The organism is Acinetobacter kyonggiensis, assembly GCF_900107285.1.
In the GTDB taxonomy this organism is placed as follows: Bacteria; Pseudomonadota; Gammaproteobacteria; order Pseudomonadales; family Moraxellaceae; genus Acinetobacter; species Acinetobacter kyonggiensis.
The window spans coordinates 1-57,671 of record NZ_FNPK01000004.1 but is presented as its reverse complement, the minus strand read 5'-3'; the positions used below and the strand labels follow the sequence as shown (position 1 = coordinate 57,671).

The 57,671-nt window shown below is 38.4% G+C and carries 46 protein-coding genes and 1 tRNA gene (1 of these 47 running past the window's edge); 35 read left to right on the top strand and 12 right to left on the bottom strand.

Annotation, left to right across the window (positions count from 1 at the left end; genetic code table 11):
* On the bottom strand, nucleotides 1-454 hold the beginning of the coding sequence (locus tag BLV99_RS04555; RefSeq protein WP_092688160.1) for an aspartate aminotransferase family protein. It extends 758 nt beyond the left edge of the window; the window shows 454 of its 1,212 coding nt (coding positions 1-454); its start codon is at nucleotides 452-454; the stop codon falls past the left edge of the window.
* Nucleotides 455-616: 162 nt separating this feature from the next.
* Between BLV99_RS04555 and grxD the strand changes: the two genes are divergently transcribed.
* Nucleotides 617-958, top strand: coding sequence for a Grx4 family monothiol glutaredoxin (grxD, locus tag BLV99_RS04550; protein WP_004648446.1), 342 nt, complete (start codon nucleotides 617-619; stop codon nucleotides 956-958).
* 59 nt (nucleotides 959-1,017) lie between these two features.
* Here grxD and BLV99_RS04545 read toward each other — a convergent pair whose 3' ends face one another.
* Nucleotides 1,018-3,642 carry a Lon protease family protein gene (locus BLV99_RS04545; protein WP_425283515.1) on the bottom strand — a complete coding sequence of 875 codons (2,625 nt, stop codon included), beginning with the start codon at nucleotides 3,640-3,642 and terminating at the stop codon, nucleotides 1,018-1,020.
* 203 nt (nucleotides 3,643-3,845) lie between these two features.
* Here BLV99_RS04545 and BLV99_RS04540 point away from each other — a divergent pair, with 203 nt between their 5' ends.
* The 4 genes from BLV99_RS04540 (at nucleotide 3,846) to rpmE (ending at nucleotide 7,968) form a co-directional block, all read left to right on the top strand.
* Nucleotides 3,846-5,996 (top strand): AmpG family muropeptide MFS transporter, encoded by a 2,151-nt coding sequence (locus BLV99_RS04540; RefSeq protein ID WP_092688154.1) that lies wholly within the window; start codon nucleotides 3,846-3,848, stop codon nucleotides 5,994-5,996.
* Between the two features lie 11 nt (nucleotides 5,997-6,007).
* A complete protein-coding gene (gene gloA, locus BLV99_RS04535) occupies nucleotides 6,008-6,409 on the top strand; it encodes a lactoylglutathione lyase (protein WP_092688151.1) in 402 nt (133 codons plus the stop codon).
* Nucleotides 6,410-6,556: 147 nt separating this feature from the next.
* Entirely contained in the window at nucleotides 6,557-7,537 is a 981-nt protein-coding gene (locus BLV99_RS04530; protein ID WP_086185776.1) for a bile acid:sodium symporter family protein, read from the top strand.
* Nucleotides 7,538-7,737: 200 nt separating this feature from the next.
* On the top strand, nucleotides 7,738-7,968 hold the full coding sequence (gene rpmE, locus BLV99_RS04525; protein ID WP_086185777.1) for a 50S ribosomal protein L31: 231 nt from the start codon (nucleotides 7,738-7,740) through the stop codon (nucleotides 7,966-7,968).
* 82 nt (nucleotides 7,969-8,050) lie between these two features.
* Here the strand turns inward: rpmE and BLV99_RS04520 are convergent, their stop codons facing one another.
* The 3 genes from BLV99_RS04520 to epmB are packed head-to-tail and all read right to left on the bottom strand — an operon-like array spanning nucleotide 8,051 to nucleotide 12,926.
* Complete coding sequence (locus tag BLV99_RS04520; protein ID WP_092688148.1) at nucleotides 8,051-10,168, bottom strand: EAL domain-containing protein; 2,118 nt, start codon at nucleotides 10,166-10,168, stop codon at nucleotides 8,051-8,053.
* Nucleotides 10,150-11,895 (bottom strand): GTPase, encoded by a 1,746-nt coding sequence (locus BLV99_RS04515; RefSeq protein ID WP_086185779.1) that lies wholly within the window; start codon nucleotides 11,893-11,895, stop codon nucleotides 10,150-10,152. Before BLV99_RS04515 ends, BLV99_RS04520 begins: the two co-directional genes overlap by 19 nt.
* Before the next feature lie 14 nt (nucleotides 11,896-11,909).
* Complete coding sequence (epmB, locus tag BLV99_RS04510) at nucleotides 11,910-12,926, bottom strand: EF-P beta-lysylation protein EpmB (RefSeq protein ID WP_092688145.1); 1,017 nt, start codon at nucleotides 12,924-12,926, stop codon at nucleotides 11,910-11,912.
* Nucleotides 12,927-12,996: 70 nt separating this feature from the next.
* Here epmB and efp point away from each other — a divergent pair, with 70 nt between their 5' ends.
* From efp to BLV99_RS04450, 12 genes are all read left to right on the top strand, one after another.
* A complete protein-coding gene (gene efp / locus BLV99_RS04505; RefSeq protein ID WP_086185781.1) occupies nucleotides 12,997-13,566 on the top strand; it encodes an elongation factor P in 570 nt (189 codons plus the stop codon).
* Nucleotides 13,567-13,738: 172 nt separating this feature from the next.
* Complete coding sequence (locus tag BLV99_RS04500) at nucleotides 13,739-15,832, top strand: carbon starvation CstA family protein (RefSeq protein WP_092688142.1); 2,094 nt, start codon at nucleotides 13,739-13,741, stop codon at nucleotides 15,830-15,832.
* The gene (locus tag BLV99_RS04495; protein ID WP_092688139.1) at nucleotides 15,829-16,131 is read left to right on the top strand and encodes a YbdD/YjiX family protein; all 303 of its coding nucleotides are present in this window, start codon (nucleotides 15,829-15,831) and stop codon (nucleotides 16,129-16,131) included. Before BLV99_RS04500 ends, BLV99_RS04495 begins: the two co-directional genes overlap by 4 nt.
* A gap of 69 nt (nucleotides 16,132-16,200) precedes the next feature.
* Complete coding sequence (locus tag BLV99_RS04490; protein ID WP_413772577.1) at nucleotides 16,201-17,193, top strand: AAA family ATPase; 993 nt, start codon at nucleotides 16,201-16,203, stop codon at nucleotides 17,191-17,193.
* 12 nt (nucleotides 17,194-17,205) lie between these two features.
* Nucleotides 17,206-18,111, top strand: a complete 906-nt coding sequence (locus BLV99_RS04485; RefSeq protein ID WP_092688136.1) for a DUF58 domain-containing protein — start codon at nucleotides 17,206-17,208, stop codon at nucleotides 18,109-18,111.
* A gap of 3 nt (nucleotides 18,112-18,114) precedes the next feature.
* Entirely contained in the window at nucleotides 18,115-20,127 is a 2,013-nt protein-coding gene (locus BLV99_RS04480) for a transglutaminase TgpA family protein (RefSeq protein ID WP_092688133.1), read from the top strand.
* A gap of 31 nt (nucleotides 20,128-20,158) precedes the next feature.
* Nucleotides 20,159-20,235 (top strand) — tRNA-Val (locus BLV99_RS04475).
* A 367-nt stretch (nucleotides 20,236-20,602) separates the two neighbouring features.
* The gene (locus BLV99_RS04470; RefSeq protein WP_092688130.1) at nucleotides 20,603-22,834 is read left to right on the top strand and encodes a DEAD/DEAH box helicase family protein; all 2,232 of its coding nucleotides are present in this window, start codon (nucleotides 20,603-20,605) and stop codon (nucleotides 22,832-22,834) included.
* Nucleotides 22,831-24,951 (top strand): sigma factor-like helix-turn-helix DNA-binding protein, encoded by a 2,121-nt coding sequence (locus BLV99_RS04465; protein ID WP_092688127.1) that lies wholly within the window; start codon nucleotides 22,831-22,833, stop codon nucleotides 24,949-24,951. Before BLV99_RS04470 ends, BLV99_RS04465 begins: the two co-directional genes overlap by 4 nt.
* Nucleotides 24,952-25,260: 309 nt before the next feature.
* Complete coding sequence (locus tag BLV99_RS04460; RefSeq protein WP_244516276.1) at nucleotides 25,261-25,440, top strand: hypothetical protein; 180 nt, start codon at nucleotides 25,261-25,263, stop codon at nucleotides 25,438-25,440.
* Nucleotides 25,441-25,690: 250 nt separating this feature from the next.
* On the top strand, nucleotides 25,691-26,824 hold the full coding sequence (locus tag BLV99_RS04455) for a 5-methyltetrahydropteroyltriglutamate--homocysteine S-methyltransferase (RefSeq protein ID WP_092688121.1): 1,134 nt from the start codon (nucleotides 25,691-25,693) through the stop codon (nucleotides 26,822-26,824).
* Nucleotides 26,825-26,946: 122 nt separating this feature from the next.
* Nucleotides 26,947-28,341: a methylenetetrahydrofolate reductase C-terminal domain-containing protein gene (locus BLV99_RS04450; RefSeq protein WP_092688118.1), complete on the top strand. Its 1,395-nt coding sequence runs from the start codon at nucleotides 26,947-26,949 to the stop codon at nucleotides 28,339-28,341.
* A 93-nt stretch (nucleotides 28,342-28,434) separates the two neighbouring features.
* On the opposite strand, the gene BLV99_RS04445 is transcribed toward BLV99_RS04450, so the two are convergent.
* From BLV99_RS04445 to BLV99_RS04430, 4 genes are all read right to left on the bottom strand, one after another.
* Nucleotides 28,435-29,667 (bottom strand): MdfA family multidrug efflux MFS transporter, encoded by a 1,233-nt coding sequence (locus BLV99_RS04445; protein ID WP_092688418.1) that lies wholly within the window; start codon nucleotides 29,665-29,667, stop codon nucleotides 28,435-28,437.
* A 329-nt stretch (nucleotides 29,668-29,996) separates the two neighbouring features.
* Nucleotides 29,997-30,674, bottom strand: a complete 678-nt coding sequence (locus tag BLV99_RS04440; protein WP_092688115.1) for an epoxyqueuosine reductase QueH — start codon at nucleotides 30,672-30,674, stop codon at nucleotides 29,997-29,999.
* Between the two features lie 400 nt (nucleotides 30,675-31,074).
* Nucleotides 31,075-31,710: a LysE family translocator gene (locus BLV99_RS04435; protein ID WP_092688112.1), complete on the bottom strand. Its 636-nt coding sequence runs from the start codon at nucleotides 31,708-31,710 to the stop codon at nucleotides 31,075-31,077.
* 1 nt (nucleotide 31,711) lies between these two features.
* The gene (locus tag BLV99_RS04430) at nucleotides 31,712-32,353 is read right to left on the bottom strand and encodes an alanyl-tRNA editing protein (protein ID WP_092688109.1); all 642 of its coding nucleotides are present in this window, start codon (nucleotides 32,351-32,353) and stop codon (nucleotides 31,712-31,714) included.
* 88 nt (nucleotides 32,354-32,441) lie between these two features.
* Here BLV99_RS04430 and BLV99_RS04425 point away from each other — a divergent pair, with 88 nt between their 5' ends.
* A complete protein-coding gene (locus tag BLV99_RS04425) occupies nucleotides 32,442-33,374 on the top strand; it encodes a LysR family transcriptional regulator (RefSeq protein WP_086185643.1) in 933 nt (310 codons plus the stop codon).
* Nucleotides 33,375-33,573: 199 nt separating this feature from the next.
* Nucleotides 33,574-35,676 (top strand): TonB-dependent siderophore receptor, encoded by a 2,103-nt coding sequence (locus tag BLV99_RS04420; RefSeq protein WP_092688107.1) that lies wholly within the window; start codon nucleotides 33,574-33,576, stop codon nucleotides 35,674-35,676.
* Nucleotides 35,677-35,867: 191 nt separating this feature from the next.
* Here the strand turns inward: BLV99_RS04420 and BLV99_RS04415 are convergent, their stop codons facing one another.
* Together BLV99_RS04415 and pdxR are read right to left on the bottom strand one after the other, a co-directional pair.
* Nucleotides 35,868-37,325, bottom strand: coding sequence for an amino acid permease (locus tag BLV99_RS04415; RefSeq protein WP_086185645.1), 1,458 nt, complete (start codon nucleotides 37,323-37,325; stop codon nucleotides 35,868-35,870).
* Between the two features lie 418 nt (nucleotides 37,326-37,743).
* A complete protein-coding gene (gene pdxR, locus BLV99_RS04410) occupies nucleotides 37,744-39,246 on the bottom strand; it encodes a MocR-like pyridoxine biosynthesis transcription factor PdxR (RefSeq protein WP_092688104.1) in 1,503 nt (500 codons plus the stop codon).
* Between the two features lie 306 nt (nucleotides 39,247-39,552).
* Here pdxR and BLV99_RS04405 point away from each other — a divergent pair, with 306 nt between their 5' ends.
* From BLV99_RS04405 to madM, 13 genes are all read left to right on the top strand, one after another.
* Nucleotides 39,553-40,836, top strand: coding sequence for a Glu/Leu/Phe/Val family dehydrogenase (locus BLV99_RS04405; protein WP_092688101.1), 1,284 nt, complete (start codon nucleotides 39,553-39,555; stop codon nucleotides 40,834-40,836).
* 144 nt (nucleotides 40,837-40,980) lie between these two features.
* Nucleotides 40,981-42,153, top strand: coding sequence for a TonB-dependent receptor (locus tag BLV99_RS04400; RefSeq protein WP_092688415.1), 1,173 nt, complete (start codon nucleotides 40,981-40,983; stop codon nucleotides 42,151-42,153).
* 256 nt (nucleotides 42,154-42,409) lie between these two features.
* A complete protein-coding gene (gene gabT / locus BLV99_RS04395) occupies nucleotides 42,410-43,669 on the top strand; it encodes a 4-aminobutyrate--2-oxoglutarate transaminase (RefSeq protein ID WP_092688098.1) in 1,260 nt (419 codons plus the stop codon).
* 19 nt (nucleotides 43,670-43,688) lie between these two features.
* Nucleotides 43,689-45,137 (top strand): NAD-dependent succinate-semialdehyde dehydrogenase, encoded by a 1,449-nt coding sequence (locus tag BLV99_RS04390; RefSeq protein ID WP_092688095.1) that lies wholly within the window; start codon nucleotides 43,689-43,691, stop codon nucleotides 45,135-45,137.
* A 463-nt stretch (nucleotides 45,138-45,600) separates the two neighbouring features.
* Nucleotides 45,601-47,280 carry a malonate decarboxylase subunit alpha gene (gene mdcA / locus BLV99_RS04385; protein ID WP_092688092.1) on the top strand — a complete coding sequence of 560 codons (1,680 nt, stop codon included), beginning with the start codon at nucleotides 45,601-45,603 and terminating at the stop codon, nucleotides 47,278-47,280.
* Nucleotides 47,280-48,155 carry a triphosphoribosyl-dephospho-CoA synthase gene (locus BLV99_RS04380; protein WP_092688090.1) on the top strand — a complete coding sequence of 292 codons (876 nt, stop codon included), beginning with the start codon at nucleotides 47,280-47,282 and terminating at the stop codon, nucleotides 48,153-48,155. Before mdcA ends, BLV99_RS04380 begins: the two co-directional genes overlap by 1 nt.
* A gap of 11 nt (nucleotides 48,156-48,166) precedes the next feature.
* On the top strand, nucleotides 48,167-48,466 hold the full coding sequence (locus BLV99_RS04375; protein ID WP_086185653.1) for a malonate decarboxylase subunit delta: 300 nt from the start codon (nucleotides 48,167-48,169) through the stop codon (nucleotides 48,464-48,466).
* Nucleotides 48,459-49,310, top strand: coding sequence for a biotin-independent malonate decarboxylase subunit beta (locus tag BLV99_RS04370; protein ID WP_086185654.1), 852 nt, complete (start codon nucleotides 48,459-48,461; stop codon nucleotides 49,308-49,310). Before BLV99_RS04375 ends, BLV99_RS04370 begins: the two co-directional genes overlap by 8 nt.
* Nucleotides 49,307-50,131 carry a biotin-independent malonate decarboxylase subunit gamma gene (gene mdcE, locus BLV99_RS04365; protein ID WP_092688087.1) on the top strand — a complete coding sequence of 275 codons (825 nt, stop codon included), beginning with the start codon at nucleotides 49,307-49,309 and terminating at the stop codon, nucleotides 50,129-50,131. The genes BLV99_RS04370 and mdcE overlap by 4 nt, the downstream gene beginning before the upstream one ends.
* Complete coding sequence (locus BLV99_RS04360; protein ID WP_092688410.1) at nucleotides 50,131-50,733, top strand: malonate decarboxylase holo-ACP synthase; 603 nt, start codon at nucleotides 50,131-50,133, stop codon at nucleotides 50,731-50,733. Before mdcE ends, BLV99_RS04360 begins: the two co-directional genes overlap by 1 nt.
* A gap of 12 nt (nucleotides 50,734-50,745) precedes the next feature.
* Complete coding sequence (mdcH, locus tag BLV99_RS04355) at nucleotides 50,746-51,684, top strand: malonate decarboxylase subunit epsilon (RefSeq protein WP_092688085.1); 939 nt, start codon at nucleotides 50,746-50,748, stop codon at nucleotides 51,682-51,684.
* Nucleotides 51,685-51,728: 44 nt separating this feature from the next.
* Complete coding sequence (gene madL, locus BLV99_RS04350; protein WP_086166528.1) at nucleotides 51,729-52,130, top strand: malonate transporter subunit MadL; 402 nt, start codon at nucleotides 51,729-51,731, stop codon at nucleotides 52,128-52,130.
* A 47-nt stretch (nucleotides 52,131-52,177) separates the two neighbouring features.
* Nucleotides 52,178-52,939, top strand: a complete 762-nt coding sequence (madM, locus tag BLV99_RS04345) for a malonate transporter subunit MadM (protein WP_086185657.1) — start codon at nucleotides 52,178-52,180, stop codon at nucleotides 52,937-52,939.
* Nucleotides 52,940-53,012: 73 nt separating this feature from the next.
* On the opposite strand, the gene BLV99_RS04340 is transcribed toward madM, so the two are convergent.
* The gene (locus BLV99_RS04340) at nucleotides 53,013-53,924 is read right to left on the bottom strand and encodes a LysR family transcriptional regulator (protein ID WP_086185658.1); all 912 of its coding nucleotides are present in this window, start codon (nucleotides 53,922-53,924) and stop codon (nucleotides 53,013-53,015) included.
* Between the two features lie 432 nt (nucleotides 53,925-54,356).
* On the opposite strand from BLV99_RS04340, the gene BLV99_RS04335 reads away from it, so the two are divergent.
* Genes BLV99_RS04335 through BLV99_RS04325 form a run of 3 tightly spaced genes read left to right on the top strand, consistent with a single transcriptional unit; the run spans nucleotide 54,357 to nucleotide 57,262 of the window.
* Complete coding sequence (locus BLV99_RS04335) at nucleotides 54,357-55,145, top strand: tellurium resistance protein (RefSeq protein WP_092688082.1); 789 nt, start codon at nucleotides 54,357-54,359, stop codon at nucleotides 55,143-55,145.
* Nucleotides 55,146-55,165: 20 nt separating this feature from the next.
* Nucleotides 55,166-56,299 (top strand): toxic anion resistance protein, encoded by a 1,134-nt coding sequence (locus BLV99_RS04330; protein ID WP_092688079.1) that lies wholly within the window; start codon nucleotides 55,166-55,168, stop codon nucleotides 56,297-56,299.
* A 42-nt stretch (nucleotides 56,300-56,341) separates the two neighbouring features.
* Nucleotides 56,342-57,262 (top strand): hypothetical protein, encoded by a 921-nt coding sequence (locus tag BLV99_RS04325; RefSeq protein WP_092688076.1) that lies wholly within the window; start codon nucleotides 56,342-56,344, stop codon nucleotides 57,260-57,262.
* The last annotated feature ends 409 nt before the right edge of the window (nucleotides 57,263-57,671 follow it).

Sequence of the window (57,671 nt, the reverse complement as noted above, 5' to 3'; positions counted from 1 at the left end):
CCGTTGCAGAAAGGGTTGCCATAGTACGGCCATGGAAAGAATGGTCTGCAACAATAATTTTAGGATGAGCAATACCTTGCATAAAACCAAATTTACGTGCAATTTTAATTGCACCTTCATTGGATTCGGCACCACTGTTGGAAAAGAAAATTTCTTCCATTCCTGAAACTTCAGCAAGTTTTTGCGCCGCCGCAGTTTGCCATGGCACTTCAAATAAATTGCTGGTGTGAATAAGTGTTGCAGCTTGGTCAGCAATGGCTTCTGCAATAACAGGATGGGCATGACCGAGACCACACACAGCAATACCTGTGAGCGCATCAAAATATTCAGTGCCATCTTCTGTATAGAGATAAGAACCTCGACCGCGAACAAAGCTGATCGGTTGACGACCAAATACTGGCATCAAATGTGAAGGTTGATCAGGTTGTACAGGAGCAAGGGTAACGTTATTCATGACTAACTCTTATCTGTTAGGTGGAAAAATAAAAGTTTATATAAGCAAAATCTACCCAAGAAGAAAAGCCTAAATAGAAATAAAAATGGAAATATTGCTTTAGTCATACTGTTTTGCTAAGTTTTCGGTATAATGCGAGGCAGATGAGTTGAGGATTTATCAATGACTGAACAAGCACGCGATACTGAAGCGTTAATTCGTGACCAAATTGCTAAACATGCAGTACTTCTTTATATGAAAGGTACTCCGCAATTCCCACAATGTGGTTTTTCTGCACGTGCGGTAGAAGCACTCAGTCAAATTGGTCGTCCATTTGCTTACGTTAATATTTTGGAAAACCAAGACATTCGCGCAATGTTACCGCAAATCGCAAATTGGCCGACTTTTCCACAATTGTGGATCAATGGCGAATTAATCGGTGGTAGTGATATCATGCTTGATATGTTCCAAAAAGGTGAATTAAAATCTTTAGTAGAACAATATAGCCCAGCAGCTGAAGCTTAATTTTAGTTGTTGTAAAGCATAAAAAAAGCGCCAAATGGCGCTTTTTTTATGGCTATTTTTTAAGAAGCGGATGTCTCTACTTCTGGTGCAGCATTAACCGTGTTTTCAGATTCGACAGTTTCAGCAGGAGTCGGCTGTTTTTTAGCTTTTTCTTTGTTCTTTTTTTTGTTCTTTTTCTTTTTTTTGGTTTTTTTTGACTCTTCTTCAAACTCTGCACCATCTTCAATGGCTTGCCAATATTCAAGTTGTTCCATCACTGCAGCATAAATCGAATTTTTGCTATAACGACCTTTTTTATTTAAGGTGCCGACAGGGCGAGCCATTAAAATTTCTAAGGCTTGGTCAATTGTCTGAATGGCATGAATATGGAACTGACCTTTTTCCACTGCTTCAATGACATCATGGCGTAACATGAGATGTTGCATATTTTGGCGTGGAATAATGACCCCTTGTTTACCTGTTAAACCCTGAAGTTTACAAGCATCAAAAAAGCCTTCAATTTTTGCATTGACGCCACCAATCGGTTGAACTTGACCCAGCTGATTCATTGAGCCTGTAATGGCCCAAGATTGGTCAATAGGTAGTTGGCTAATCGCAGACAATAATGCAGAAAGTTCAGCCACCGTCGCACTGTCACCATCCACTTGACCATAGCTTTGTTCGAAGGCGAGGGCAGCAGAAAAATGTAAGGTTTGCTCACGACCAAAGTGTGCCTTTAAAAAGCTGGACATCAGTAACACGCCTTTGGCATGTAATGAGCCACCCAGCTCGACACTACGTTCAATATCAAGAATATCACCACCACCTTGATAAACCGATGCTGTTAAACGTGAGGGTAAACCAAACTCAACATCTGCATAGTGAATCACTGAAAGCGCATTAATTTGACCAAGACGGTGTCCTCTGGTCTCAATCAACTGCGTACCACGAGACAAATCTTCCCAATATAATTCACGTAAATATCCTAAGCGGTATTTACGGTGGTCGAGGGCGGTATTGATATGCTTATCTGAAACGGTTTTATCATCCGCTTTGAGCGCATGATGGTGTGCTTCACGAATCAAATCGCCTAAAGTTAAAGCATGTAATGACAATGAACTTTGATCTTCAGCTTGACGACTAGAGTCGGTGAGCAATGCAGCTAAAGCAGAACGGTCGAAAGGCAAGAGTTTATCTGATTGCACATAGTCTGCAATCAATTGCATATAAGCCTGCTCATTAGTGTCATTACGTTGTAATGTATCTGTAAAGTCAGCACGAATTTTAAATACGCTGCCGAGTTCGGGTTCAACTTCTAAAATTTCATAATAAACTTCAGGTTCTGCAAGTAAAACAACTTTTAAATTCAATGGGATAGATTGTGGTTCAATTGAAATGCTACCCGTTAAAGTCAGCATGTGTTCCAGTGAGGATAATTTGAGCTGCCCAGATTTTAAAGCACGTTTTAAACCTTGCCATGCATACGGCTGTTCAAGCAGTTGCTCAGCTTCGAGCATTAAAAAGCCACCATTGGCTTTATGTAATGTCCCTGGGCGAATGAGGGTGAAATCTGTGGTGATCGTACCATTTTGAGTTAATTGTTCCACATGACCCAGTAAATTGTAGTGGGTGGGGAAATCTTCAAAAATTACTGGTGCACCAGAATTGGGTTTGTGCGAAACAATAATATTGGCTTGATAACGTGCAGGAACACGACTGAATACCCCTGGGGTAAAGTCATCTTCTTCTTGTTCAAGTACGATTTCGACATTATTAATAATGTCTTCAGCATAATATTTTAAATAGTCTTTTAAGCCTTCAACTTCAGCAAACTTATTTAAAATCTGTTCAATACGTGGCATCACCACTTGTTTTGCAATATCACGATTTAAAATTTGTACTTTATCGCGTGCATCATCTTCTAAATCACCTAAATGTAAACCTAAGCGTTCTAGCTTTTTGTCCATATAACGCATGTTGGCTGAAATTTCAGCCCGTTCTTTGCTATTTAATGCATTAATTTCTTCAGTGGTCATTTCTTCAGGTGAATCATTAATCAAATGTACTGGAACAAAGCAATGTTCTTCATTACGCGTAATTAATTTTAAATCAAGCGTTTCACCTTCTTTGGTCAGTTCAATCAGCGCGAGTTGTTGCTCATCCCCAGTATGTTGGCGAATGAGTTCAATTCGATTGTGATAAATTTCAGCGGTAAAACGACGTTCTAACTGTTTTAAAATGGTTTTCCATGCTTGGTGTAGCATGGTTTGAAATTTTGCTGCTTGCCCTGAAGGAAGTTCTAATGCAATCGGTTGACGGGGTAGTTTAAAGTTATAAACATAGACCCAATCATTTGGTGTAGGCATGGTTTTAGCGTGTTGTTGTAATAAACGCTTAACCATGGTGCGTTTACCGAGGCCTGCCGTACCTACAGCAAAGATGTTATAACCTGAATAAGGTAGTGCAATCCCTGCTTCTACCGAGGCACGTGCACGATCTTGTCCCAAAAAGTTATTGAGTGGTTTTAGGCGGCGCGTTGACGCAGGAATTTTATCGTAATTTGGAATATGCGTCAGTTGTTCAGATTTCAGTTTGGTTTTTTCTAAAGTACTTTGTATTTCTGCTTGTTCAAATGCTGAGATTAAAATATTTTGGCTTGGTTGTTCATTGTTGCTAATAATATTGGCAGATAAAGAAGCGTTCATTTGTTCGAGTCTTTGTGTCACTGTGAAATCCAAAACGAAATATTGCGATAGAGATTTAAAGGTATACAGGTTTGTTTGAAAAATTCAAGCAGACATGATGCTTTAATTGATAAAATAAAATAATGATTTCGTAAATGGTGTTGAAACCTATCGCATTACGCGTTTGAATAGCGACATTGAGTTTTTCAGAACATAATAAATCAATGACAACACACTCTACTGGATGGAAATCGGCTTTTACTGCATTTCTAGATCGCCGTGCGCTTATTATGCTGTTTTTGGGTTTTTCAGCAGGTATTCCAATATTACTGATTTTTTCGAGTTTATCTTTATGGCTCGGAGAAGCAGGAATTGATAAAAGTGCCGTCACATTTTTTAGCTGGGCTGCACTAGGCTATTCTTTTAAATTTGTTTGGGCACCATTAATCGATGAATTACCTGTGCCTATACTGACCAAAATATTAGGGCGACGTCGTGCATGGTTGCTCATTGCTCAAATACTGATTATCTGTGCCATTTGTATCATGGCATTTTCCAACCCTGCGTTAGGGCAAAGTTATTTGTATCAAATGGCAGTAGGTGCGGTGTTGCTCGGTTTTTCTGCTGCCACACAAGATATTGTCATTGATGCTTACCGTATTGAACTGGCTGAAACACAAATGCAGACGGTGCTTGCCTCGACTTATAATGCAGGCTACCGCATTGGGATGATTGTGGCGGGTGCAGGGGCATTATTTCTGGCCGCGTCTTTAGGGACAGCGAAAGGTAACTATATCTACAGTGCATGGAAAATTACCTATTTAGCCATGGCTGCGGTCATGTTGGTGGGTATTATCACCACATTGGTGATTCGTGAGCCACAAGTTAATCGTGTCTATAAAGACTATAAACGTACCGATTATTATCGTTTGGTTGCAGTCTTTTTTGTGGCTGTAATTAGTTTTGTGCTGAGCTATATTTTCTCTGGTACTTTAACTGAAGCACTTAAATCACAATTTGGAATTTCAGATTCTTTCTTACTTTTTTGCTTTGAAGCATTACGTTTTATTGGCTCTGCTGTTGTTGCGTTATTGATGGGTTCATTGCTGGTGAAAATGGGCGCTGTAAATAAGCAAATGGCATTTGAAACTTGGGTTAACCCGATTGCAGATTTCTTTAAGCGTTATGGCGTTAAACTGGCATTGGTGTTGTTGTTATTGATTGGTTTTTACCGCATTTCTGACATTATTGCGGGGGTTATTTCAAATGTGTTTTATCAAGATTTGAACTTTACCAAAGAGCAAATTGCCGAAGCGGTTAAAATTTATGGAGTAATTTTTAGTTTGGTGGGGGGCTTTTTAGGTGGCTTACTTGCACAACGTATGAACATTATGAAGTTGATGTTTGTCGGTGCTGTATTGGCCAGCTCAACCAATCTTATTTTCATCGGGTTGGTAAAATCAGGTCAACAACTCAATGATGTGAATGTCACAATCGGTCAACATCGTTATCATGTGCAGTCTGATGAAGTTGGATATTGGAAATTAAAAGTACCGAGTCAGGTGTTGGCGCAAGCAAATGAAGTACAGGTCACTGCACAATATCAGGGTGCTTCGCAAAATCTAGCGGTTACTACTTTGCCTTATTTAAAGCTTGCTGATCAGCAACCCAGTATGCAAATTTTGCCTGTGACCAGTGACAATACCATTACCTTGCATGAACGAAATAATAGTTTAGTGGTTCGCGGTCAATATTTTGGACCGACATTATCTGAATCACAAAAAATTATCTTAAAATTAGATAGTCAAAATTTTGATGCCAATCTAGATAAAACAGGTGTATTTAGTGCGGCAATTCCAGCAGAGACTTTAGTGAATTCTGCTTCAAAACGACTTGTCGCAGAAGTTGTTGAAAATAATAAAATCCTTGTCAGCACTCAGCACAACTATACTGCCAATATGCACTTAACCACTGCTAAAGATTTAGATCTTAATATTGATCCTTTGGCTGCGGTGAACCCTCAATCCGCCGATGACGTTGAAATTACAGGCAAGGTGATTAAACCTTATAGTTCTTTGTGGTTATATTTCGCCATCATTGTCGATAATCTGGCATCTGGGTTGGCGGGTGCAGCGTTTATTGCATTCTTATCCAGTTTAACCAGTGTGTCATTTACGGCAGTGCAATATGCCATTTTTAGCTCGCTCATGACCTTAACCCCTAAGATTTTAGGTGGGTATTCGGGTACTATAGTGAGTAATATTGGTTATCCGAATTTCTTCCTCATGACTGCCTTAATTGGTATTCCAATTTTAGTTCTAGTGGTTTGGGTGGCGAAGTTATTAGGTGAACATCAAAATGCAAATAGTAAATAAGGATGAATAAGATGCGCATGCTGCATACCATGTTACGTGTAGGCAATTTAGAACAATCTTTAGCGTTCTATACTGAAGTACTCGGTATGACTTTACTTCGTAAGCGTGATTATGAAGAAGGTCGTTTTACTTTGGCCTTTGTTGGTTATGGTGATGAAAAGAATCATACGGTACTAGAGCTTACGCATAACTGGGATACGACAAGCTATGAGTTAGGCAATGCTTATGGTCATATTGCCATTGCGGTGGATGATGCTTATCAAGCTTGCGAAGAAATTAAAGTGCGCGGTGGTAAAGTGGTACGTGAAGCGGGGCCAATGAAAGGTGGCATCACGGTCATAGCTTTTGTGGAAGATCCAGACGGTTATAAGATTGAGTTAATTCAGCAAGATGTCAATGCTCGAAATAACTAATGAAAAAAGTGGTATAGATAAACTAAATATTCAACATTGAATTGAAAAACTAGCTTTATTTACCCAGCCCAGTAAGATGAAACTTTACCACTAGGTAAACTCACTTATTGGGCTTTTTTTATTTTTAAATAATTACAGGAAGTAGCAATGTTAAAATTATTGGCATTGGATCGCTTTACCATTTTACTGATTGTGATGGTGATCTTGGCAACGATTGTTCCAGTATCAGGTTTGGCTGCAAATATCTTTAGCGTCATCACCTCGGGTGCAATTGCAATTTTATTTTTCTTACATGGTGCAAAAATTTCCAGAGAGGCACTTGTCGATGGTGTGATGCATTGGAAGTTTCATCTTGTTGTTTTTACTTTTACCTTTGCATTATTTCCACTTTTAGGTCTGATGGCTAAGCCCGTTTTGTTGCCGATTTTGGGGCAGGAATTGTACTGGGGTTTTTTATTTATGTGCTTTTTGCCATCGACGGTACAATCTTCTATCGCTTTTACTTCTGTTGCGAAAGGTAATGTTGCCAGTGCGGTATGTAGTGCTTCATTTTCTAATTTGATTGGAATGTTTATAACGCCAATATTGGTGAGTTTCTTTATTTTAGGTCAGTCTCAACAAGGATTTGATCCAACCTCATCTATTATTAAAATTACCTTATTGTTATTAGTACCTTTTGTTTTAGGGCAGCTACTCCGTCCTTATGTTTATCCTCACATGTTGAAAACACCCAGTTTGGTCAAATTTTTCGATCAGAGCACCATTTTGATGGTGGTCTACGGTGCTTTTAGTGGCGCAGTGGTTGCTGGACTATGGACAATTGTCAGTTGGCAAACCTTATTGATTTTAACTTTGGTTTGTTCAATATTCTTAACCCTGATTATGTTGCTGGCTTTTTATATTCCCAAATGGTTGGGCTTTAATAAAGCAGATCAAATTGCGATCTTCTTTTGTAGTTCTAAAAAAACGCTAGCCAGTGGTGTACCGATGGCACAGATTTTATTTATCGGGCAGCCTTTAGGAATGATTGTTTTACCGATTATGATCTTTCATCAAATTCAGTTAATGGTTTGTGGTGTGATCGCGAATTATTGGTCGAAGCATCCAGTATCTGAGCCTCAAGAATAATTCGCTATTTTATATTTTTTGCCGTATAATCACGCCCACTTGTTGTGCTTAGCTCTGACGGTATCCGTCTCGGTGGGCCAAAAGAATGGTCTGTTGTGGTGTTGATCTCGCTTTTCTTTGGATAAGCTTTTTCCTCTAATAATGAGAGTGATCAATTGCGATGACAGCATAAGCCTTTCTTAACTTAGGAGTAGTCGACCATGCGCGCCGATATCCACCCAAAATATGAAAAATTAGTTGCTACTTGTTCATGTGGTAATGTAATCGAAACTCGTTCAGCGATTGGTAAAGAAACTATTTACCTAGACGTATGTTCTGCATGCCACCCATTCTATACTGGTAAACAGAAGAATGTTGATCAAGGTGGTCGTATCGACAAGTTCAAACAACGTTTTTCTGGTATGTCACGTTCTATCAAACGTCCTGACTAATACTGTTAGATGTAAAAAAAACGGGCATTTTGCCCGTTTTTTTTACATCTAAAATTTATATTCTAGAAAACATGTACAAGACCTATTGGTCTTGTACATCAATAAGATGATCTAGTTTTTTCTGGAAATAGTCACCTTGAATAAAGCGAGCATCCACATTCCACGCATTTGCAAACAGTGTCATGTCATTTAAATCACGCAGCATAATTTCAACGGGTTTAATTTCATGGAACGTTTTGATTTTTTCTTGTAATTCTTGTGTGGATTGTTCTGACTGTAGCATTTTAGTCAGACTGTGATGTAATGTTAAGCCGTTGATATCGAGTTGACGTGCAGCAGATTCACTATAAATACTGTTACCAAAGTCTCTTAAGGATATTTCAGCACCAAATTGGCGTAATTGCGCGATATGTTTTTGTGCATCAGGTATGTTCTGAGTCAGGTCTTCTTCTGAAAATTGTAAAATAAGCGGGTGAGTGAGTTTACTTCGAACAATCGTAATTAATTTGGAGATAAATTCAGGGAAAGTACGATCAAGCAATAAGACTGCTTTATTTAAATTTACAATCAATTTTGCTTCAGGATATTGAGTAATGAAATTATGCAGTTGTTTACATGATTCAACTAAAATCCAGCGATCCAATTTAATTGATAATTCAGTATCTTCTGCCAATTCTCTTAAACTGGATAAATCTTTCCATGTGTTCTCAAAAATGAAGCCACTCGTTACTTCATAGGTGTATAAATTACTATCTTGTTTATCATACAACTGTTGATATTTAAGATGAATCTCACCTCGGTCTAAACTGTGTTGTAAAGCGCGAATGAGTGCAGATTCAGGTACGGCATCTACGGACTTGATTTCCTGATGCTGTAGTTCAATTGTCGGGCTGTCTATACGCGTTTCTAATTCGAGCTGTGGTGTAGGCTCATTTTTAGGTAAAACAGTACTGTAAGCTAAATTAATAAATTGTTCGAAGTGATTTTCATCACGTATTTCACTATCTAAAACTGAATAACCAATTCTAAGATTGAGTGGATAAGTGGATTGATTGATGGTTAATAATTGTGGTTTAGTGAGTGAATTTAAGCCAATGAGTTTAGATTCTAATTTTGCTTTGGATTCTGCTTGGAATAAACCAATAAAAACACCAGTAGCAATTTGAAATAATGGAGCATGCGTTTGATCTTTTAAAAACTCATTGATCTGATTGAAATAATTTTTTGAAGTGATCCAATCACCTTGAAAAATAATTTCAGGGCATGATGCTAAAGAAAAGAGCACCAATGCATTAATATTAGAGGGTTGTTTGGTGATTGCTCGATTGATCAACTGATATGTATTTGGCTTTTGTGTGTTTTTCTCAGTTGTACTGCTGGTTACATTGGTTGATGCTGAATTTTCAATATCAATGGTAATTTGTAATGCATCTTCATCCGTAGAAGGTAAAAATTCGATTTTAAGCGGATTTGGAATAGCAACGTGATTATTTAAGGTGGTGATATCAAAACGACCGAAATCGAATTGACCTTGGGTAATTTTTTTAAACCGCAACTTAAAGTCATTTAATTCTTTTGGTTGTAAAAGATCAAGCAAAGGAAGACCAACAATATCCTCCTCATTTTTTATTCCAAATAGACTTAAATATTCAGCATTGGCTTGAATATGAATGCCTTCTTGAATCAGTGCAATGGCTTTATTGCTATCTTGCGCTAAAGATTGAGCTTGGGTTTGTGCTGATTCTAACTCATTCATTAAATGTTGTTGTGTTAGAAGTAGTCGGCTCAATGAAAGGGCACGGAGTAAACCAATATAGAAACGATCGAGATAATCCAGATTTAAAATGTCGTAAACGCCTTTACGAATATAACTCGCATATTGTTCTGCCTGATAATTATCGGGTTTTAGCAGAATAATCGGTAAGTTAGGCTGTTTTGATAATTGGATTAAGCTTAAAGCCTGTTCATATTTTAAGTCATAAGCACGGCCAAAAATGACCAGATCCCAATTTTGATGCAATTGCTTCTCAAAATTTTGTAAATCATCAAGCAATGTTGCCTGTACGATATGTTCGTTCGATATTAAAAGATCACGAATCTGATTAAAACGTATTTGATTATCATCGATAATGAGTAAACGCGTCTCGGTACGTTTTAACTTTTTAGACAATAATGGATTTCTCACTTCAATGCTTCCCATAAATCGTGATTCTTGATTTCATTCATTTGTTTATTGATAAAGTTTTTAACTAAAATTTCTTGTTGATCATTGAGTAATTCAAACTCAAATCGGATAAAACTTTGTGTAATTAGCTGTGCTTTGGTGAGATAAATTTTGAGTTCTTCTTTTCCTAATCGTAAGTGAATGGTTTGTTTTTCTCTAAATAGGTGTGAGCCTGAGACAATTAAGCTGGTCGAAATATTATCTAGTTGAGCTGTTTGAACAATCAATGCAGGTTGATAATTATTGTTATGGCGCTCAGTTTTTACCATGACTGAACAGGGGAATAAATCTTGCGCTAATACTTCAAGACCAAGCTCTAAACTTTTTTCTGTCGACTGTTTAATCCAACGAATTACACCACCGCGCCAAGGGCTATTGGTGCTTTCTTGAATAAGAATAAATTCACCGGTTTTTAAATTCGTAGGTGTAATCCCTGTCCATTTAATTCTGTAACCATTCACACTAATATCAAGAACGTCAGCAGAATAAATTTGTTTAGCTTCTCGATCGAGGGTTTTAGCGGTTGTGATTTCAGCAGGAATATTAGAATTCATTGAATTAATAAATGTGCTTTCATTTTGGAATTGATAATTATTTTCTAAATCCAAAGTTTCATGAAAGTTTTTACCTTTCGAGAGGTAAAAGTGTGCAACGGCAAGACTAAAACATATTTGTAATTGTGCAGAGTATTCGTAACGTTCATAGCGACGTTCGGTGTTTGTTGTCAGTAAGTTGTGAATATGAAAATGTAAGGCAGGGGTTAAGAAGAGCTTTTCATTACGCGATAAATATCCCGTTTTTTTCGATTGAGTTTCAGATAGATGATCAAGTAAATTTTGGGTCGAAATATAGATGGTCGGTTTATATAAACTGGATTGATCAGTATTGAAAACAGGTGGGTGATCTTTGTTGATGTCAATAATATAGCGTGAAAGCGTGGTTTCTTTAGATAAGATGTGAACCAGTTTTGCCCAATCAAAGCTACACAAATATAGACCTTGCATTTCAGAAGGGCGAATTTGATGCGTATTGAAGATATCGAGTAAAATAAGCTGTGAGTAAGCCTGAGTAATGGTTTGTAATTGGTGTTGAGTATCTAAAATCTGATTGATGTTCGTTTGATAGAAATTGTTTTTAATCGCACATTCAAGCAATTGGTGTGCCACTAACCATTGCCCAAATAAAGGTGTGCTATATAACAAATGTTGTTGATAAAGTAACAATGACAGTTGTTGCAATGCGTAATAGGTCGAAACCATTCTTGCAGTTTGTAAACTTTTCTTTTGATTAAAGGCAAACAATGAAAATTTTTGCAAACTTAACTGTGTGTTGCATCTTTTTGAAATATCGATATAAATTTTTGCGAAATGGCTGCGTAATAACATCGCCAATTCAATAATTTGATCATTACGATCAGAGGTGATAAGGCTTTGATTGAAAAAATGTTTTTCCAAGCTAATCAATACATTATCAATGGTTGGGTGTAGAATTTGAATTAAATCAAAACGAAGCATTTCTGGGCATTTAAGTTCTGAAATTTCGAGTAACGCGTTGAAAAGTTCTTTTGAAGAATTCCCGAGTTGTAGAATGGATAAATTAGCTACCCATTCTTGCAGACCTTTTGCATTAGATGGACAAAAGCTCAGTTTTTCCAACTTTAACTCTGTTGGAGTTTGGAAGATATCTGAAGTACTCATAAGCATCGTTATTATTTAACTCAAAAAGTTGAAACCCCAAAAAGCGGTGTTTTGTTTTTTTCGCCCGCTATTTCCCTAACGAGTTTAGGAACCAAATATCCAGGAAGGTTCTCTAAAACATCTTTATATATAAGATTAATCTCTTTAGGACTTAAGTCAAAATGATGCGCGCCTTTTACTTTATCTAATACATGTAAATAATATGGCATTACACCTGCATCAAACAAACGATAACTTAAATCGACTAAAACCTGTGCAGAATTATTGATTCCCTTTAATAAAACTGCTTGGTTGAGCACGGTAATTTGCTGTTGAACTAATAGCGAAAGCTTAGCGCAAGTCAAATCATCAAGCTCAGCTGCGTGATTTGAGTGTACCACTAGAATAATCCGTAGCCTACTGTTTTTTAATAGAGAAACAAGCTCTTCATCGACACGGTTGGGGATTACGATAGGAACTCGTGAATGAATTCTCAAAAATTTAATTTGCGGTAAAGACTCTAAACGATCAATCCACAGTTTTAGTTTTCGATTTGAGAGCGTAAGTGGATCTCCACCACTAAAAATGACTTCATTGATATCTGGTTGGCTTTCAATATAATTTTGAATGTTTAGCCAATCTTCATTCTTAGGTAAATTTTCTTGATAAGGAAAATGACGGCGAAAACAATAGCGACAGTGAACTGCACAAGCACCCGTTAAGGTGAGTAAAAAGCGAGATTTATATTTGTGTAATACACCCGGTTGTTGATTGGCTTGTTCTTCACCTAATGGGTCTGTCACGAAGTCAGGGTGGTCTTCGAGTTCTAGATGATGAGGTAATACTTGCAGTAAAAGGGGGTCAAGTGGATCACCAACGGTCATTTTTCCGACAAATGCACGGGGAACACGTAATTTGAACTGTTCAGAAGCAAGGATTGCCCCTGATAATAATTGCTCAGGACAGAGCTTAAGCACCTCAAGTAACTCTAAAGGGTCTGTAATAAGGTCACTGAGTTGAGATTGCCAGTTTTGCTCTTGATACAAATAGTTTATCATGCCGCATGTAAAAAATGATGCTAGTCTAGCATTAATAGATTTAAGTTAGTAAGTTTGGAGTGAGCCTTTCATGGCCAATTATTCGACAAATGATTTTAAAGCTGGCCTAAAGGTCATGCTGGATAGTAACCCATGTTCAATCATGGAAAATGAATATGTGAAACCTGGTAAAGGTCAAGCATTTAACCGTGTGAAATTGCGTAATCTTAAAACGGGTAAAGTTTTAGAAAAAACGTTCAAATCCAATGAAACACTGGAAGGTGCAGACATTGTAGAAGTTGAAATGGATTACCTTTATAACGATGGCGAACTCTGGAACTTTATGGATCCAGTAAGCTTCGAACAAATCACAGCTGACAAAACTGCGATGGGCGATGCTGCTAAATGGTTGAAAGACGATTCAAACGAAAAATGTACCATTATGTTGTTCAATGGTATTCCATTGACAGTAAGTGCACCGAATTTTGTGGTCTTGAAAATTGTTGAAACTGATCCAGGTGTACGTGGTGATACTTCTGGCGGTGGCGGTAAGCCTGCTAAACTCGAAACTGGTGCAGTTGTTCGTGTACCATTATTCGTACAGCAAGAAGAAAGCGTTCGTGTAGATACTCGTACGGGTGATTATTTAGAACGTGCATAATGGTTTAAAAATAGACTATTATCGAAAGGGATGATGAAAATCGTCCCTTTTTTTATGCCAGAACTATAAATGAAAAATAAAATATAAGGAGTACCGTCACAAAAGAGCAAACAGCAGTAAGCCAGACAATAAAAATGAACGCTGATTTATGCAGAATAGATGAGGGATTGACATGGAAACGACTCAACAGAAGTTATCAACAACTTCAAAAATAGTATGGATTTTAGTCGCAGTTTTAGGTGCAGTATCATTTGGGACGCTTGCACTGAGCAGAGGTGAGCATGTAAATGCTGTTTGGCTGGTTTTAGCAGCCATCTGTATATATAGCATTGCTTATCGTTTCTATAGTTTATTTATTGCGAATAAAGTTTTTGAACTCAATGCGCGACGTTTAACACCAGCACATCGTTTAGCTGATGGTCTGGATTATGTGCCTACCAATAAATATGTCTTGTTTGGACATCACTTCGCAGCGATTGCTGGTGCAGGGCCTTTAGTCGGTCCTATTCTGGCTGCACAGATGGGTTATTTGCCAGGAACGATTTGGTTGTTGGTCGGTGTCGTTCTCGCGGGCGCTGTTCAAGACTTTTTGGTGTTGTTTATTTCGACCCGTCGTGATGGGCGTTCATTAGGTGAAATGGCGAAGCAAGAACTTGGTTCCTTTGCTGGAATTATCGTTATGCTTGGTGCATTAGGCGTGATGATTATTATTCTTGCCGTATTAGCACTTGTGGTTGTAAAAGCACTCGCACATAGCCCTTGGGGTGTGTTTAGTATTGCGGCAACCATTCCCATTGCATTGTTTATGGGCGTATACATGCGTTATATCCGTCCAGGAAAAATTGCCGAGGTTTCGCTCATTGGCTTTGTGTTGATGATGGCGGGAATTGTTTATGGTGGGAATATTGCAGCCGATCCTTATTGGGGGCCTTTGTTTACGCTCACAGGGACGCAATTGACATGGTGTTTGATTGGTTACGGTTTTATTGCTTCAGTCTTACCTGTGTGGTTATTGCTTGCGCCACGTGATTACTTATCGACATTCTTGAAGATTGGTGTGATTGCAGGTCTAGCGGTGGGCATTATGGTGGCATTACCAGAAATGAAAATGCCTGCTGTAACGCATTTTATTGATGGTACTGGCCCTGTCTTTGCCGGATCTATGTTCCCATTCTTATTCATTACGATTGCGTGTGGTGCAATTTCAGGTTTCCATGCGTTGGTTTCGTCAGGAACTACACCTAAACTGGTCAATAACGAAGTGGATATTCGTATGATTGGTTATGGGGGGATGTTGGTGGAATCTTTTGTTGCTGTCATGGCAATGATTTGTGCCACTATTTTAGAACCAGGTGTTTATTTTGCAATTAATGCCCCTGCGGCAGTTTTGGGTACAACGGTTGAAAGTGCTGCTGAAGCTGTCCGTACTTTAGGTTTTGTGGTAACTCCTGAAGCATTAACTTTGTTGGCTCAAGAGGTTGGTGAAAGCACAATTTTATCACGTACAGGTGGTGCTCCAACATTTGCGATTGGGATGGCGCATATTATTACGGAAATTTTTAATAACCGTTCAATGATGGCTTTTTGGTATCACTTTGCAATTTTATTCGAAGCATTATTCATTTTAACCGCAGTCGATGCAGGTACACGCGCTTGCCGTTTCATGGTTCAAGATACGGTGGGTATTGTAATTCCGTCACTTAAAAATTCACATAATTTTTGGGGTAATATGGTTGGTACGGCTGTTGCTGTCGCGGGATGGGGCTTCTTTGTTTATCAAGGTGTGATTGACCCACTTGGTGGTATTAATAGTTTGTGGCCTCTCTTTGGTATTGGTAACCAAATGCTTGCTGCAATGGCACTTATTTTGGGTACGGTTATCCTATTTAAAATGAAGAAAGAGAAATATGTTTGGATCACAATTATTCCCACCATTTTCTTATTTATTACCTGTATGACGGCAGGCTGGCAAAAAATCTTCCATGAGAATCCAAAAATTGGTTTCTTGGCTCAAGCTAACCGATTCTCTGATGCGATTGCGCGTAATGAAATTTTAAAACCAGCCAAAGACATTACCGAAATGCAAACCATTGTCTTTTCTAATCAAATCAATGCGGTACTTTGTGGTTTCTTTATGATAGTGGCAATTGTAATGTTGTTTGCTGCAATTGGTGTGATTCGTCGTGCATTGGCAGATCCTAATCCAAGTGTGCGTGAGTCAGAAGCCATTTACAGTGATGAAATTCCAGTAGGAGAGGTGAAATGAGTCTAAAAGATCAAATTCGCCAAAAACTGGCTTTGGGCAAAATTATTAAATTTACTGTGCTTGCACAGCCCAAGAAATTATTAATGTTAAATGGTATTAAAACCATTCAAATTATTTGGCAGCGTCTACAGCAAAGTTTTCGCTTGATGGTGGGTGTGCCTGATTATCAGACCTATTTAGAGCATATGAAAAAGAATCATGCCGATTTAGTACCGATGGATGTCAAAACATTTTACCGTTACTGTGTGGATGCACGTTATCCAAGTGCGAATGGTGGATTGAAGAAATGTCCTTGTTAGTTTCGAACAAGTGTTTGTCAGAAATCTTTTGATTTCTTTGGAAAAATAAAAAAACGGTGTATGTTACTCATGCACCGTTTTTTTATTGGGGATAAGAGTGTGATTTGGGGGACGAATAAAGTTCAAAAACAAGAACTCACGCATGAACAGCTAGAACTGAATCATAAAGTTGCATCTTATGCTTTAAAGGTTGAAACATTTTTAACTCAAATTAATAGCATTATTCTAGATAAAGAAAACCAAACTAAATTGGCTTTGAGTTGTTTGTTGGCAGGCGGACACGTGTTGTTTGAAGATTTGCCTGGGCTAGGGAAAACGACATTATCGAGTGCCTTATCACATCTTGCAGGGCTTAAATTTCAGCGCATTCAGTTTACCAATGACATGCTGGCAAGCGATGTGATTGGTGTAAACATGTTTAATCAAAAAGAACATCAGTTTGCGTTTAAACAAGGCCCCATTTTCACCCAAATATTATTGGCCGATGAAATTAACCGTTGTAGTCCAAAAACGCAAAGTGCTTTACTTGAAGCGATGGAAGAGGGGTTGGTGACTGTGGATGGCGTGCGTTACCCATTACCACAACCTTTTTGGGTGATTGCCACGCAAAACCCATTGTTTCAAAGTGGTACTTATACGTTGCCAGAGTCGCAGCTCGATCGCTTTCTAATGCGCTTGTCACTTGGCTATCCCTCACGTTCAGCAGAAAAATTACTCTTACAACAAAATTCACGCTATGCCTTAATTGCGACACTCAAGCATGTGTTTAACGAGCAAGAAATTTTAGCGATGCAACAATTGGTTAATCAGGTGCATATTGCCGATGCTGTGTTGGAATATCTGCTCAATCTTGCCGATGAAACCCGTAAAAAACAACATGGATTGTCGACCCGTGGTTTATTGGCTTTGAAAAAAGCAGCACAAGCCTTTGCTTTTATTCAGCAACGTAGTTTTGTGACGCCAGATGATGTGCAAGCGGTGTTTGTTGCTGTGGTTGCTCATCGTATTGGCTTGAGTGAAGCTGAAACAGTGCAGTTGATGCAGCAAGTCAATATTAGCTAAAGGAAGATCAATTTGAGCAATCCTTGGCAAAAATGGTTAGCGGCACGTTTTCAATTTGAAAAAGTCAAACAACTCTCGCAAAAAGACATTCTGATTTTTATCTATCAACAGGGTTATCTGTATTTGGTATTGATTTTGATTACTTTTATTGCAGGAGTGAATTATGCCAACAACTTGATTTTGGGCTTTTGCTTTTTGATTAGTGCTATTTTATGTATTAGCTTTTATTTAACATTTAAACAATTACATGATTTAGGCGTTGAAGTTTCTATTGCTGGAATAGGGCAGGTTGGCAAGAGTGTTGAATTGCAATTACATTTTCAACAAGCGCAAAAGCACTCCCGCTATTTATGGATTAAAACCGATCAGCATTTAGAAAAAGTCCTGATTTCAGAACTCCAGCATAAAATCACGCTTTCTTTTTTGCCTGAAAAAAGAGGGAAATTTCACTATCCAACCTTACAGATTTATTCAGTTTATCCCTTTGGATTGGTTCGGGCATGGACTTATTTTTATTTAAAAGAGTCTGCATGGATTGCACCCAAAGCTGCATTTTATAGTGCTGAAAATAAACAGCAGAAGCATAATTTTGAACCAGATATGGATGAGTTTCGTGAATTACGTAATTTCCAGTTGGGGGATGCGTTACAAGCGGTGTCATGGAAGCAAGCTGCGCGTGGGCAAGGCTTATATATCAAAGTGTTTGAACAGCATAATGATCAAAGCAATATTGAAATTCATTATGCCAATATGCCCAGCACAGAACATGAAGAAAAGCTGAATTTAATGATGGGATTGATTGAACAATGTGAGCAGATGCAATGTGATTATGCAGTGTATTTACCACAAGCTGAATTACCTGTAGGCATTGGCGAAAATCAGTTAAGACAAGCAAAAAAACTTTTGGCACAGGCTTAAATTATGATCCATGCTGATATTAGAATTTCAATTTTAATCACAATGGTCTTGGTCTTTATTGCACAGGTATTTTTTAATCCTGTTTTATTAAGTGCTATTTTTGCACTAATTTTGCTTTGTTTATTTTTTAGTTTAAAAGATCAGAACAAAGCGGTCGCTAAGATGTGGACATTTGCACTGACCACTTTAGCTTTAGTCACGATTTATTTTAGTTATAAAAGTTTTATTGGTATTGAAGCGGGGGTTGCTGTTTTATCGACCTTTTTGTTTGCAAAGGCTTTAGAAACCAAGAATAAGCGTGATGTTATTGTTTTGTTTAATTTTGCTTTGTTTGTTAGTGCCAGTTCCTTTTTATATAGCCAATCCATCTGGATGGCGCTGATAATTGTGCTGTGTTTATTAAGCTGCTTAATTGGACTTTATCGCCTACAAACCAGTGAATTTAAATCATTAGAAAATCAATCGACAGCATTAAAAACTGATGCAAAACATGTGGCTAGATTTTTAATTTTGGCTTTGCCTTTTTTTATTTTACTGTTTGTATTTTTTCCACGGTTACCACCACTTTGGCATATTCCAATTCCAGAACAACGAAGTGTCACAGGGATGAGCGATAGCATGTCACCTGGTGATATTGCAGAACTTTCACAATCCACAAGTTTGGCTTTTCGAATTATTGGGGATATGGATAAATTTCCATCACGCAATGAACTGTATTGGCGCGCGATGGTTTTAGATCAATATGATGGAAAAACGTGGACCAGCAGTTTTATCAATCAACAACCTGTTTTAGAAAATAAGTTCTCTGGGAAATCGAAACGTGGTTTTGATTATCAATACTTGGCTGCTGATGCACGAGTGATGTGGGTGATGGGATTGGAAAAGTCAATTCCACTTGAAACAGAGTACCAATTAAAACAGGATTGGAGTATTACCCCGATTCGTCAAATTTTGCGTAATCAACCTATTAAATTGCATTGGTTGGGTAATACTGAATTGCCAGAGTCAGCATTATTTAAATCGAATATATTGAAAAAAATAAATACCCAAATGCCAGAAGCATTGGATGAAAAATCACGTCAATTTGCATTAGAAATGTTTAAACAAAGTGGTCAGCAACCCGATCGATATGTGCGCAACATTTTGCAATGGTATAAGGGAAAAGGCTTTGTATATACATTGTCACCCGGTTTATTAGGGGGCAATCGCATTGACGAATTTTTATTTCAATCTCGACAAGGCTTTTGTGAGCATTATGCTTCGAGTTTTACCATGTTGATGCGTTATGTTGGAATTCCTGCACGAGTTGTCATAGGTTATCAAGGTGGGCAGCTTTCACCTGATCAAGCAAGTTGGGAAGTCCGTCAGCTTGATGCACATGCATGGACAGAAGTGCAATTGAATGGAAAATGGCAACGAATTGATCCCACCGCGATAATTGCTCCACAACGGATTGATGGGGGTATGCAAAATTATATTGAAAATGATCGTAGTATTTTAGGAAATAAAGAACAAAAATGGAAATATCAACGATTTTCAATGTTGAAAAATATGCGTATTTGGACTGACTATGCAAGTTATCAATGGCAAAGTAAAGTCGTGGGATATACTGCTGAAAAGCAGCAAAGCTGGTTGTCAAAATTAGGTTTGAACTCTGCTTATGCGAGTGCACTTGTCTTGCTATCAAGTATTGTGATCGTGATTATTTTTTATTTTGTTTGGATTTATTACCGTAATAGACAGTATGTTTCTGCATATGAGCAAGCGATTCAACAATTTTCTAAGCAATTGCCGCAAAATTTACGTAAGCAACCCGCTGAAACTTTTTATATGTGGATGCATCGTTTGGCAGAATGGGTTGAAAAAGATCAACAACCGATCTTTATACAAACAGCGCAATATTATCAACAGCAACGATTTTCATGTGAATTTGATGATCAACAAGCCATGAAATTTAAAGGGATGCTTAAAACTTGTGCATCTGCTTTAAAAAACACTAGAAAGCCCTTGTCTTAGAAAATAAAAATGAATATGATTCACAGCACTTAGGTGTATAGCTCAGTTGGTTAGAGCGCTACGTTGACATCGTAGAGGTCAGCAGTTCGAGTCTGCTTATACCTACCAAATTATTAACCGCTCATGATATTTTATATACTTTCGTGAGCGGTTTTTTATGGATTACAATAATTTACATTAATTTCATATACCCTCATAAAACTAGCTATCTTGTATCCACTGATGTAAGTGGTATTTCTTCAGTGACTAAACGTCAGAATACTCATACTGTATCAATCATGGTCTAGTTCAAGCGACCAAGCTCAAACATAGGAATACGACCTTTCAAGCAGAAAGATATCAAATCATTAGTAAAATTTATTGAAGATTTGGATTAAGCAGTTTCAAGATAAATTTGTTTTTTAGAAAAAGCCTTTTTTTTTTACTAAAAAAAATTAAATGTTATCATAGGGTAAAATACTTTAGTAAATTAGCTATGATTAAAGAATTTAAAGATATTGATAAACTTTCACATCAAGATTTTGAGCATTTCATAAGAGATTTATTTGAAGCTTCTGGCTGGACAGATGCACTAATAACGAAAGTTGGGGTTGAATTTAGACATGGAGATGGAGGAGTAGATATATTTGCCTATAAGGGTAAAAGAAAATTTGCCATTGAGGTTAAGCAACGTAACATAAATACGATGGTGGATGTTAAAGCATTAAATCAGTTAGTTACTGGTGCAAAACTTGCAAACGTGAGTAACAAGATCCTTGTAACTAACTCATATTTTACATCAGAGGTTCGAATTAGAGCTTTGAGATTGGGTGTGGAATTAATCGATAGAGACGTGTTACAAAATTTATGGGTGGAAAAGCATTCAGAAATTGGTCGAGAAATTAAACCTAGGAAATATCAAACAGAAGTAATTTATCAAGCTATAGAAGCACATCGTAATGGAAAGTCAAAAATTCTAATTGAGATGGCTACAGGGTTAGGTAAAACATACACAGTGGCACATTTGCTAAAAAAGTTAATTACAACATCAGAAGAAAGAAAAAGGGTGCTGTTTATTGCTCACCAAGTAGAAATTTTATTTCAGTCAGTTACTGCTTTTAAGAATGTTTTAGGCATAGGAAATTATTCTTTTTCTGCTTGTTTTTCAGGTTCATCTTTAGAAGATACAGATTTTATTTTTGCTACGTTTGATACTTTATATGGTCATATTAATCAGCTTAAGAAACATACTTTTGATTATGTAGTTGTTGATGAAGCACATCATACTCCTGCGCGAACTTATGCTGAAGTGGTCAATATATTTGAGCCAAAATTATTAATAGGATTAACAGCTACTCCATATAGATCTGATAATAAAAATGTCATTGATTTTTTTGGTGGAGCTGACGGTCATATAGGAAAATTTGATCTTATATGGGCATTGAAACACAAAAAGTTAGCATTTCCAAAGTACTTAGTTTTGCTTGATGATTTAGATCAAAATAAAATCAATGAGCTTAATACAGGGTTGTCTTTGAATGATTTAGATAAAAAATTATTTTTACATAAAAAAGATGAAGAGGTTATTAAATTAATAGAAAAAACAGTTTTAGATCAAGAAATTAAAAGTGTTAAAGGTATTGTTTTTTGTAGAAATATAAAACATATGATGCATTTAATTGGTTTCTTTGAGCTAGGGACTGCTACATTAGTTCATTCTCAAATGACAGATCAAGTAAGGCGTGCAAATATTCGTAATTTTAGAGAGGGTAGTTATAAATATATATTAGTTTGTGATCTATTTAATGAAGGAATTGATATTCCTGAAACTAATCTTTTAGTGTTTATGCGATACACAGGTTCTAGAACAATCTGGTTACAACAGTTGGGAAGGGGGCTTAGAAAGACACATAATAAAGATTATGTACATGTATTAGATTTTGTTGGTTCACTAGATAGATTACAAGAAATAAAACAATTATCAGATGCCATAAAAAAAGCGCCTTTAGATAAAGAAAACTTAATTGATGATATAGCTGAATCAAACAGTGTAAGTTTTTTTCATGATAGTTCAATAGAGGTGAAATATAGTGAAGAAGCTGCAACAGTTCTGACTTTAATTGAAAATATGAAAATGCAATTAAATAGTAGAGAAAATCTTATAAAAAAAATAAGAGAATATAAAATTAGAACTAATAATATACCTAAAATAAATATGATAGAGTCAGAAATAAAAGGTATAAGCTTGGATCAAATTGCGACTCATTTTGGTTCTTACTATAATTATCTATCGAATGCATTTGATAATGATTTTGAACAAGCTGAAATGCTAGAAGTAATTAATAATTATATTGATGAATTTTATTTAGCTAATAATATAAAGCCTAGTTTTAAAGCTATATCTAATCAATTTTCTTATAATTTTTTATATGAATTTATTGATAAGGATTTAAACAAAATTATGCCATATTATAAAGATCAGCAAGATCAGCAAGATCAGCAAGATCAGCAAGATCAGCAAGATCAGCAAGATCAGCAAGATCAGCAAGATCTTAATGTTGAGATTGTAAATCATATAGAAAATTATGAATGTGATCTTGTAAAAAAATATAAAGATAGAGTGAAAGGTTTTAAGGATATAAATTTAATTGAAGAGAAAGATTTAAATTTAATTAAAGAAAAATATGTTTCTGTTTTGGCATTTTTAGGTAAGGTGAAGAATAAGTGAGTGGTTTAGATTTTAATTCTGAAAATATTTTTAACATCAGTTTAGATAGTGTTGTTAATTTAGATATACCTAAAGATTTTAAAAAACTTATCAAAAGATTGAAAAATTTTAAAGATGGTGATCTTGGGTTGCATATTGGGGATTCTTTAGGTGATATTTTAAAATTAGCTCCTGAGGAAATAGGTGCAATTCCAGGGGTAGGGCGTCTTTATGTTGATATATTTATTTCTTTAAAGAAATTTGATTTTTCAGTTTTTTTAAAAAAATATGAGGAACAAGATTACTCAGATATTAATTTGGAGGAATTAAAAATAGTATTCTGTGGTTTAAGTACTAAAGTAATGAAAACCATTAAAAAGGTTGGATTGGAGTTAGATGAAGTTTTTTATTTACACGATATTAATTATGTATTAAATTTTGATTCTAGTAAAATATCTGAAATACCAGGATTAGGTGTAGAATACATTAAAAATTTCAATATATTTAAGAATCTTGTAAAGGATGAGTTAATGTTGATTTTAGAAAACAAAATTAATATTAATTTGTTTGAATCGAAATTGATAGTTCCTTGTTATATAGAAGATATGGATTTAAAAATATTTGAACGTATTATTTTAGAAGATATAGAGTATTTTTTTGAAAAGATTACTGAAGATAATATTAATATTCTTCAAATGAGATGGGGGTTTATAGAAGATAAAAAAACTCTCGAAGAAATAGGGGGGATGTTTAATGTATCGAGAGAAAGAATTAGGCAAAAAGAGTCTAAAATAAAAAAAATTTTCATATCTCATATGCGTCTTAGTCAAGATAACATATGGTTTTTACTAAAAAAATATATGAATAAAGATATAACGTTAAAATTGGATTCATTATTTTCTTGTTTTAAGAATGAAAAAGATTTTTTTGATTTTATGAGTGAAATTAGTGGAAAAAAAAATCTACATGAATATGTTTATCCGAATATTGATAATGGAGTTTTAAATACATTTTTTGTAGAAAATGGTTCTCCACTTAATTTGTTTTTAGTTAAGGATTATCTCGAAGAATTAAATATTGCTGATGTGGATAATATTTTAAATTTATTAGTAGCTGAAGATATAATAAGAATTAGTGGTGATCAAATTTGGCCTAAGCATCTAAGCAAATCTGAAGCGGCAGCATGTGTACTTTTAAAATATAAAAAAGGATTACCATGGTTAGATGTCTCTAAGCTAGTCAATGAAAATGGATTCTCAAGAACCCCTCTTTATGAGATACGAGTAGATAGTGAAGCATTTCATGATCAAAATTACATACTTTTGGCAGGGGTAGGAGTATATAAGCATATAAAATTTATAGATCAATCCATAGTTTTGGATGATCTTTTTATGGAGTTGATGGAATACCAAGCAAGGAATCAATCTACCGTCTTTCATTTAAATCAATGTTACGGAGATTCCGAATATTTAAAAAAATATGATTATTATGATATTCGATATTATGTAAAAAATTTTGGCGAAGATTACGGTTTTTATTTTAATGGTCGATCTCAATCAGATTCTGTAAGTATTAAAAAGAATTTTAAAAAAATAACTCAAAAAGAAGTCATTATTCAGACGATGAATAGGCTTGGTAGCCCTCTTACAAGAGCTGAGATTGCTAATCTACTTAAAAGTAAAAGTGCTGGTCATGCTGCATTTTATTTAGATCAATTAATGGGAGAAAGTAAAGTTGTTCAGGTCAAGTATATGCTTTATACGACACCAGATATTGCTTACAAACATATAGATATTAATAGTCATATTGATGCAATTTCTTGTGTTCTAAAAGAGTACGACATGCCTGTAGAGCCATCTATTTTAAAAAATGAATTAAATTCAAAGTTCAACCAAAGTTTTTCAAAGCATTTTTATGCTTCTATTGCTAGATTATATTGTGAGAAGCAAGGTTGGTATCGTAAGCAATCGATTTATTCTTTTAAAGAAACTCCATACGAGAGTCTTAAAGATGTTCTTGATAAAGTATGCAATTTGAATCATACAGTGAGTGAGAATATTGCAGTATTAAAATCCGTAGTTGCTATTACGGATGATACTGCATTGATAGCAATTAGAAATTGGAAAAGCGGAAGATAATTGATGTTATCCGTTAAAGATTTTTTGTAACAAGAAATATGGCGAAATTAGGACGCCAATTAAGTTCAAGTTATTGAATTATAATTATATACTATACATTGACATCGTAGAGGTCAGCAGTTCGAGTCTGCTTATACCTACCAATATATTTAAAGGACTTATAAGCTAATCAAATGCTTATAGGTCTTTTTTTTGCCTATTGTTTGTTGAGCTTGGTTTAACTGTTTTATTTAATAATTCAAATAAATCATGTTTTGTGTCAGAAAGTCGAAGAGCTTAAGGGTAAAGATGCAATTATTGCACGCATTCATGAAGCTTCTAAATTCTTACTGCTTGAGCAAATTGGCGTTAAGCCAACAATATGGTTTCTCATCAACTAAAGAAGATAACCGTGTTCCTTATGATGCACATTTGCGTAAGCTTCAACTTGTGAATGAAATTTGGGTAGACGTTTGGGGGGAGTTTTTTGAGAATAATTCTAAAATATAGTTAATTTTTCGAGTTAAATGTGACGAGTCGAAAGCCAAATGATACGTCATCTGGCTTTTTATGAAGTGAAACATGAAATAAGTTCACCTAAACATGAGCATGTTTCAGTAAATGTGTTAAATAACATACATAAATATTATTAAGTCTATGATGCTTATTACTATTTAATAATTAAAACATCTATAAGTTAAATTCGACATTTCTTCCACACTCCGATTCAATCCAAGCTACATTTTAAATGACGACATTTATGAAGAGCAACACGAGCCAAGCAGCAAAAAACCAGTACGCCAATAATAAGGTCGAGCATGTCGGGAGCTTTTTAAGACCCTTAAAACTGAAAAAAGCCCGTTATGATTTTGCTGATCGTGTGATTTATGAGGAAACATTACGTCAAGTGGAAGATGCCGAAATTCATAACCTGATTGATATTCAGTTGGATAATGACTGCACCATTATGACGGATGGCGACTTTCGCCGTGGTTGGTGGCATTACGATTTTCTTGAACAGTTTGACGGTATTCAAGGTTATAAGACCCGTGATGGACGACAATTTAAAGGTGTCATTAGCAAAGCCTATGATGTTCGTGTAACTGGGAAAATTGATTTTCCAGAAGATCATCCAAGCCTTGCGCATTATCGTTTTTTACATCAGGCCATTGATGATTTTGCGACGGCAAAATTTACTTTGCCTAGCCCTAACATGATGTTGTATCCACATTTGCGCAATAATCGTCATTATGCCGATCGTTTGACTGAATACGTTGAAGATCTAGGGCAGGCTTATGAAAAAGCGATTCAAGCCTTATATGAGCAAGGTTGTCGCTATCTTCAGATTAACGATGAATTTTGGGCCTATTTGTGTGATGAAGAACAACGTGACAAAGAACTTGCATTGGGCATGAATCCTGATGATTTAGCACATTTTGCTGTTCAGACTTTAAATATTGCACTTGCCAATAAGCCTGAAGACCTTGTGGTTGCACTGCATATTAACCGCGGTAATTTTTTATCGAGTTGGTTGTATCAAGGCGGTTATGCAGCGATTGAACATTTTATCTTTGAAAAATTACATAATATTGATCGTTACTTATTAGAGTTTGACACCGAGCGCGCGGGTGGTTTTGAGCCTTTAGCAAAATTACAGGGCACAAATGCTGAAGTCTTTTTAGGTTTGATCTCGACTAAAATAGAGACTGTTGAAGATAAAACGAAGCTGATTGCCAAAATTCAGCAAGCAGCAGCCTATCTACCGCTTGAACAATTGGGTCTATGTCCACAAAGTGGCTTTGCCTCGATGGAAGAGGGCAACCGTATTTCGTATGATACGCAGTGGAAAAAACTGAAACTGATGAATGAAATTGCACAGGACGTATGGGGCTAGCCTATATTTTATCGGTATGACTTCTGATGCTGCCAAATTGTGTAGCATCAGATGCACTTTAAGCCAATCTTGACTATAATTCGCTTTTATTTTGTCTTGATCCTTTGGATCACTTTCCCTTTATGTCCCAACTTTCGACTTGTTTTACTCAAAATCAGTTTTGTGTACTGGTGGAATATCTCTGCTCAATGAAAGAGATTTTGCCTGTAAAAACTCAATTTGCTGGCTTTGCTGCATTGATGACTTTGGCCGATCGAGTCCATGCGGATGATGATCTTGCACCGATTATTGCTGCACAAGCTTACCCGAAACACATTGAAAAAGTGCTGCATTTTGCTGGTAAGGGGCGGGACATTCGTGACTTTGAGCAGTTTTTAAATGCCGCTCAAGCGATTGGACAGCAAAATTTATTATTACTCACAGGTGATAAGCTTAAAAACCATCACAAGGGCAAGGATTCTAGCGAGCGTACACGTTACCTTGAATCCGTAAATGCCGTGATGGCAGCGAAACAACATGGTGATTTTTGTGTAGGTGTTGCATTTAACCCGTTTAAATATGCTGAAGCTGAACGCGATGCACAGTATTTAAAATTGCATAAAAAGCTGAAGGCTGGTGCAGATTACATCATTAGCCAACTGGGTTATGATTTATCTGCTTTGAAAGAAGCGAAAGCATTTTTAACCCAACATGGCTATTCTCAAAAATTACTCGCTTGTGTCATGCCGCTAACATTGGGACGCGCCAATTTTATGGTGAAGCATCAAGTGGCGGGCATTGTCATTACACCGCATATGCTCAAGATCTTGGGTGAAGAAAAAGAATCAGGTTTGACTGATCGGGTGTATCTACGCTGTGCGTTACAAATTTTAATCTGTAAACAGTTAGGTTTTGCCGGTGTGCACCTTTCGGCATGTCATAAACCTGAAGAGCAATTGCTGTTAGAGAGCTATATTGAGGCATATCGTCATCTTGGTTTAGATGAACTTGAGTTGTTGTGGAATACACTTTGGCAAGTCAAAACAGGCAAAGAGTTTTATCCAGCGCTGACGTATTATTCACGCCCTGTAAGCTCCATGCAGATTTTAAAATATCAGCATTTGCATTTAATGCATGATGCTTTGTTCGAGTCTAAAGTTGCAAAAGGTGTTGGATATTTTATTTTCCAGTCGCGGTTTTGGAATGGATCACTTGCAGCGCAAGCACTGCTTAAAACGGAATTTGTCAGTAAACATGGTGTAGTGGGCTGTGAAAGTTGTGGGCAATGTCGCCTAGGTGATACCTTATATATTTGCCCTGAAACTTGCCCGAAAGGTCTTGCCAATGGCCCGTGTGGTGGGACAACATTAGATCGCTGTGAATTTGGTGATCGTGAATGTATTCACTCAGTCAAAGCCCGCCTTGCCAAAGCAGTTGATCAAACGCAAATTTTAAAAAACAACTTGATTTTGACAGTGCCGATAGAAGTGCGTGGTAGTAGTTCATGGAAAAACTGGTATGTGAATCAAGCCAGTTAGCATTTGATTGTTTGACTTAAAAATATGCTATAAAAAAGGCGGGATCACTAAAATGATTCCGCCTTTTTAAGTTTGGTCTATTTTAAAAAAATATTAGAACTGACCTTTTTCTTTACGCTCAACCATCACTTTTTTCAACATCGTGCGTGGCAAAGTAAACCACATCAGCACCAATGCCAAACTACATAAGCTAAATGCCATCAGGTCATAAGCTTCAAACAACATGCGTGATACTTCAAGCACGACAAAGTAGCTGAACATCATGATCATTGACATAGCCGACGCAACTGTACCTTTCGATACGTCCGATGACATCATGGCTAAACGATACAGTACAGAGAAACAAATCCCTTCACCAAAGCTCATGATGGTCATACCCATAATGAGCGTCCATACAAAATAAGTCGGGATGAATAAGCCGATTAGGATGATCAGTGCGCCGACTAACATGGTCGGTAGACCGAATAAAATGGTTTGACCGAGTGGATATTTATCAATAATTTTAACTAAAATCACACTACCCAAGATTAGCGCACCCAATACTGGTACTTGCGCCATACCATATTGCAGACCACTAAAACCGAGGTTTTCAACGAGCATTACAGGCGATAATGCAATCCAGAGCATGATTGGTAAACATGCCATTGGTAGGGCACTGGTCATGATCACAAACTGTTTATTGTTAAAGACTGTTTTAAAATCACTCCAAATACTGCTCATAGGTTTTTGCGTCAGATTCGCTTTTTGATCTGCTGGCATGGCCACTTTGAGACCCAACCAACCCAGTAAAGCCAATATTGCAATTCCGACAAAGCCCCAATGCCAAGAGACGTGGTCAATCATTAATGAGCCAACTAAAGGACCTAAGAGTGGCGCAAATAAAGTCATATTGCCCATAATTGCCATGACTTTAATTGCAGTACGCTCTTCAAAGTTTTCTTGAACGGCTGCATAACCTACGGCACTAATCACGGTCAAACCCATGCCTTGTAGGAAACGTAAGCCTAAAAAACTTTGAATATTTTGTGTGAATAAAATCAGTAAGCAAGTTATTGCAAAAAATAGCGCACCTGCCAATAAAATTTTCTTACGACCAATACGATCCGACAAAGGACCCATTAGCCACGCGATACAGCCGCCACCAAGCAGGTAGAATGACATAGATGAGGGTGCCCAAGAGCTGCTCACGCCAAAATCACGGGTTACACCAAGCATGGCTGGTTGGATTAAATCGTTGCCCAAATAGACAGCGAACTCAAATAAAACCAATGCCAAAGGAAACAATAAAGTGGCAAAAGTGAGTTTAGAAATGTGTGGGGGAGACATGGTTTTCAACATCGTTTTTACAACCCGTCAGCACAAAGTCACTTTTTTTAAAATAAAAGGACCTTACCTCCTGACGGGCAGGAAGATTAAAAAATAATTTTGCAAATAGAAAAGTAATAACGGTTCACAGCGTCGATGGGGAGATCACGCTGAACAGACAGAACAATTCAATTTCAAAAAGGGAGATTTAAAAAAATACACCTACGACATAGCGCAGGTGTTAAAAGTACAGCTAGTTTAACATACCTATGGGATGAACGAAAATTGGGTGTTTTTGGCACTAGAAAAAGGATCGTTTTCTTATGATATTGATTACAAGGCTATATAATTTAATCGGTGCTGGATTTTTCACTATCCATAGCATTGGAATAGAATTTCACGCCTAATTTGATGCGGTCACGACCATTGCTCATACGCCAACGATTGGTATCTCTAAGTGAATACACGCATCCACAGTATTCTTGTTGATAGAACTCTTCCTTTTTACTGATTTCAATCATGCGGTGAGCACCACCATTTTTTCGCCAGTTGTAATCCCAGTAAGTTATATTGGGATAATGCTCGGCAGCACGTATACCACAACCATTAATTTGCTTCATATCTTTCCATCGAGAAATGCCCAGCGAACTACTGATTAGACTAAAGCCATGTTCATGTGCATAGAGCGCCGTACGTTCGAAACGCATATCGAAGCACATCGTACAACGACTACCTTTTTCAGGTTCATTTTCCATACCTTTGGCACGTTCAAACCAATTGTCGGTGTCATAGTCGCAGTCAATAAAAGGAATATTGTGCTTTTCAGCAAAGCGAATATTTTCTTCCTTACGAATTAAGTATTCTTTAACAGGATGAATGTTGGGGTTGTAAAAGAAAATAGAGAAGTCGATGCCCGATTCGATCATGGTTTCCATCACTTCACCAGAGCATGGCGCACAGCAAGAGTGTAGTAAAAGTTTATTATGACCATTTGGAAGAGTAAGTTTTTGGCGCTTTAGCTTAGACATAGTAAATAATGAAAAATTGAAGCAGGGTATTTTAGTTTTTATCAGTACCTTAAGGTTATGAATTTGATGAAATATTTTCATTTTAAAATAAATTATTTTCATGATTTGAATCAATAGACCTGAATAATCCATGCGATTGACTGGATTTTAAGTTTATCTCCGTTTTATTTTAAGGCTTATCATTTCAGTCTGAACTTAATGGGGTATTTAAATCGCAAGATAGGGTTAGTTTTTTTTGTTTTTCAGGAAATTGTTCAGCTAAAGATCTTGTGATTTTGGATCGTGGCCAACATGGGGTAGGTATAGCATCATGGCGATGGTGCCAATACATTGACCTGTTAAATACTTTCTACAATCAACATATACGGTGTTATATGTTGATTATAGAAAACTTTAAAAATCATATATTTGTGAATAGCAGTTTTACAGCAAGTATTATTAATACAGCTCCCATAAATTTCTCAAATTTATTTCCAGCTTTTAAGAAGTTATTCCGAACCATTGGCCGAGAAAATAAAATGGCAACAACCATGAACCACAATGCATTGACTGCACACATCCAAACACCATAAAAAATTTGAATTTTCATCGGTGTTGTTGGATGAACCAAGGTCGTAAATATAGCAAGAAAAAATAGGGTCGCTTTCGGATTAAAAGCATTCGTCATCAACCCAGTCATAAATGCCTTCCATTTGCTCAAAGCAAGACTGTCTATATTTTCTGTTGAAGCAGCATAATTAAAGGGCTGAGTACGCAATAAACTGCATCCCAAATAGATTAAATACATTGCCCCACAAACCTGTAAAGAAAACAGCAGCCATGAACTTTGCTGAATGATGATGCCGAGCCCAACAAGGGTATATAAAACATGGATTGAAATCCCTGCACCTATTCCTATCGCGGTTAGGCATCCAATCAAATACCCATAGCGGACACTGTGCCTTACGGTCACTGCAAAATCTGGACCCGGTAAAAGTACGGCAAGAAAATGAACTAAAGCCAAAGCTAAAAATTCTGAACCATATTGCGCCCACATATTATGGATGCTCATCAGAAATTTTATAGTGAATCGTTAATTTACCTTTCTTCAATTTATATTCGGCAATGCTGATTTCAATAATTTCAGCTAAAGATTCTACATGGGTTCCACCGCAGGCAAATGCAGGCAGATGCCCAAAGTTTATCTCACGGTAACCATTTGCGTTTTGCGTAATAAATTTCTGCAAATTGTCAGAAATATATTGATTGCAGATGGCTTGCAGAGATGCAACATCAATATCTTGAGCAGCTTCCGATTTTATAAACTGCACCTTGGAATCTTCTGGCCAGTGCTGAGCTTTGATCGGCTCCCAGCCAAAGGCCTGCATCACATGGCCAATTAAATGTCCTGCTGAATGTAAACGGCTAAAATATTGTCTCTTATCAAGATTGATCTGAGCATAAGCTTTGCCTAAGGGGATTTCTTGACGACAGTAATGAATAATTTCTTTATCTTGCATAGCAACATGCTCAACGGTGACCGCGTTAATTTTTCCAATATCACTGGGCTGCCCGCCACCCTGAGGATGAAAAGGTGTTGCAGCAAGCTGAACTGCGAAAAGACCCTCTTGAGTTAATTTACACTCTATTACATTTACGTCAGCACAGGTCTTGCCTGATAAATATAGGGCTTGAGTCATATAATTCTCTGAATAAATCGAATAAAAAGATTATATAAATGATGCTTGGTAATGATAATCTAGTAAAAAATCAAATCATTTTTGCCTCATGAGCACAAATCAAAGTATTTCATTGCTTCAAGAAATGGCCATTTTTGTCAAAGTTGTAGAAACAGGCAGCTTTTCAGAAACCGCTCGGCAGCTTGGAAATACGCCATCTGCAATTAGCCGAGCGATATCTCGGCTGGAGCGCGCGCTCGGCACCCGTTTACTGCAAAGAACGACGCGTAAATTGCGCCTGAGTGAAAGCGGAACACAGGTTTATGCTTATTGCTTAGAAATGGTGAATGCAGCTCAAGCGGTTATCGACAATTCGGGCAAATTTAATTCTGAACCTCATGGCACTGTTCGAATCAGTGTGCCTAAGGCGGTGGGGCATTATTTACTTCATCCGCATATTCCTGAATTTTTAGAACGCTATCCTAAAGTTGATGTCCAAATGTTATTGGAAGATAAATTAATAGACTTTATTGATGATGAAATTGATTTAGCTATACGAATTACCAATGAACCATCATTAGGATTAAAGGGCAGAAAACTGATTGAAATTGATCATGTGATTGTAGCGACGGCTGAATATTTAGAAAAACATGGGATGCCTCAGCAACCTCAGGATTTAAAGGAACATCAATGTATTTATTTGGGGGAGCAGGCAAGTGACTCGAAGTGGAAATTTCAAAAAGAGAATAAAACAACCAGTGTTTCTGTGAAAGGCCGTTATTCAGCTAACCATACAGGCATAAGATTAGATGCAGCATTAAAGCATATGGGGATTGCCAGTTTGCCGTATTTTGTTGCTCGGCATGCTTTAGAGACTAAAGCGTTAATTCAAGTATTACCAGACTGGTATTTTAAAACTTACTATAGTGGAGATGCATGGTTGCTATATCCTCCAACACGCTATTTAGCGCCTAAAATAGAGGTTTTTATCCATTTTTTAGCAGAGAAATTAAAATTGGAACCAACGTTAAAGAGTGAATAATCCTTTCATATTTAAAAAAATGACAGCGCAAAAATTGAAAAACGGAGTTGGAAACCAGTTGGCTTATGGAAATTAAATTCTATCAAGTTGTCTATTATTTTTACGATTAAACAGCTTTGATGATATTGCATTTAGTAAGCGTGATATTTTTAAATGAAAATGATTATAATTGCGTTTAAGTTTTTATCGGTATGGCATCATGCAGTTCAATCTGTCCTTTTTAGCATTTTCAGTTCTGGCCATTATGGCAACAGCATCACATGCTCAATCAGAATCCGATTTAGAACAGCCATCGGGCAATCAATTACCGACCATTACGACTCAAGCTGAAACCGATGAAAAACCCTATGTAGCCAAAACAGCAAGTGCAGTACTTCGGTCAGATGCCGCTTTATTTGAAACCGCACAGTCGATTAGTGTTATCACCAATCAGCAAATAGAACAAAAACAAGCAAAAACAGTTGCGGAAGCTTTAGATGGAGTCGCTGGCGTGACCTCTGGTCAATATGGACGTCGGGGTTGGGATGACTTTATTATCCGCGGGCAAATTTCCAGTTCACAAACCTATATTGATGGATTGCGTGTACAAGCATCAGATAATGTTTTAAGAGCTGAAGACATTTCGGGTCTAGAATCTATTGAAGTTGTGAAAGGCCCAACATCAGTGGGTTTCGGATTAGCATTGCCAGGTGGTTTAGTTAATTTGACCACTAAACGTCCACAAGCAGAAACGTCTTATAAAGGGGCGTTAAGTTATGGCAGTTATGGTTTAAAAGAAGCAACTTTTGATATGAACTATGCGCCAAATGAAAGTGCAAAAGGTGCTTTTCGTGTGGTAGGACGAGTGTCTGATCAGGATGATCCAACGGATTATGTGTATTTTAAAAATCAATATATTGCACCATCATATAATTTTGATTTAGGCGATAAAGATGATTTATCGGTCATTGCCAGTTATCAACATCGTAAATATATCCGTCAGCAGGGTATTCCCTATAGTAAGGGCGATTATAAAAATTATTCGTCTAGCTTGTTTTTTGGTGAGCCAGATTATGGCTATGATGTGGATGTTTATCGTATTGGTGCGAATTATGCCCACTATTTTGATAATGACTGGACTTTTAAACAAAACCTTGCTGTGACCAAAACCGATACAAAAGGGAATGCGATATTAGCATCGGGTACAAATATTCTGCCAACGATTAAACGTGCAATTAATAATCAAGATAAACAAGATATTAACTATACCTTAGATAATCATTTACAGCGTAATTTCGATTTTGGAAAGCTCAACTATGATGTCATGGTCGGTGTCGATATGATGCGAGAACGCAGTGATTATTATCGTCGCACAGATACGATTAATGATTTTAATGCCAATGATCCAAGCTATGGCAATGTAAGTATTAAAAAAATAGGCGCACCGAGTCAGGAAATTACCTATAGCCAATATGCAGGTTTATATCTACGCAATACCATTAAAATTGATGATCACTGGATTATTGGACTATCAGGCCGTCATGATTGGACTCAAGTTGAAATTGATAATGTATTGAAAAATACAGCCACTAAAAATTCAGACAATGCTTTTACGGGCAGTGCTTCTGTCATGTACGGCATGAATGATATGTTTGCGCCGTATATCAGTTATTCAACCTCTTTTATGCCAGTGACGGATGCGGGTGAAAATGGCACATTACTTAATCCTGAAGAGGGTAAACAAGCGGAAGTTGGCATCAAATTACAAGCTTTTGAGCAGCGTTTACAAGGCTATGTGGCTTATTATGATCTCACCCGTAAAAATGTCACTGAATCAGATGCTTCTGGAAATTTTTCCATTCAAACGGGTGAGCAAGTCACCCAAGGTTTTGAAGCGGAAATGGCGGCGGCATTAACTGAGCAATGGAATGTAGCCGCAACATATAGTTATATTCCAACTGCAAAAATAACAGAAAGTGTGACTGCCAGTGAGATGGGTAAACGTAGTAATCATATACCTAAAAATGCCAGCTCATTATCCACCCAATATTATTTTAGCCCTGATCAATTCGGTTGGAATATTGGTGCGGGTATTCGTTATCAAGGTTCTCGAACAGCACAGCGCAATACAGACTTTGTCTACTTACCAAGTTATGCGTTATTTGATGTGAATGCGGGTTATGAAGCCAAAACTTGGGGAGCGGGTCTAAGTATTAAAAACCTATTCGATAAAGAATATCTGGTTGGAACCACACCGAATGCGCAATTGGTCAATTGGGGAGATCCAATGATGGTTCGTTTTAATGTGAAGTTTAAATACTAAAAACCTAAAAGGATTCGTTTCTACATATTTGATGTGGAGGCAATGGCAGATGAGTTTTAACTTACGAAATGATATGAATTTTATGTATTAGATTTATATAAAAGTTGAATTAATCTAAAAAGATAATCATGTTCTGTGAACAACCATAGCGGTTATTCACAGAACATCTTAAGGGGATCTATAGCAGTTTGTTAATAGTGATTGTCAGTAATATTAATTTTATTTTGTGCAGTTTTATTGTTTGCAGATTTCCCGCCACCCCAATTAAACTTCTGTGCGCAAATTCCTAAGCCAACAATAAATAAGGCAAGAACACTGGTATATGCCACTTCCTTAAGATAAGTCCCTTCAATGACCATAGTAATTAAGGCACCAATAATAAAGATGATGACGAGATAAGTCAGCCAAGGAAAGAGCCACATTTTAAATGGAATATCGACACCTTCTGCTTCCAATTTCTTACGCAGCTTCAATTGTGAAATTGCAATCGCAAGGTATACATACAAAGACACCGTACCTGTTGCCAGCATTAATACATCATAAATATTCATGCTTTCAGTCGCAGTGAAATATACCGCAACGATTGAAAAAAGACTTGAGAAAATAACACCGACCCATGGGCTATTATTACGGTTGGTGAATGCAAAACTCTTTGGTGCATCGCCACGCTTGGACAGGGAATACATCATGCGTGAACACGTATAGAGTGCAGAGTTAAAGCAGCTACATACAGAAGTTAACACTACAAAATTGACAATATGGCGTGCTTCAGGAATACCTAATGCAGTAAGGGTAACGCTGTATGTACCCCAAGTTGGGTCTTTTAATAGCGGGTTGTTGTGTGGAATTAAGCAAACGGTAATCAGCATTGAGCCGACATAAAATAAAATGATTCGCCAGACAATTGAGTTAGATGCTTTGCGGATTTCTTTCGCAGGATCTTTAGTTTCAGCGGCTGCAACGGTGACAATTTCTGCCCCCATATAGGCAAACATAACACCCAGTAAGGCAGTAATAATAGAAGAAAAACCATTTGGCATAAACCCTTCAGCGGTCAAATAAGTCACCCCGCCTAGCATAGTGGCATCGCCCCAAGGCCAAAGGTGCATGATGGCTAAGCTACCGACAACCAAGAATAGTACAATTGCAATGACTTTGATTAAGGCAAACCAGAATTCAAATTCACCGTAGTTTTTGACATCACGTAGATTAATCCAGACCAAAGCTACAATGACGAATAGCATGTAGCCCCAAATTGGAATGAATGGAAACCAGCTATTGAGAATTTTTCCGGCAACAAAGGCTTCCCATCCCATAAGTAAGGTCCAGAAAGACCAATATAGCCATCCAATCGAAAATCCAGCCCAACGACCAATCCCGCGGTCTGCATAGGTTGAAAATGAGCCACTGTCGGGATTAAGTACCGCCATTTCACCTAGCATACGCATGATGAATAGAACCAATAATCCGCCTAGAGTATATGCGATGAGTGCAGCTGGCCCTGCATTGTAGATTACATTTCCTGAGCCGACAAATAATGCGCCGCCAATCACACCTGCAATAGAAATCATGGTGAGGTGGCGTGATTTAAGTCCATTTTTTAAGCCTTGTGATGAATCAGGCTCGGAGGCATGTTGATTTTCAGCCATATTATTTCCCTTAATATCAAGGATATAGTTGCAATATTGGTCTATACCTTTTTCGCACTATCTATCCATTGAAACTGCAACTGAATTATTAAGCACTTAATTAAGATTAAGTTAACTTGGATAAATCTGATGGTTCTGTAAACAGGTGAAAGATCACACTTTGGTTACACAACTGTTACATGTTGTTTATGTGTGCTGCTAATTTCTCTTTTTTGTTGGCAGGTGACGAGAGCCATTTTTTATCTATTGAAAGGAGCCAATTGCTTTAAAAATGTGAAAAGTACAGGAAAGGATATTTACAGGAAAATAAAAACTAAATAAAATAAAAAAGCAATACATAGTTTTGCCAGAGATTTAAAAACTGACAAAAGGTTAAGTTTAATTTAAAAATAAAATTTTGATTAATATAGAAAATTAATTAATTAAGTGTGGGAATACCGACATCGCGTAAGCACTTCAACAGAATACCAAAAGCGATGAGTATTTCTTGTTCGCTGACACAGGCGAAGCCAAGCAATAGTCCTTTTTGCCGCGTAGAATAGTGTTTTGTATAATATTGAGAGAGTGCTCTGACTTTTACATTTTGATCGAGTGCATTCGATGCAATTAGTACATCATCACTGCTGCTTGGCAATTTTAAAATAAGGTGTAAGCCCGCTGCGGTGTTGTATTCGTGCAGAAAATCTGGCCCCAAATGACGGTGAATTAAATCAATTAAAAATGCATGGCGTTTGCTGTAAAGTAAGCGCATACGTCGAATATGTGCCCCATAATGTCCTTCACGGATAAACTCTGCCAACACTTTTTGATCCAGTAAATGTCCACCTCGATACAGTTCTGATGCCACAATGCGCAGTGGCGAAAACAGTTTTTTCGGCACCACTAAATAACCGATACGCAGCGCAGGATAAATGGTTTTGCTGAATGTTCCCATATAAATTACTGGTGAATCGGGTTCCAATCCTTGCAACGATGGATAGGGTTGACCTGAGAATCTGAACTCACTGTCATAATCATCCTCCACAATCCAGCTTTTATGCTGACGGGCAATCGCAATCAGTTGCTTGCGCCGTTCAAGGCTCAGATGTGAACCTAAAGGATATTGATGCGATGGTGTGACAAAGATCAGCTTAGGCGGCTGCTTAGGATCAAGGTCAGGAATAATACCTTCTTGGTCAACAGGCAGTGAGCGCAAATTTACACCGTTAATGCGTAAAATATTGCGCGCGCCCCAGTAAGCAGGATCTTCGATCCAGACTTCGTCACCGATATCACTCAAGGTGCGCGAAACCAAATCTATGGCTTGATGCGTGCCTTCGGTAATGATGATTTGATCGGCATCACATTGTACGGAACGCGCGATTTTAAGGTATTCCGCAAGTTCTTGGCGCAGTTCCAGACATCCGCCTGCATTGCTGTAAATTAATCGAGTGATTTCTGGTTCACGGCTCAAACGGGTCTGAATTCGGCTAAAAATATGGTGAGGAAATTCAGTTACATCTGGTGCACCGGGTACAAATGCCCCCCATTGATAAGGTGATGCCGCTGAATAGCCGATTAAATATGAACCGCGCTGAGATAAGCTGTAACTTTGCTGAGATTTTTTTTCTTGAATCGGAATATTGGTGTTTTCTGCTTTGATTAAAAATGATTCGGGCAATTTCTCTGTCACCCAAGTGCCTTGTCCTGTGCGGGCATCGACATAACCTTGTGCCTGTAATTGTTCATAAGCGCTTAATACCGTATTGCGGGAGACTTTGATCTCTTTGGCAAGATCTCTTGATGCAGGTAAACGAGTTTTGGGTGCCAATACGCCATCAATCATGGCATTACGCAAGCAGCGAAATAATCGCAGTTGCAATGTTCCATCAATATCTTGCTGTAATCGTTGCAGCAAATAATCTCCAAGCAAACTACGCAATTGGCTCTCTCCTACAAATTCAAAGTGGCTCTCGTGAGAGCAATGTCGGTACGTGCAAAATAATCTGGTCAGGCAGAAATTGTAAAGTATCTCGCTCTTGCGCGGTTGGTGTAAATGTGAGCCTGTAAACGGCAGGCAATATACACACATCTTGGTTAAAGCCCAAGCGAAAAATCTAAGCTTAATTTTTTAATTTAGATCACGCAGCCTGAAGACATTAATCAATAAATGCCAACAAACCTACATAAATTTATACTTTTTGCAGCCGCAAGGAAATGCGTCTGCATACAAAAATAGGATCATGCAATGAACACGATGGTGAAAGGTCTGACGTATACGGAGCAGGGTACAACTGCTTGGAATAATTATCTTAAGCAGTTAGATAAAGTGGCTCCCCATCTGGGCGAGCTGAGCGAAAGGCTGGATATGCTTCGACGCCCGAAGCGGAGCTTAATTGTCGATATTCCCGTGATTATGGATGATGGCACGGTGCAGCATTTTGAAGGTTATCGTGTTCAGCATAATTTGACCCGTGGGCCAGGAAAGGGCGGAGTGCGATTCCATCCTGATGTCAATTTAGATGAAGTCATGGCACTGTCCGCATGGATGACCATTAAGTGTGCGGCACTAAATTTACCTTTTGGCGGTGCTAAGGGCGGTGTGCGGGTCGATCCAACCCAATTATCTAAGCGTGAGTTAGAACGATTGACGCGGCGCTATACCGCAGAAATCAATTTTATTATTGGGCCACAAAAAGATATTCCAGCACCTGATGTTGGCACCAATCCACAGATTATGGCATGGATGATGGACACTTTTTCTATGAATTCGGGTTCTACCGTTACAGGCGTGGTGACAGGTAAACCCGTCCATCTTGGTGGCTCTTTAGGGCGGATTAAAGCGACAGGGCGTGGGGTATATATTACTGGGCGTGAAGTGGCTCAGCAGATTGATCTGGATTTGAACGATGCCCGAGTATGTGTACAGGGCTTTGGCAATGTCGGCAGCGAAGCAGCTTTATTGTTTCATGAAAATGGCAGCAAGGTCATTTGTGTGCAGGATCATTCCGCGACTTTGTATCAAGAGCAAGGGATTGATATTGCAAAGTTAATCGAATATTCAAAACACCATCAGAAGATTCAGGGATTTTCGGCAAAAGATGAAATTCTGGCTGCAAAGTTTTGGCAAATTCCTGCGGAAGTTTTTATTCCTGCGGCGCTTGAAGGTGTGATTGATGTCCATGTTGCCCAAACAATTCAAGCCAAAATAATTTTGGAAGGTGCCAATGGCCCGACTTTAACTGAAGCGGATGAAATTTTGAGTAAGCGCCAAATCACGGTAGTACCCGATGTGATTTGCAATGCTGGTGGTGTAACGGTCAGCTATTTTGAATGGGTACAAGACCTTGCCAGTTATTTTTGGACAGAAGAAGAAATCAACCAGCGCATGGATGTGATTATGAAAAATGCTGTAGCTGACGTTTGGATTAAAGCTACGCAAGCAGAATGTTCTTTACGTACCGCAGCCTACATTTTGGCATGTGAACGCATTTTAATGGCGCGCAAAGAGCGCGGCATTTATCCGGGTTAATGATCAGATTTCTTGCAGGATGCAGAATCGGATCAACCATGAATTTGAAGTTTGAATACCTTCACTTATCAAATTTTATCAAAAATTTTGCTTTTGCCAGAGATGGGTTTTTGGAATTTATTCTTTCTTTTTGGGATTTTTATTATGTTGCAACGTTTTCTAGTGAAACCATTTTCGTTTTGTACCCTTACCAGTGTAATGGCAATGTCGGCTGCCGTGCAGGCAGATACGCTCTCTTGGGGAGATGCGGAGACAGATTTAGGAAAACTGACGGTGTCAGGGTGGGTACGTGCGAATTATCAAGATAAGGATTATTCGGACAGTGATCATAAATTAAAGTTTAATGCGGCAAAGCTTAGCTTGAAATATGATGCCAAGACATTTTTTGGCGGTGTGGAATACCGCTGCTATCAAAATGATACCTTATGTGATTTTTCAACTTTGGTGAATGCCAATTTGGGCTATAAGCTGAATGATGACAGCCGCATTACAGTAGGCTTGCAGGATATGCCTTTTGGCATTGGCCGTTTCTGGAGCAGTAGCTGGTACGGCAGTTCAATGGACAATGCCGGCCTAGAAGATGTGCATAATTTGGGCATCAATTGGCAGCAGCAATTAGGTGCCAATACCAGCGTAAATTTGGCTTATTTTGTTCGTGATGGCGGAAGTTTTGTGGGTGATGGCGACGCAGCGCGCTATGCGGCCAATTATGTTAAGCCTGAAGATGCCACGACCGATGACATTGAAGAAAAAAACATGTGGGTTGCACGTATCAGTCAGCAAATTCCGCTGCAAGACAGTCCGGTTAAACTTAACCTAGGTGGGTCGTACTGGCATTCAGATTTGCAAAACAGCAATGGTCAAACGGGGCATCGCAATGCATGGAATGTCTTTGGTCGTTTGAACTATCAAAATGCCAATGTAACTTTGACTGCTGGACAGAATCGTGCAGATACTAAGTCTTTGAGCAATGCGGATTATGCAACGGTCGGCTCATTTGAATCGAAGTATTATGTTGCCAACAAAGCCAATTATTATGTGGCAAATGTTGATTATCAAATCAATGATTTTTACAAAGATTATGATTTAACCCCTTATGCGAGCTATGCCGTATTTGATAAGGATAAGTCAGGTTTTGCCACATCGACTCGTAGTCTTTTGGGTGCTCAGCTGGATATTCAGCAGTTTTCGCTGGCCGCAGAATATATCACTGGAAAAAATGATGTATTCATTGGCGGTGATGCAGGCTCTTTGGCAGGAGGAGACGCATCTGGGCACAGTAGACTCTTGAATTTATTGTTTATCTATAATTTTTAATTATTGTTGCAACGCATCAAAATGGCACCTTTAAAAAAAGGTGCCATTTTATGCTTTTATTTTAATTATTTGATTTATATATTTAAAAAAATTTTAAATCGCCAGATAAGTATAAATTGGCTCTCTCTATCTTATCCAAAGTGGCTCTCGTTTCATGCCAATAAAAGCGCAAAATCAATGAATCATTTGCATATCATCAATCACATGATATGGATGCCAAAATTTTACAATGTATGAATCAAGAATGAGGTACGAAATGGACAGTAAACACTCTGCACTGAATGCACGTAAACAGCAAGCAACGCCTCGTGGTGTTGGTGTCATGTGTCAATGGTATGCGGAGAAAGCAGAAAATTCGACGATTTGGGATGTAGAAGGCAATCAATTTATCGATTTCGCAGGCGGCATTGCAGTACTGAATACGGGTCATCGCCATCCTAAAATTATTGCTGCTGTTACTGAACAATTAACAAAATTTACCCATACTGCTTATCAGGTTGTTCCTTACGAAAGTTATGTCTCTCTTGCTGAGCGTATTAATGAACGTGCACCGATTGAGGGTGCTGCAAAAACTTCATTCTTTTCTACTGGTGCTGAAGCGGTCGAAAATGCAGTCAAAATTGCTCGTTCACATACGGGTCGTCACGGCATTGTGACTTTTGGTAATGGTTTCCACGGTCGTTCATTTATGACGATGGCAATGACTGGTAAAACTGCTCCTTACAAACGTGACTTTGGGGTGATGCCTGCTGGCGTTTTCCATGCACGTTATCCAGTAGAATCAAAAGGCATTACGGTGGATGATGCTATCCAGAGTGTTGAAGATGTTTTTGCTGAAGATATTGCTGCACATGATGTTGCTGCGATTGTGCTTGAGCCTGTACAAGGTGAAGGTGGCTTTAATGTTGTACCCGCAGAATTTTTAACACGTTTACGCGCATTATGTGATCAGCATGGTATTTTGATGATTGCTGATGAAGTTCAGTCAGGCTTTGCCCGTACAGGCAAGTTGTTTGCCATGAACCACTATGAAACTAAAGTAGATCTTATTACGATGGCAAAAAGCTTGGGTGGTGGTTTCCCAATCTCTGCTGTGGTTGGACGCGCTGATGTGATGGATGCACCAAATCCTGGTGGGCTAGGTGGTACGTATGCAGGTAGCCCAATTGCTGTTGCTGCAGCGCATGCGGTGATTGATGTTATTGAAAGTGAAGGTCTGTGTGATCGTGCCAATGTATTGGGTGCTGAATTGGTTTCAGTCTTAAATACACTTAAAGCCACCAGCAATGTAGTGACCGATATTCGCGCATTGGGTTCAATGGTTGCGGTTGAACTGGAAACCGCTGAACAAGCCAAAACTGTGCAAAATTATGCAATGCAAAATGGCTTGTTGATTTTAACCTGTGGTCGTTATGGTAATGTGATTCGTTTTCTTTATCCTTTAACGATTCCAACAGAGCAATTCCGTGAAGGCCTTGCTATTTTAAAACAAGGATTTGCAACTTTAACTGCATAATAATGAATGAGTGATTGAAATGCTTCCAGATCATTTGAAAGATTTATTACAGCATCCTGATGTTTGCTTTGAGCAGCCTTTAAACGGCTGTTATATTGAAGTGAATGATGCTGCAACCAACGAAACACTGGCATGGGTCAAATCACTTGACCGTCAGGCTGTAGAACAGGCGATTGCCCGTTCACAGGCTGCGCAAACTACATGGAAGGCGCAAACTGCATTGCAGCGCGCTGATGTTTTGTGGGCTTGGTACAACTTAATGTTGCAGAACAAAGAGCAATTGGCGCAAATACTGACCGCAGAACAGGGCAAGCCCTTGGCGGAAGCGCGCGGTGAGATTGCTTATGCGGCATCATTTATCCGCTGGTTTGCAGAACAGGCACGCCGTATTGATGGTGAGGTGCTTACACCAACCCTAGCAAATCAGCGTTTGTTGGTGATTAAGCAAGCCATTGGGGTGACTGCGGCAATTACACCGTGGAATTTCCCTGCGGCGATGATTACCCGTAAAGCTGCGCCAGCCATTGCTGCTGGTTGTTCGATGCTGGTGAAACCTGCTGAGCAAACGCCATTAACAGCCTATGCTTTAGAAGTATTGGCGCTGCAAGCGGGCTTACCGCAAGATGTATTGCTGCACATTAGCGGTGACGCGATTGAAGTCGGCAAAACGCTGTGCGAAAGTGATAGCGTGAAGAAGCTGAGCTTTACTGGTTCGACTCAAGTTGGCCGTATTTTGATGGAGCAGTGTGCGCCAACCATCAAAAAACTGTCGCTTGAATTGGGTGGAAATGCACCGGTATTGGTTTTTGATGATGCCAATCTGGAGCAGGCTGTCCAAGGCATTATGGTCAGTAAATTCCGTAATAGTGGTCAAACTTGTGTCTGCGCGAATCGTATTTATGTGCAAGATGGCATTTATGATGCGCTGGCTGAAAAGCTGACTGCTGCCGTAGCCAATTTAAAAGTAGGTGACGGCCGTCAGGAAGGTTCGACCCAAGGCCCGTTAATTGATGAAGATGCCATTGCCAAAGTGCAGTCACATATTGCAGATGCAGCCAGCAAAGGTGCGCAGATTAAAATTGGCGGTCAGCGTTCAAGTTTAGGTGGCACTTTCTTTGAGCCAACCGTGCTGACTGAAGTGACCCAAGACATGAAGGTTGCTAAAGAAGAAACATTTGGCCCATTGGCTGCATTATTCCGCTTCAGCACTGAAGAAGAAGCGGTTGCGATGGCGAATGATACCGAATTTGGCTTGGCAACTTATGTGTTCACGCAGAATACCGCGCGTCAATGGCGTGTGGGCGAGGCGTTGGAATATGGCATGGTCGGCATAAACACTGGTGCTATTTCAAATGAAGTTGCTCCGTTTGGCGGGGTGAAGCAATCTGGTTTAGGGCGTGAAGGTTCTAAATTTGGTATTGATGAATACCTCGAAATGAAATATCTGTGTGTGGATTTATCCTCATAAATAAATTCCCACAGTGACCCGTTAAAATCAGCCTTGCCCATTCAAGGCTGATTTTTTTTAATTCATCATAATTTTTAAAATAATCATTAACTGCTTTAAACATTAAAAAAATAATACAGAAAGCTTTGAATTCAACACCCTTCTTATGATCTACCCGCGAAAGTAAAAATTAGTTAACGAAATGTCAGAGAAATAAAAAAAATAGATTTGGTTTCAGGATGAACCTGATTGCTGAAATTGTGAATGGGATAAATGTACACCAACTTTTGCAAGAGTAATTAAACCTTCCACTGAATTTAATCGGGCATGACTCGCATCATAAGTGGCTTTTATTGCGTATAAAACCTTTAGCTCATTTAAATATTAACTTTAAGTTAATGAAAGTGATTGGAGGTTGATTGATCAAAATCTAATAAAACGCTTTTATAGGCTTAGACCAAAATACAGAATTAGGATAAATGACATGGATGGTTCGGTTCAGAACAAAGAACGTAAATGGAATACACGTCGACAGGCGAAACAGCTCAAAATAGAAATGGTCAGTAAGTATGCTGATGGCGTGGTTATTCCAACCCAAGATATTGTTAAGGTTTTAGAAACATTAATTACTGCGGGTGATCGAGTTGTTTTAGAAGGCAACAACCAGAAACAAGCCGATTTCCTTTCTCGCTCTTTGGCACAAACTAATCCCGATGTTTTGCATGATCTACATATGATTATGCCGAGTGTCGGACGTCCTGAACATCTCGATTTATTTGAAAAAGGCATCGCTCGTAAACTCGATTTTTCATTTGCTGGCACACAAAGTCTACGCATTAGTCAGTTGATTGAAGATGGTTTACTCGAAATTGGTGCGATTCATACTTATATCGAACTTTATTCACGCTTATTGGTTGATTTAATTCCGAATGTCGTGCTTTCAGCAGGTTTCATGGCGGATCGCGAAGGCAATATTTATACTGGCGCAAGTACAGAAGACACGCCAGCATTGATTGAACCCGCAGCCTTTAGCGATGGCATTGTGATTGTGCAAGTGAATGAATTGGTGGATGACGTTAAAGATTTGCCACGGGTTGATATTCCTGCTTCTTGGGTCGATTTTGTAGTTGTGGCTGACAAACCTTTCTATATTGAGCCTTTATTTACCCGTGATCCTAAACATATCAAGCCTGTGCATATCCTAATGGCAATGATGGCAATTCGCGGAATTTATGAACGGCATAATGTACAGTCGCTGAATCATGGCATTGGTTTCAACACTGCTGCCATTGAACTGATTTTACCAACCTATGGTGAGTCTTTAGGTTTAAAAGGAAAAATTTGTACAAATTGGACGCTAAATCCACATCCGACTTTAATTCCTGCCATTGAAACAGGCTGGGTTCAAAGTGTGCATTGTTTTGGTACAGAGCTAGGAATGGAAAAATATGTTGCGGCACGACCTGATGTATTTTTTACAGGTCGTGATGGTTCACTGCGATCTAATCGAATGATGTGTCAGCTTGCGGGTCAGTATGCGGTGGACTTATTTATTGGCGCAACCTTGCAAGTCGATGGCAGCGGGCATTCTTCAACAGTAACCAAAGGTCGTTTGGCTGGTTTTGGTGGCGCGCCAAATATGGGGCATGACCCACGAGGGCGTCGTCACGCTACGCCTGCATGGTTGGATATGCGTCCATCAGGTGCAACAGAAACCGAGACCTATCTTGCACGTGGCAAAAAACTGGTTGTGCAAATGGTGGAAACCTTTCAGGAAGGTGGCAAACCCACTTTTGTACATACCTTAGATGCAGTAGATGTAGCCAAAAAAGCCAATATGCCTTTAGCACCTATCATGATTTATGGCGACGATGTAACCCATCTTTTGACTGAAGAAGGCATTGCTTACTTGTATAAAGCCCGAAGTTTAGAAGAACGTCAGGAGATGATTGCTGCTGTTGCAGGAGTGACTGAAATTGGCTTAAACCATAATCCTAAGACAACAGAGCGTTTAAGACGTGAAGGATTGGTGGTGTTTCCAGAAGATTTAGGCATTCGCCGTACAGATGCCACGCGTGAATTACTGGCTGCAAAAAATATTGCGGATCTTGTGACATGGTCTGATGGGCTGTATCAGCCTCCAGCAAAATTCAGGAGCTGGTAATGAATGCACGTGTTCAACCTTACATTAGCCAACATTGTATTTTACTCGCAGATTTTGCAGTCCATGCTTTAGTTGCAGAAGTGAATTTAACCCCAAAACCTGCATTGGTGGATCAGCGTGGAAGCGGTGCCCATGATGATTTAACACTAGATTTGATGGAGCGTTCAGCCCACAGCTTACAGCCGATGTTTGTGGCAATGGCACAGGCTGCCTTTCAACATAGAACGTGTTCACAAGCATTACGTGAAGCGATTGGTGAAATTGGTCGTGTCGGTGAAGCCACCATGTTACACACCACGGGTGGGGTGAATACCCATCGTGGCGCAATTTGGGCATTAGGATTGATGGTCACAGCAGCGGCATTGGCCAGTTTGACTGCAAAACCAGTACAAGCTGTTGAACTGTGTCAATTAGCAGGAAAAATTGCACAATTTGAGGATCGTTGTATTCCTCGACAGGCACTCAGTCACGGTCAACAAGTACAAAAAGCATTGGGCATCAGTGGTGCGAAAGCACAAGCGCAGCAAGGGTTTCCTACAATTGTGAAGTTTGGATTACCTGAACTGGATAAAAGCCGTCAAACACAGGGTAATGAAATAACTGCACGGGTAGATGCTTTGCTTGCCATGATGACCACCCTTGATGATACCTGTGTTTTATATCGTGCAGGAGAAGCTGGATTAGCGCGAATGCAGCAGGGTGCTCAAGAGGTGCTGGATTTAGGTGGTTATTCAACCTTTGCTGGACAACATGCATTTAATTTTTTAGAACAGGATCTTTTGCGCTTAAGAGCCTCACCAGGTGGGGTTGCAGATTTACTTGCAGCCACATTATTTATTGATCGTGTTGAGCAATTTTATTTTAACAATAAATAGGAAATGCAGTAATGGAAATACTCAAGTTTGAATTTGCAGCTGGAAGTAGTCCAACTAAAAAAGCATTGGTTGGTTGTGTAGGCTCGGGTGATTTAGAAATTTTAATGCAACCGAGTCAAACAGAAAAGATGTCAATCCATGTTGTCACATCGGTTGATGGTAGTTCAAAGCGTTGGGAAAATTTGTTTGAACGAATGTTCAGTGATCAAGCACCACCCGCTGTACATATTGATATACATGACTTTGGTGCAACACCGGGAGTTGTTCGCCTACGTTTAGAACAAGCATTTGAGGAGGTGAACGGTGGCTAATTTTCAAACTTTACTGGCAAAACAAAGCTTTATTGAACTAAGTGCAAGAGAACGTGCCAAAGCATTATTAGATGAACAAAGTTTTCGTGAATTATTAGATCCTTTTACACGAATGATGTCACCTTGGTTGCCAAAGCAGAATATCGTGCCACAAGCAGATGATGGTGTTGTGGTTGCAAAAGGCACACTTCAGCAAAAACCTGTTGTCATTATCTCGATTGAAGGTATTTTTCAGGGTGGAAGCCTAGGCGAAGTGGGCGGTGCAAAAATTGCAGGTGCATTAGAATTGGCCGCAGAAGATAACCGTAAGGGCATTCCAACCGCAGCAATTTTGTTACTTGAAACGGGTGGTGTACGTTTACAAGAAGCGAATTTGGGACTTGCCGCTATTGCAGAAATACAAGCAGCAATCGTGGCACTTAGACAATATCAACCTGTGGTCGCGGTCATTGCGGGGAGTGTTGGCTGTTTTGGTGGCATGTCGATTGCAGCAGCATTATGCAGTTATTTGATTATGACCCAAGAAGGACGTTTAGGACTAAATGGCCCACAAGTCATTGAGCAAGAAGCGGGCGTGCAAGAATATGATTCGAAGGATCGGCCATTTATCTGGAGTGTTACGGGCGGACAACAACGTGCTGCAAGTGGCTTGGTTGATGCCTATGTTGAAGATGACCGTCAGCAGATTAAACAGCAAGTTTTACAGTATTTAAACCAAGGTGTACCGACATTACATCGCAGCTCAAACTATGATTTTTATTTGAATCATTTACAGGGCGTTGATACGACAGAGCAAGCTACACCACTTCAAGTTCGTACTTTATATCAAGGAGAACAAGCATGAATATGGATGTACATGCAGTTAAGACATCAATACGTGGTCAGCATTGGTTTCAAGCACTCACTGCTGACTTTAGCCGAATCGAGCAAGGTGCCGAATCAGTCTGGGTTGCAGATGGACAAATGGCAGGAAAAACAGTTCGTGTCATTGCCGTTGTTCCAGATCAACACAATCTTTATCCGCGTGCTCAAAATGGTGAGGTGGGGTTATTAGAAGGTTGGACATTGGCCAAAGCGGTAGATGATGTGATTCGATCTGATCAAGACAGCGATCAAAAACGTGCAATCTTATGTATTGTTGATGTCCCAAGTCAGGCTTATGGTCGCCGTGAAGAACTTTTTGGTATTCATCAGGCCCTTGCTGGTGCAGTAGATAGTTATGCGCGAGCACGTTTGGCAGGACATCCTGTGATTAGTTTATTGGTTGGAAAGTCGATGTCTGGTGCATTTTTAGCCCATGGCTACCAAGCAAATCGTATTATTGCGCTTAAAGATACAGGTGTTATGGTACATGCCATGGGGAAAGAGTCGGCTGCCCGTGTGACACTGCGTACCGTGGATGAGTTAGAAAAACTTGCCGCAAGTATTCCACCGATGGCATACGACATTGAAAGCTATGCCACATTAGGCTTGTTATCCAGTCTTTTAACCGTCGTGAATCCTGAACAACCTACAACTGAAGATATTGCATGTGTTCAAGAGGCATTTTTACATGCATTGAATGACATTCAAGCCACTGGTTCAACGGGACTTGAACATCGCTTACATGGTGAAAATAGGCAAGCTTCGAAACAGGTGCGTGAACTTTTGCGTGAGCAATGGTGATGCAAATGCATCTTCAAGCACATGATCTGTTATGGGGCATCACGCTTGATTGTTTAGAAGCCGATTTACCTACGTGGGTCAAGGCTGCTATTGCACAAAATCAGCCAGTTGTTGTACGACGCGCTACGACAGATCCTACATTAGTTGCAGTGGGGATACGAGGTACAGCAAGACATCAACGCTATGCTGCACACATGCCAATCGCTGCGATTACCAAGCAGTTAAAACCAGAGGCATTGAGTGATGTGAACTTACACAGTTTTCCGCATTTGATGAACCGATTGCAGATGATTCATAAGATATTGAATCAAAAAAATTGGGTCTGGGGATATACAGGAAGCGTTGGATTTGAACTGGCAACGGGTATTCAGACAGTGACTGAAAACAGTGACATTGATCTTTTGATTCGGACAGAGGAATTTTTGAAGAAGGATGAAGCAAAACAATTGCTTCATCAGCTGGAACAAACCGAATTAAAGCTGGATGTGCAGCTTCAAACGCCAAATGGCGGTGTGGCACTTAAAGAATGGGCAAGGACGACGGGAAAGGTATTACTAAAACGAAATGATGGCGCAGTTTTGGTAAACAATCCTTGGCAGTAAAAGGATGAAGGCATGAGTTCAATTTGGGTATATCCAGGTCAAGGTGCGCAAAAGGTCAATATGTTGCGTGATTTACCACAGACTACTTTGGTTCAACATTATCTTGAACAGGCAACAAATATCCTTAAACAAGATGTGTTGTTGCTGGATCAGCCAGAAGCGCTGAAATCAACTTATGCTGTGCAGCTTTGTTTGTTTATTTCAGGCGTTATTAGTTCTTCTTTAATGTCGGAACAAGGAGTTAAACCCGATTATGTTGCAGGCTTGTCCATAGGTGCTTGGGCTGCGGCAACAGTAGCAGGAGTCTTGAGTTTTGAAGATGGACTCAAGCTGGTTGCGCTTCGTGGACGTTTAATGCAGCAGGCCTATCCTTCAGGTTATGGCATGACAGCTTTGATGGGTACAACTCAATCTGATGTAGAGATTTGGGTTAATCAGGTTTATCAGCAGAATCAAGATATTTTTATTGCCAATTTGAATACAGCAAATCAAATCGTGATTTCTGGATCAAATCAAGCAATGAAACAGGTTGCTGAAAAAGCACAGGAAAATGGAGTATTGGCCAAGCGTTTAGAGGTGAGTGTGCCATCACATTGTTCATTATTAGATGTTCAGGCAAAACAATTGGCTGAACACATAAAGGGAGTTGCGCAACAACAGCCGAATATACGTTATTTAAGTGGAACATCTGCTCGTTTACTCGTGAAGAAAGAGCAAGTTATTGAAGATATCAGCTTCAATATGTGCCGAATGATTGATTGGGAAAGTACGGTTCAATCCGCTTGGGAAAGAGGTGTACGTTTGCAGATTGAGAGTTTGCCGGGAACCGTCTTAACAGGATTAGCCCGTCAGACATTTAAAGAAGGAACTGTGCTGTCTTTTCAAGGAACACGTTTACACAGTCTTATTGGTGCTATGCATAAAGAAAGTGCCCGATCACTGAATGCATAAATAGATAAATTTAAGTCATCATCCAAGGATATGAGGAATTAACAATGATTATATATGGAACAGCACTCTTAGCCATTTGCCATTTATTAGGAGACTATTTTGGTAATACGTTGGGTATGTTACTCGGTGTCAAAGCAAATGTAGGTGGTGTAGCCATCTCGATGATCTTGCTTATTTTATCAAAAGAGCTTTTAGCCAAGAAAGGATATCTGCCACAAGGAACTCAATTTGGTGTGTTGTATTGGTCAGGGATGTACATTCCAATTGTTGTTGCCATGTCTGCTGGCCAGAATGTTGTGGCTGCACTATCAGGCGGAATGTTAGGGCTGATCGTTTCAGTTGCATCATTAATCGGTACTGTTTTGGTGATTCGTTATTTAAATAAAATGAATAACGATTACGAGGTCTATGAATGGCCAGTTGAAGCTAAGGAAAAGACAGCTTAATTTCCGTTATAAAAAATACGAGTTCAATGATTAAAAGGAATTAAATAATGGATGCTTTAATTACGGTATTAAGTAAAAATGCGCTGGTTACTGCACTTGCAGTCACAGGGTTAATGATGTTTATTTCTCATTTACTTTCAAAGTATTTGACCAGAGGTAAGCTTCAAAGTTCGGCAATTGCAATTACATTAGGCTTAGTGGTGGCATATTTTGCAGGCGTGTATACACAAGGAACAAAGGGAATTTCAGATATTGCTATTTTCTCTGGATTTGCTTTGCTTGGTGGTGCAATGATTCGTGACCTTGCCATTGCATCTACTGCATTTGAAGTCGATGTTAAAGAGGTAAAAAAGGCTGGAAAGGTGGGGCTTATTGCATTAGCACTGGGTTGTGTTGTTCCTTTTGTGATTGGTGCAATGACGGCATGGCTAATGGGATATAAAGACCCTGTTTCAATGACCACTATTGGTGCTGGGGCAATGACTTATATTGTTGGTCCAATTACAGGGACAGCGATTGGTGCGACTTCAGATGTCATTGCACTCTCAATTGCAATTGGTCTGATTAAGTCGGTATTCTTTATGGTGGGAACCCCATTACTGGCTAAATTTATGTACTTAAAAAGCCCGAAATCTGCCATGGTATTTGGTGGTTTGGCGGGAACCACAAGTGGAACGGCTGCTGGTTTAGCGGGTACTGATGTACGTCTAGTTCCTTATGGCGCATTGGTTGCAACATTTTATACAGGTTTAGGGTGTTTATTAGGCCCTTCAGTATTCTTTCTTACCGTAAATGCTATTTTTGGTTAAGAATGAATGGGTTTTATCCTGTATGGGCAATTTATTAAGATCTAAGGATTAAATAAATTGCCCAAATTTTATGTTAAAAATTTCTTGAAAACATACGACATTCAGCAATAAATGCCAATAAATTAGGATCACGTTCTTTACTTTTTAAGAAGACTAAACCAATTTCTTGCTTGATTTGATATTGCGCTTTAAGTCGAATTAACTTTACAGAGCTTTCATAAATTGTTGAAATTCGACCAGGCAATAAAGCCAGTCCAACCCCAGAACTGACCATACTAATTAAGGTAAAAATATCAGAAACCTGTAAAAAAACTTTAGGATCAATTTTAGCTTTTTCAAAGACCACATCACTATCGTTACGCGTAGCGAACCCTTTTGCAAGGGTCAGAAAAGTTTCATCTTTGAGCTGACTTAAATCGACTTCATCAAGTTCTGCATATTTGGAGTTCTTATGTACAGCTAAAAAAATGTCATCTTGAAACATGGGTAAGCACTCAAATTCTTGATTTTGAGTTGTTTCATTAAGCGCAACAATAATTGCATCTAACTCCGTGGCCTTTAACTTTTTGACCAAATCTAAATTTGAACTTAAAGAAAGTTGTATATCTAAATCGCCTCGTCTGAGTTTTAAACCACTAATAACACTTGGAATAGTATTCACTGTTAAAGAATACAAAGAACCTAAATGAAAAATTTTTGATGCAAATCCAGCAGCTTCTCGTGTTTTATTGACGGTAGTGACAATATCTTGAACAATTTTCTTTGAATGTTCTTCGAGGACATAAGCACTCTTTAAGGGAATTAAATTTCGACCTTCATTTTTGAACAAAGGGCAACGTAATGAATTTTCAAGAGAATGTAATGCTTTATGAACACTGACATTACTGATTTGCATTTCAACCGCTGTTTTTGACAAATTACCACATCGCATAAAAGCTAAAAAAATTTGAATTTTTTTAAGCGTCAGCTCTTCATCTATTTCCACCGAGTTTTATCCTTAAATGCTGATGGGCTTGATGGATGAATATAGCATGCCAATTTTTAAAATGTTTAATGGGATGGCCTGCTGAAAATGATGTTCGTACTGGATGTACGGTCTAATCTATCCAATCAGTGATGTAGGCTAGAAATTTGTGCTGGTTCACGGATTTTGGGGAAATACTCTCGATTGGCAACATGTCATTCCATTATTAATCAGATAAATTTCAAAGTGAATGATATTGCTAAGCGTTAGAAACATAACTTTAGAAAAAAGCAGCTATTTATGATTCAATTTTTTAATTTGCTTAACTTTTCCAATTCATTATTTTAAATAGAATGAAATAAATAAAAATATCAACTAGAAATTGCAAAAGAACACATGATATTTTGTATAAAAGCCGTACTATAAAAATGATTTTATTGAGTTTCTAATATTATGTCTCAGATAGATGTTCTCGTTCCTTTGGCTGAAATTGAAGTGAATCGGGCTGAACTTCTCTCCATTCAACGCAATGATTTGGTTCCGTTACTGAATGATCAATATCGTCTCAATCATTATGCAGACCCACTGATTCAAGCACAATCTGTGTTGTTAAATGGCGTCGATCCACATTTAACGCAGCAGTTAAGTTTAACCATCGAACAACTGATTCAATCTTTAGCAGATTCAAAAAAATATTTAAAAACGCGGAAGTTTAATGCTTTGCAAAAATGGTTGGGGATAGATTTAGAATATGGTTCTGGTCAGGTTGAATATTATAAAAATTTAGATCAGTTACTCAATCGAGCCAATCATTTAAGTCAAAAATTACAGATTGAGATTCAAAAGTCACAAGCACGTTTTCAGCAGTTGATTGGACATCGTGAGCAAATGGCAAAATACATTCGGGCTGCGCAAGAATTCTTGCAGGAATATCCGAATTTTGTACAGAATCAACATCCACTCGATAATTTTGCTGATCGGTTATCTAAAAAAATTAATACATTACAAACTTTACAAGCAAGTAATGACATTGCAATTACACAAATGCAGTTGTCTCAGCAACTGTCTTTTACCTTACTCGATCGTTTTAAAGAGGCACAGCAGGTGCTTATTCCTGCGTGGCAATATCATGTTAAACAAAGCAATCAAACCAGTTCGACAAGTGAATTGGAAAAGTTAGATAATAGCCGTGAAAATCTGATTAAAACTTTAAGAAAATCTCTCCAGAAACCAACACATTAATAATTTTCATTAGGTGTCCCATGACCAATTTTGAGCATAAAGATTTACCTACAGACGTGACTACAGATGTCGTTCAGCAAAAATTTCAGCAACTGAATTTACAAGAAATCGGATTGCAGGATTCAGACTTTAATGAAGTGATGAATGCACATAAAGAATTGGCTGAAATGAGCCATACAGCCGTTGCTGAATATGGTAAAAATATTGCGACAAAAACCTCGACCTATACCGATGAATTATTAAACTTAGTACAAAATAAAGACCTTGATGCCACAGGTCAAAAATTAAATCAGGTGGTTCAAGTTGCGCAGCAGCTGAATACCAACAGTATTTTAAATCAGAAAAAAAGTTCAGGTTTCTTTGGCAGTTTGCTTGGTAAAATGAGGGGTGCGAAGCAAAGCTTTGATCAACATTTTAATAGCACCAAAGAACAAATTGATGTGTTGGTCAAAGAAATTGAAACCTCTCAGTCGGGATTAAAAAGTCGTGTTACAACTTTGGATAAAATGTTCCATGGCGTACAAGATGAATATAAACAGTTGGGTATTTATATTGCTGCTGGAAAATTAAAAGAACAGGAAATTCAACAAGACATAGCGTTCTTAACCACACATATTCAAGATCAATCAACGGTACAAAAAATTTATGACCTCAACCATCTGGCCAATAACTTAGAAAAACGGGTCAGTGATTTACAAGTTTTACAGCAATCGGCGATGCAAACTCTACCCATGATTCGGATTATTCAATCGAATAATTTAATGTTGGTGGATAAGTTTTACGCCATTAAGAACATTACGCTGCCTGCATGGAAAAACCAAATTAGCTTGGCCATTTCTTTGCATGAGCAGAAAAATAGTGTCCAACTGGCGAATAGTATTGATGATGCGACCAATGATCTGTTGCGCCGTAACGCAGACTTGTTACATCAAAACTCTGTAGATACCGCCAAAGCTAATCAGCGTTCGGTGATTGATATTGAAACACTTGAACATGTGCAAAACACCCTCATTAAAACAGTGAATGATGTGCTTCAAGTGCAAAAAGAAGGCATGCAGAAACGTGCAGAAGCAACCACACGGTTACGTGCTTTGCAGAATAATTTGAATCATTTGGTTTTAGAATCAAATACAGGTGGGAGCAATAAGTCTTAGGATCGCTCCTAAGTTGATTGCTTACCTTTTAGGAGAAAGGATTTGCCTCCCTTAGATGAATATGCTGTGAATCCACAACAGATTGAATCGGGTGTGGTGGCGTTGAAAAAGCGCCAACGCAATGTGATGTTATTGTGCATCAGTAGTACAACCATTTTTATTGCTTCTGTTGTGGCATTATTTTTACAACATGATTTTGTCTATAGTTTTTTTGGTGTGACCACTGAACTTAAACAATTACATATGCCTATCAGTATAGATAATCATCTGGCGGCATTGGGGCAGCATTCAGATTATTTTACTAGTTTGCTGTCATGGTTTGGCTGGCTTATTCTGAAGTTGTTTGTCTCTTTTGTAGGGGCATTTTTTGTCATTCATTTTTTGAAAAAAATCCGTTTTTTTTATATCCGTTTTCAGTCTTTTATTTTGAAATTTGTCGGTTGGTTGATTGCGTTTATCGTGTTGTGGTCGGGGCTGACTTATTTACAATATGATTTAAAGCATGATGAAAATGATGCCTATGCCAAAGCGATTCAATACGATAAAAATATTCAGCAAAGTGAGCTAGCCCAATATTTACAGCAAGCTGATTTAGATGCACCCGTAAAGTCTTATTTACTGGCGCAAACTGCGTTATTGCATAAACCTGCTGATAAAGATGCCGCAATTCCTCAGGTTTTAGCTTTGATTAAAGCGGAAAAATCAGATCCGAATTTTATTGAATATGGTTTTAAACCTGAACAATTATGGACGATGCAGTATCAACTTTATGCTAAAACTTTAACACCAATGGCTGAAAGTGTATCGCGTCAAGTGGAACAGGCCGCACAAATGAGTGCCTTTGTTAAAATATTGATTATTGCGCTACTGATTGTATCTGCGGTTTTGAGTTTGATTTTATTTCTCTTAGCGCAGCATTTAAAAGGTCGAGCTTTAAGAGTAGAGCAGCGGCTTATATCTTGATCATCAACCCTAAAGGCCTGATCACGTAATTCGTAAAGTCAAAATTAAAATTTTTTTAGTAGGTATTGGATTTATGATTGTGGCATGGATGCCACACGTTTCCCATCACGACAGGGATGTCGTGTATGGGAAACAAAAGGTTTTCCTTGCGGATTCAAAATATATTTTGAGATCCTCATTTTGACCTTTCAAAAGTAGAGATAGTGCCTACGCAAAGGGAAAAGAATTAAATCAATTAAATGAGGCAGTGCTGATTTTAAAGAATCAAATATTAAACATTTTTTGATTTATGCGAGTTATCTGATAATTCGATCTTAATTATAAAAACAAACTGTTTTACCTATTTAATGGTTTGTTTTATGATGACTGCATTCAATAGACATTTACTCCTTTGGAGACGTTTGCCATG

Coding starts and splice junctions, on each gene's coding strand:
- BLV99_RS04405 (WP_092688101.1), top strand. CDS start 39,553: ATGAACACGATGGTGAAAGGTCTGACGTATACGGAGCAGGGTACAACT.
- epmB (WP_092688145.1), bottom strand. CDS start 12,926: ATGATAAACTATTTGTATCAAGAGCAAAACTGGCAATCTCAACTCAGT.
- BLV99_RS04335 (WP_092688082.1), top strand. CDS start 54,357: ATGTCTCAGATAGATGTTCTCGTTCCTTTGGCTGAAATTGAAGTGAAT.
- grxD (WP_004648446.1), top strand. CDS start 617: ATGACTGAACAAGCACGCGATACTGAAGCGTTAATTCGTGACCAAATT.
- BLV99_RS04390 (WP_092688095.1), top strand. CDS start 43,689: ATGCTTCCAGATCATTTGAAAGATTTATTACAGCATCCTGATGTTTGC.
- BLV99_RS04450 (WP_092688118.1), top strand. CDS start 26,947: ATGTCCCAACTTTCGACTTGTTTTACTCAAAATCAGTTTTGTGTACTG.
- madM (WP_086185657.1), top strand. CDS start 52,178: ATGGATGCTTTAATTACGGTATTAAGTAAAAATGCGCTGGTTACTGCA.
- gloA (WP_092688151.1), top strand. CDS start 6,008: ATGCGCATGCTGCATACCATGTTACGTGTAGGCAATTTAGAACAATCT.
- rpmE (WP_086185777.1), top strand. CDS start 7,738: ATGCGCGCCGATATCCACCCAAAATATGAAAAATTAGTTGCTACTTGT.
- BLV99_RS04430 (WP_092688109.1), bottom strand. CDS start 32,353: ATGACTCAAGCCCTATATTTATCAGGCAAGACCTGTGCTGACGTAAAT.
- BLV99_RS04445 (WP_092688418.1), bottom strand. CDS start 29,667: ATGTCTCCCCCACACATTTCTAAACTCACTTTTGCCACTTTATTGTTT.
- BLV99_RS04460 (WP_244516276.1), top strand. CDS start 25,261: ATGAAGCTTCTAAATTCTTACTGCTTGAGCAAATTGGCGTTAAGCCAA.
- BLV99_RS04330 (WP_092688079.1), top strand. CDS start 55,166: ATGACCAATTTTGAGCATAAAGATTTACCTACAGACGTGACTACAGAT.
- BLV99_RS04545 (WP_425283515.1), bottom strand. CDS start 3,642: ATGAACGCTTCTTTATCTGCCAATATTATTAGCAACAATGAACAACCA.
- mdcE (WP_092688087.1), top strand. CDS start 49,307: ATGAATATGGATGTACATGCAGTTAAGACATCAATACGTGGTCAGCAT.
- BLV99_RS04440 (WP_092688115.1), bottom strand. CDS start 30,674: ATGTCTAAGCTAAAGCGCCAAAAACTTACTCTTCCAAATGGTCATAAT.
- BLV99_RS04470 (WP_092688130.1), top strand. CDS start 20,603: ATGATTAAAGAATTTAAAGATATTGATAAACTTTCACATCAAGATTTT.
- BLV99_RS04425 (WP_086185643.1), top strand. CDS start 32,442: ATGAGCACAAATCAAAGTATTTCATTGCTTCAAGAAATGGCCATTTTT.
- BLV99_RS04380 (WP_092688090.1), top strand. CDS start 47,280: ATGAATGCACGTGTTCAACCTTACATTAGCCAACATTGTATTTTACTC.
- BLV99_RS04495 (WP_092688139.1), top strand. CDS start 15,829: ATGAGTCTAAAAGATCAAATTCGCCAAAAACTGGCTTTGGGCAAAATT.
- BLV99_RS04500 (WP_092688142.1), top strand. CDS start 13,739: ATGGAAACGACTCAACAGAAGTTATCAACAACTTCAAAAATAGTATGG.
- BLV99_RS04360 (WP_092688410.1), top strand. CDS start 50,131: ATGCAAATGCATCTTCAAGCACATGATCTGTTATGGGGCATCACGCTT.
- BLV99_RS04420 (WP_092688107.1), top strand. CDS start 33,574: ATGCAGTTCAATCTGTCCTTTTTAGCATTTTCAGTTCTGGCCATTATG.
- gabT (WP_092688098.1), top strand. CDS start 42,410: ATGGACAGTAAACACTCTGCACTGAATGCACGTAAACAGCAAGCAACG.
- BLV99_RS04435 (WP_092688112.1), bottom strand. CDS start 31,710: ATGTGGGCGCAATATGGTTCAGAATTTTTAGCTTTGGCTTTAGTTCAT.
- BLV99_RS04400 (WP_092688415.1), top strand. CDS start 40,981: ATGTTGCAACGTTTTCTAGTGAAACCATTTTCGTTTTGTACCCTTACC.
- mdcA (WP_092688092.1), top strand. CDS start 45,601: ATGGATGGTTCGGTTCAGAACAAAGAACGTAAATGGAATACACGTCGA.
- BLV99_RS04415 (WP_086185645.1), bottom strand. CDS start 37,325: ATGGCTGAAAATCAACATGCCTCCGAGCCTGATTCATCACAAGGCTTA.
- BLV99_RS04540 (WP_092688154.1), top strand. CDS start 3,846: ATGACAACACACTCTACTGGATGGAAATCGGCTTTTACTGCATTTCTA.
- BLV99_RS04490 (WP_413772577.1), top strand. CDS start 16,201: ATGCACCGTTTTTTTATTGGGGATAAGAGTGTGATTTGGGGGACGAAT.
- BLV99_RS04480 (WP_092688133.1), top strand. CDS start 18,115: ATGATCCATGCTGATATTAGAATTTCAATTTTAATCACAATGGTCTTG.
- efp (WP_086185781.1), top strand. CDS start 12,997: ATGGCCAATTATTCGACAAATGATTTTAAAGCTGGCCTAAAGGTCATG.
- BLV99_RS04520 (WP_092688148.1), bottom strand. CDS start 10,168: ATGGGAAGCATTGAAGTGAGAAATCCATTATTGTCTAAAAAGTTAAAA.
- BLV99_RS04530 (WP_086185776.1), top strand. CDS start 6,557: ATGTTAAAATTATTGGCATTGGATCGCTTTACCATTTTACTGATTGTG.
- madL (WP_086166528.1), top strand. CDS start 51,729: ATGATTATATATGGAACAGCACTCTTAGCCATTTGCCATTTATTAGGA.
- mdcH (WP_092688085.1), top strand. CDS start 50,746: ATGAGTTCAATTTGGGTATATCCAGGTCAAGGTGCGCAAAAGGTCAAT.
- BLV99_RS04455 (WP_092688121.1), top strand. CDS start 25,691: ATGAAGAGCAACACGAGCCAAGCAGCAAAAAACCAGTACGCCAATAAT.
- BLV99_RS04375 (WP_086185653.1), top strand. CDS start 48,167: ATGGAAATACTCAAGTTTGAATTTGCAGCTGGAAGTAGTCCAACTAAA.
- BLV99_RS04515 (WP_086185779.1), bottom strand. CDS start 11,895: ATGCTTATGAGTACTTCAGATATCTTCCAAACTCCAACAGAGTTAAAG.